Source organism: Kocuria sp. (assembly GCF_030530945.1).
In the GTDB taxonomy this organism is placed as follows: domain Bacteria; phylum Actinomycetota; class Actinomycetes; order Actinomycetales; family Micrococcaceae; genus Kocuria.
Window position 1 is genome coordinate 173,982 of sequence record NZ_JAUMTZ010000003.1, and the last position, 41,369, is coordinate 215,350.

The 41,369-nt window shown below is 71.2% G+C and carries 39 protein-coding genes; 26 read left to right on the forward strand and 13 right to left on the reverse strand.

All coding sequences use genetic code 11. From position 1 onward, the window contains the following. Together Q4A22_RS04740 and Q4A22_RS04745 are read right to left on the reverse strand one after the other, a co-directional pair. Nucleotides 1-1,380, reverse strand: a 1,380-nt coding sequence (locus Q4A22_RS04740; protein WP_303177578.1) for a carboxylesterase family protein, incomplete at its 3' end; no start/stop codon positions are given. After that, the gene (locus Q4A22_RS04745) at nucleotides 1,373-1,816 is read right to left on the reverse strand and encodes a GNAT family N-acetyltransferase (protein ID WP_303177579.1); all 444 of its coding nucleotides are present in this window, start codon (nucleotides 1,814-1,816) and stop codon (nucleotides 1,373-1,375) included. The genes Q4A22_RS04745 and Q4A22_RS04740, both read right to left, overlap by 8 nt. Nucleotides 1,817-1,933: 117 nt before the next feature. Here Q4A22_RS04745 and Q4A22_RS04750 point away from each other — a divergent pair, with 117 nt between their 5' ends. Continuing rightward, nucleotides 1,934-2,602: a trimeric intracellular cation channel family protein gene (locus tag Q4A22_RS04750; RefSeq protein ID WP_303177580.1), complete on the forward strand. Its 669-nt coding sequence runs from the start codon at nucleotides 1,934-1,936 to the stop codon at nucleotides 2,600-2,602. A 15-nt stretch (nucleotides 2,603-2,617) separates the two neighbouring features. Here Q4A22_RS04750 and Q4A22_RS04755 read toward each other — a convergent pair whose 3' ends face one another. Beyond that, complete coding sequence (locus tag Q4A22_RS04755) at nucleotides 2,618-3,697, reverse strand: acyltransferase (protein WP_303177581.1); 1,080 nt, start codon at nucleotides 3,695-3,697, stop codon at nucleotides 2,618-2,620. Nucleotides 3,698-3,778: 81 nt separating this feature from the next. Here Q4A22_RS04755 and Q4A22_RS04760 point away from each other — a divergent pair, with 81 nt between their 5' ends. From Q4A22_RS04760 to Q4A22_RS04780, 5 genes are all read left to right on the forward strand, one after another. After that, on the forward strand, nucleotides 3,779-4,675 hold the full coding sequence (locus tag Q4A22_RS04760) for a rhodanese-related sulfurtransferase (protein ID WP_303177582.1): 897 nt from the start codon (nucleotides 3,779-3,781) through the stop codon (nucleotides 4,673-4,675). Nucleotides 4,676-4,827: 152 nt separating this feature from the next. Then, entirely contained in the window at nucleotides 4,828-5,502 is a 675-nt protein-coding gene (locus Q4A22_RS04765; RefSeq protein ID WP_303177583.1) for an MOSC domain-containing protein, read from the forward strand. Between the two features lie 100 nt (nucleotides 5,503-5,602). Further along, nucleotides 5,603-6,451, forward strand: coding sequence for a uracil-DNA glycosylase (locus Q4A22_RS04770; RefSeq protein WP_303177584.1), 849 nt, complete (start codon nucleotides 5,603-5,605; stop codon nucleotides 6,449-6,451). 64 nt (nucleotides 6,452-6,515) lie between these two features. Continuing rightward, entirely contained in the window at nucleotides 6,516-6,902 is a 387-nt protein-coding gene (locus tag Q4A22_RS04775; RefSeq protein WP_303177585.1) for a YchJ family protein, read from the forward strand. Between the two features lie 80 nt (nucleotides 6,903-6,982). After that, entirely contained in the window at nucleotides 6,983-7,501 is a 519-nt protein-coding gene (locus tag Q4A22_RS04780; protein WP_303177586.1) for an O-acetyl-ADP-ribose deacetylase, read from the forward strand. Between the two features lie 72 nt (nucleotides 7,502-7,573). Here the strand turns inward: Q4A22_RS04780 and Q4A22_RS04785 are convergent, their stop codons facing one another. Continuing rightward, complete coding sequence (locus tag Q4A22_RS04785; protein ID WP_303177662.1) at nucleotides 7,574-8,545, reverse strand: malate dehydrogenase; 972 nt, start codon at nucleotides 8,543-8,545, stop codon at nucleotides 7,574-7,576. A 151-nt stretch (nucleotides 8,546-8,696) separates the two neighbouring features. On the opposite strand from Q4A22_RS04785, the gene tpx reads away from it, so the two are divergent. Next, entirely contained in the window at nucleotides 8,697-9,194 is a 498-nt protein-coding gene (gene tpx / locus Q4A22_RS04790) for a thiol peroxidase (protein WP_303177587.1), read from the forward strand. 88 nt (nucleotides 9,195-9,282) lie between these two features. Here tpx and Q4A22_RS04795 read toward each other — a convergent pair whose 3' ends face one another. Together Q4A22_RS04795 and Q4A22_RS04800 are read right to left on the reverse strand one after the other, a co-directional pair. Beyond that, nucleotides 9,283-11,496, reverse strand: a complete 2,214-nt coding sequence (locus tag Q4A22_RS04795) for an NADP-dependent isocitrate dehydrogenase (protein WP_303177588.1) — start codon at nucleotides 11,494-11,496, stop codon at nucleotides 9,283-9,285. Between the two features lie 171 nt (nucleotides 11,497-11,667). Further along, nucleotides 11,668-12,243: a lipopolysaccharide assembly LapA domain-containing protein gene (locus tag Q4A22_RS04800; RefSeq protein ID WP_303177589.1), complete on the reverse strand. Its 576-nt coding sequence runs from the start codon at nucleotides 12,241-12,243 to the stop codon at nucleotides 11,668-11,670. Nucleotides 12,244-12,502: 259 nt separating this feature from the next. Between Q4A22_RS04800 and Q4A22_RS04805 the strand changes: the two genes are divergently transcribed. The 3 genes from Q4A22_RS04805 to Q4A22_RS04815 all read left to right on the forward strand — a co-directional run bounded on the left by Q4A22_RS04805 (nucleotide 12,503) and on the right by Q4A22_RS04815 (nucleotide 17,036). Further along, the gene (locus Q4A22_RS04805; protein ID WP_303177590.1) at nucleotides 12,503-14,290 is read left to right on the forward strand and encodes an ABC transporter family substrate-binding protein; all 1,788 of its coding nucleotides are present in this window, start codon (nucleotides 12,503-12,505) and stop codon (nucleotides 14,288-14,290) included. A 107-nt stretch (nucleotides 14,291-14,397) separates the two neighbouring features. Then, nucleotides 14,398-15,933: an ABC transporter permease gene (locus Q4A22_RS04810; protein ID WP_303177591.1), complete on the forward strand. Its 1,536-nt coding sequence runs from the start codon at nucleotides 14,398-14,400 to the stop codon at nucleotides 15,931-15,933. Beyond that, nucleotides 15,930-17,036: an ABC transporter permease gene (locus Q4A22_RS04815; RefSeq protein WP_303177592.1), complete on the forward strand. Its 1,107-nt coding sequence runs from the start codon at nucleotides 15,930-15,932 to the stop codon at nucleotides 17,034-17,036. The genes Q4A22_RS04810 and Q4A22_RS04815 overlap by 4 nt, the downstream gene beginning before the upstream one ends. An 11-nt stretch (nucleotides 17,037-17,047) precedes the next feature. Here the strand turns inward: Q4A22_RS04815 and Q4A22_RS04820 are convergent, their stop codons facing one another. Next, nucleotides 17,048-17,683 (reverse strand): PH domain-containing protein, encoded by a 636-nt coding sequence (locus Q4A22_RS04820; RefSeq protein ID WP_303177593.1) that lies wholly within the window; start codon nucleotides 17,681-17,683, stop codon nucleotides 17,048-17,050. Nucleotides 17,684-17,754: 71 nt separating this feature from the next. Here Q4A22_RS04820 and Q4A22_RS04825 point away from each other — a divergent pair, with 71 nt between their 5' ends. Continuing rightward, entirely contained in the window at nucleotides 17,755-19,929 is a 2,175-nt protein-coding gene (locus tag Q4A22_RS04825; RefSeq protein WP_303177594.1) for an ABC transporter ATP-binding protein, read from the forward strand. A gap of 121 nt (nucleotides 19,930-20,050) precedes the next feature. Here Q4A22_RS04825 and Q4A22_RS04830 read toward each other — a convergent pair whose 3' ends face one another. Next, nucleotides 20,051-20,545, reverse strand: coding sequence for a hypothetical protein (locus Q4A22_RS04830; protein WP_303177595.1), 495 nt, complete (start codon nucleotides 20,543-20,545; stop codon nucleotides 20,051-20,053). A gap of 158 nt (nucleotides 20,546-20,703) precedes the next feature. On the opposite strand from Q4A22_RS04830, the gene gatC reads away from it, so the two are divergent. From gatC to Q4A22_RS04850, 4 genes are all read left to right on the forward strand, one after another. Next, on the forward strand, nucleotides 20,704-21,000 hold the full coding sequence (gene gatC / locus Q4A22_RS04835) for an Asp-tRNA(Asn)/Glu-tRNA(Gln) amidotransferase subunit GatC (protein WP_303177596.1): 297 nt from the start codon (nucleotides 20,704-20,706) through the stop codon (nucleotides 20,998-21,000). A gap of 2 nt (nucleotides 21,001-21,002) precedes the next feature. Beyond that, nucleotides 21,003-22,604: an Asp-tRNA(Asn)/Glu-tRNA(Gln) amidotransferase subunit GatA gene (gene gatA / locus Q4A22_RS04840; RefSeq protein ID WP_303177597.1), complete on the forward strand. Its 1,602-nt coding sequence runs from the start codon at nucleotides 21,003-21,005 to the stop codon at nucleotides 22,602-22,604. Next, nucleotides 22,604-24,109, forward strand: coding sequence for an Asp-tRNA(Asn)/Glu-tRNA(Gln) amidotransferase subunit GatB (gene gatB / locus Q4A22_RS04845; protein WP_303177598.1), 1,506 nt, complete (start codon nucleotides 22,604-22,606; stop codon nucleotides 24,107-24,109). Before gatA ends, gatB begins: the two co-directional genes overlap by 1 nt. 272 nt (nucleotides 24,110-24,381) lie before the next feature. Beyond that, a complete protein-coding gene (locus tag Q4A22_RS04850; protein WP_303177599.1) occupies nucleotides 24,382-25,230 on the forward strand; it encodes a hypothetical protein in 849 nt (282 codons plus the stop codon). Between the two features lie 140 nt (nucleotides 25,231-25,370). Here Q4A22_RS04850 and Q4A22_RS04855 read toward each other — a convergent pair whose 3' ends face one another. The 3 genes from Q4A22_RS04855 to Q4A22_RS04865 form a co-directional block, all read right to left on the reverse strand. Continuing rightward, nucleotides 25,371-25,649 (reverse strand): DUF1540 domain-containing protein, encoded by a 279-nt coding sequence (locus tag Q4A22_RS04855; protein WP_303177600.1) that lies wholly within the window; start codon nucleotides 25,647-25,649, stop codon nucleotides 25,371-25,373. 185 nt (nucleotides 25,650-25,834) lie between these two features. Continuing rightward, on the reverse strand, nucleotides 25,835-26,137 hold the full coding sequence (locus tag Q4A22_RS04860) for an AzlD domain-containing protein (RefSeq protein ID WP_303177601.1): 303 nt from the start codon (nucleotides 26,135-26,137) through the stop codon (nucleotides 25,835-25,837). Nucleotide 26,138: 1 nt separating this feature from the next. Beyond that, complete coding sequence (locus tag Q4A22_RS04865; RefSeq protein WP_303177602.1) at nucleotides 26,139-26,849, reverse strand: AzlC family ABC transporter permease; 711 nt, start codon at nucleotides 26,847-26,849, stop codon at nucleotides 26,139-26,141. Nucleotides 26,850-26,960: 111 nt separating this feature from the next. On the opposite strand from Q4A22_RS04865, the gene Q4A22_RS04870 reads away from it, so the two are divergent. The 7 genes from Q4A22_RS04870 (at nucleotide 26,961) to Q4A22_RS04900 (ending at nucleotide 35,496) form a co-directional block, all read left to right on the forward strand. Further along, complete coding sequence (locus Q4A22_RS04870) at nucleotides 26,961-29,093, forward strand: S9 family peptidase (RefSeq protein ID WP_303177603.1); 2,133 nt, start codon at nucleotides 26,961-26,963, stop codon at nucleotides 29,091-29,093. Nucleotides 29,094-29,206: 113 nt separating this feature from the next. Further along, entirely contained in the window at nucleotides 29,207-31,114 is a 1,908-nt protein-coding gene (typA, locus tag Q4A22_RS04875) for a translational GTPase TypA (RefSeq protein WP_303177604.1), read from the forward strand. A gap of 50 nt (nucleotides 31,115-31,164) precedes the next feature. After that, nucleotides 31,165-32,022, forward strand: a complete 858-nt coding sequence (locus Q4A22_RS04880; RefSeq protein ID WP_303177605.1) for a PIG-L family deacetylase — start codon at nucleotides 31,165-31,167, stop codon at nucleotides 32,020-32,022. Then, nucleotides 32,019-32,465 (forward strand): hypothetical protein, encoded by a 447-nt coding sequence (locus tag Q4A22_RS04885; protein ID WP_303177606.1) that lies wholly within the window; start codon nucleotides 32,019-32,021, stop codon nucleotides 32,463-32,465. The genes Q4A22_RS04880 and Q4A22_RS04885 overlap by 4 nt, the downstream gene beginning before the upstream one ends. 61 nt (nucleotides 32,466-32,526) lie before the next feature. Then, nucleotides 32,527-32,850 carry a ferredoxin gene (fdxA, locus tag Q4A22_RS04890; RefSeq protein ID WP_303177607.1) on the forward strand — a complete coding sequence of 108 codons (324 nt, stop codon included), beginning with the start codon at nucleotides 32,527-32,529 and terminating at the stop codon, nucleotides 32,848-32,850. Nucleotides 32,851-32,854: 4 nt separating this feature from the next. Then, nucleotides 32,855-34,000 (forward strand): succinyldiaminopimelate transaminase, encoded by a 1,146-nt coding sequence (dapC, locus tag Q4A22_RS04895; RefSeq protein WP_303177608.1) that lies wholly within the window; start codon nucleotides 32,855-32,857, stop codon nucleotides 33,998-34,000. Nucleotides 34,001-34,194: 194 nt separating this feature from the next. Continuing rightward, nucleotides 34,195-35,496 (forward strand): citrate synthase, encoded by a 1,302-nt coding sequence (locus tag Q4A22_RS04900; protein ID WP_303177609.1) that lies wholly within the window; start codon nucleotides 34,195-34,197, stop codon nucleotides 35,494-35,496. A gap of 73 nt (nucleotides 35,497-35,569) precedes the next feature. Here the strand turns inward: Q4A22_RS04900 and galE are convergent, their stop codons facing one another. Both galE and dapD read right to left on the reverse strand, forming a co-directional pair. Next, nucleotides 35,570-36,586: a UDP-glucose 4-epimerase GalE gene (gene galE, locus Q4A22_RS04905; protein ID WP_303177610.1), complete on the reverse strand. Its 1,017-nt coding sequence runs from the start codon at nucleotides 36,584-36,586 to the stop codon at nucleotides 35,570-35,572. A 94-nt stretch (nucleotides 36,587-36,680) separates the two neighbouring features. Next, a complete protein-coding gene (gene dapD, locus Q4A22_RS04910) occupies nucleotides 36,681-37,655 on the reverse strand; it encodes a 2,3,4,5-tetrahydropyridine-2,6-dicarboxylate N-succinyltransferase (RefSeq protein ID WP_303177611.1) in 975 nt (324 codons plus the stop codon). A 51-nt stretch (nucleotides 37,656-37,706) separates the two neighbouring features. Between dapD and dapE the strand changes: the two genes are divergently transcribed. The 4 genes from dapE to Q4A22_RS04930 all read left to right on the forward strand — a co-directional run bounded on the left by dapE (nucleotide 37,707) and on the right by Q4A22_RS04930 (nucleotide 41,240). Beyond that, on the forward strand, nucleotides 37,707-38,813 hold the full coding sequence (dapE, locus tag Q4A22_RS04915; protein WP_303177612.1) for a succinyl-diaminopimelate desuccinylase: 1,107 nt from the start codon (nucleotides 37,707-37,709) through the stop codon (nucleotides 38,811-38,813). Nucleotides 38,814-38,834: 21 nt separating this feature from the next. Beyond that, complete coding sequence (locus Q4A22_RS04920) at nucleotides 38,835-39,677, forward strand: TIGR00730 family Rossman fold protein (RefSeq protein WP_303177613.1); 843 nt, start codon at nucleotides 38,835-38,837, stop codon at nucleotides 39,675-39,677. Nucleotides 39,678-39,712: 35 nt separating this feature from the next. After that, on the forward strand, nucleotides 39,713-40,987 hold the full coding sequence (locus Q4A22_RS04925; RefSeq protein WP_303177614.1) for a hypothetical protein: 1,275 nt from the start codon (nucleotides 39,713-39,715) through the stop codon (nucleotides 40,985-40,987). 85 nt (nucleotides 40,988-41,072) lie between these two features. Next, a complete protein-coding gene (locus tag Q4A22_RS04930; protein WP_012397900.1) occupies nucleotides 41,073-41,240 on the forward strand; it encodes a DUF3117 domain-containing protein in 168 nt (55 codons plus the stop codon). Nucleotides 41,241-41,369 lie beyond the last annotated feature (129 nt).

Sequence of the window (41,369 nt, forward strand, 5' to 3'; positions counted from 1 at the left end):
TGGCGGGAACACGCGAAGCCCGGCGCGGGCGTCGTCGGCCACGGTCCCGCCCCGGGCGAAACCGGCCCACGCGGCGCGCAGCCGGGCGCCGTCCGCGACGATCCGCTCCCACGGGTGGCCGGCCACCAGGGGAGTGCGCTGCCACGCGTCGCGGCCGGGGAAGAGCAGCGGGAGCTCGGAGATGTGCGCCGCCGCCACGGGGTTCTCGCCCACGTCCCACGAGAACTCGTAGCGCTGCGCGGTGCCTCCCGCCTCCGCGTGCCGCCGGGCGAACCGGGCCGCGCCCCGTCCGTAGATGTGCCGGGTGAGCGGGGTCACGAGAAGCCGCTCGACGCCGCGGGAGCCGCCCGGGCGCCGCATCAGGCGGGCCAGCGCGGGCACGCCGGCGGTGAACAGGGCGGCCTCCCTCGCGGTGCTGCCCACGAGCACCGCCACGTGCGGGGCGGCCTCGCGCCAGGCGCGGTCCACCTCGACCTCGGGCGGCAGCGGGTCCTCGCCGTACTGCAGCCCGAACGGCATCTGACCCTTCAGCCCGTACCGGCCGGCAGCCCCGGCGGCGCGCCGTTGCATGAGCCGCACCTCGTCCAGGGAGGCGTCCCGGGCCAGCGGAGCCGCGGTCCGGGCCATCGCGGCGTTCATCCGGGCCCGTCCGGGGAGCAGCCCGAACGGGGCGCTCTGGATGATCGCACGGCGGAACAGGGCGCGGGCGTGCGGCACCAGCATCAGGTGTGCCACGGCGTCGCCGCCCGCGGACTGGCCGAACAGCGTGACAGCACCCGGATCCCCGCCGAACGCCGCGATGTTCTCCCGCGTCCACTCCAGGGCGGCGACCATGTCCAGCAGCCCCAGGTTCGCGGGGATCTCCGCGCCGTTTCCCAGGAATCCGAGCAGTCCCAGCCGGTACGTGACGCTCACCACCACCACGCGCTGCTCGGCCACGAGTGCGCCGGGGTCGTAGAACGGCGCGTCACCCCCGCCGGACGCGTAGGACCCGCCGTGGATCCACACCATCACCGGCAGCGCGGCGTCCGGGGCGGTGCCCGCGGGAACGGTCACGGAGACCCGCAGGCAGTCCTCGTCCTGGGGCAGGTCCCCCAGGGTGCTGCCCACGATCCCGTCCAGGAACGGCATGGGCGGCTGCGGGCAGGCCGGGGCGGGTCCGGTGGCCAGGACCGGGGACGACGCCGCCGCCTCCCGCACCGGGCGCTCGTAGCGTCCCGCCGTGGCGTACCGGATGCCGGTGGCACGGTCCACGGGGCCGTCCCGCCAGCCGATGACGGTCCCGCACGGCGCCTCCCACCGGGGAGCGCGCCCGGTGCCGCGCTCAGAGTTGTGTGCGGGGGTGGCGCGCTCCGCGGCGGAGTCCCCGGCGTCAGCCACGCTCCGGGCCGTCCAGGAGGCGGCTCATCCCGATGGTGCGCGGGGCGCGGTCCTCGAAGCCGTGGCGGGCGTAGAGCGGCTGGCCGGGGGTGTCGGCCATGAGGCTCACGTACGCGTCCGCGGGGGCGTGCGTGCGGATCCGGTCCAGGAGGTGCTCCAGGACGGCGCCGCCGAGTCCCTGCCCCTGGTGCCCCGGCAGCACCGCCATGTCGATCACGTGGAAGTACCACCCGCCGTCGCCGATCACACGGCCCATGCCCACCACCTCCCCGGAGGCCTCGCGCACCACGCGAACGGCCGCCCACGCGCCGTGGATCCCCGCCCGCGCCTGCTCCTCGGTCTTCGGACTGAGCCCGGTGTCACGGCGCAGGGTGAGGTACTCGGCAACCGTGGGCGGGCCGTCCAGCAGGGTGTATCCGGGGTGCGCGTGGTTCATGGGTCCATCTTCACGCACCCGCCCGACACGCAGAAGCCGCCCCGGAGCACATATGCTGGGGGACTGCGATGGCGGCTGGGAGCGAGGCGGTGCACGGTGGGGATCGAAGCAGAGGCCGTGTTCGACGTCGTCGACCTGCTGGGAGTGCTGACCAACGGCATCCTGGGCGGGGTGGTGGCGCGGCAGCTGCGCATGGACATCGTGGGCTTCGTGGTCCTCGCGATCCTCTCCGGTCTGGGCGGCGGGATCCTCCGGGACACCCTGCTGCAGCACGGCTTCCCCGTGGCGCTGACCAACCCGGCGTACCTCTCCACCTCGCTGGTGGGCGCGCTGATCGCGTACCTCATGGTGTTCGGCAGCAAGTGGACGTTCCGGGCCCTGTTCGTCGCGGACTGCCTGTCGGTGGGCTGCTGGGCGGCCACCGGCACGGTCAAGGCGTTCGCGGCGGGGCTGGCATGGCCGCCCGCGATCCTGCTGGGGGTGGTGACCGCCGTGGGGGGCGGGATGATCCGTGACGTCGCGGTGGGGCGGCTGCCCGCGATCTTCGGCGGCAACACCCTTTACGCCACGAGCGCGCTGCTCTCCAGCACCCTGATGGCGCTGCTCGTGGGCCTGGGCCACCCCAGCTACGGGATGGCCGGCGCGATCCTGCTCAGCGCCGTGGTGAGTGTGTCCGCGCGCCGCTTCGGGTGGCGGCTGCCCGGGCCGGCGAACCTGACGCCTGGCGCGCTGAAGAAGCTGCGTCGCAAGCCCGCGGCGGCGGGCCGGACGCGTCGTCGCGGGTAGTGCGGCCCTGCCGGCTCACGTCACGACAGTCTTGAACTTCAGCGCCGGCTTCTCCACCAGATGCCACGACAGCCACGCCACCGGGAGGGTGCAGGCCAGCGCCACCACTGAGAACTGCCCGTGGGTGAGCACCGTGTTCGCGCCGAGGACCACGAGCAGCTGCTGCAGGGGAAAGGCGTAGATGTACGTGCCGTAGGAGAGGTCGTTGACGGCGCCGATCCGCACCGGCAGCACCGCGCCCAGCCACAGCAGCCCGTAGGCCAGGGGGAGCGCCGAGGCGGCCCAGGTCACCGGAACGGGCCAGGAGCTTGCCACGAGCGCGAGCGCCAGCGCGGGAACACCGAGCCACCAGCGCAAGGGCACCCGGTCCCGGGCGGCCCAGAGCACCATGCCGGCCAGGAAGAAACCGCCCAGCCGGAATCCCTGGAAGAACTTGGTGGTGGTGAGGTCCACCGGTCCGTAGGAGGCGAACTGCATCACGAGGGTGAGCACGAGCAGCAGGGCGAGCCAGGGCAGGGGGCGGCGGCGCACCCGGGGGACGGTGAGCACCAGCCCGGCCAGCAGGTACGCGGCCCCCTCGAGCCACAGCGTCCACAGCGAGGCGTTCCACACGTTCGGGAAGGGGACGGCCTCCAGCAGGTGCTGGATGTCCCACTGGGAGATGTAGAGTGTGGCATTCGCCACCACGTAGGCCAGCGCGCTCAGTGGCTCGTACCGCTCCCCGCCGAGCGCCGCAGCGACGGGGGCGACCACCACGGCAGTGACCGCCAGTGAGACCCAGAACCCGGGGTAGATCCTCAGCGCCCGCCGCCACAGGTAGGCCCGAAGGGACAGCCGCATCCGGGAGCCGGCGATCAGGTAGCCGGAGATCACGAAGAAGCCGTTCACGGCCGTTCCGCTCGCGCTCTGCCACACGCTCTCCGGGTAGCCGCCCACGGGGACGGAGTGTCCCACGATCACGGCCGAGGCCAGCACCAGGCGGATGAGGTTCAGGGCGTTGTCGTGACCGCCGAGGCCTCGGCCAAGGGTGCGGGGGGAGCCGTGCACGGTGCGGGCAGGGGCGGAGGGCCGCGGCGCGGGGGGATGAAAAGCCACGAGGGCAGAATAGCGGTCCGAGCGGTTGCCGAAGACGGGCCCACGATCTCCGCGTGCTCGCCCCGCCACTACCCTGGACGCATGTCCGTCCCGAAGATCGTGCTGTTCTACGTGTTCACCCCGCTGGCCGATCCGGAGGCGGTGCGGCTGTGGCAGCTCACCCTGGCCCGGCACGCGGGGGTCAGGGGGCGGATCATCGTCTCCCCGCAGGGGATCAACGCCACGGTGGGCGGGGACATCCGGGACGTGAAGATCTACGTGCGCGGTCTGCGGGAGTACGCCCCGTTCAAGGACGCGGACGTGAAGTGGTCGGACGGGACGGGCGAGGACTTCCCCCGGCTGAGCGTGCGGGTCCGCCCGGAGCTGGTGACCTTCGACGCCCCGGACCCGATCACCGTGACCGGTGCCGGCGTGCAGGGCGGCGGCACCCACCTCTCTCCGCGGGAGGTGCACGAGCTGGTGGAGCGGCGCGGGGAGGACGTGGTGTTCTTCGACGGCCGCAACGCGGTGGAGGCGCAGATCGGGAGGTTCCGGGGCGCCGTGGTGCCGCGGACCAGCACCACGCGGGACTTCCTCGGCGAGATCGACTCCGGCGCCTACGACCACCTCAAGGACAAGGCCCTGGTGACCTACTGCACGGGCGGTGTCCGCTGCGAGGTGCTGAGCGTGCTGCTGCGCAACCGCGGGTTCCGGGACGTGTACCAGCTGGACGGCGGCATCGTTCGCTACGGTGAGCAGTACGGGGACGGCGGTCTGTGGGACGGCTCCCTGTACGTGTTCGACGGCCGCGGGCACACGGAGTTCTCCCCAGACGCGCAGTCCCTGGGGCGGTGTGCGCGGTGCGGTGAGCCCACCCCGCGCTACGTGAACTGCGCGAACCCGCGCTGCCGCCGCCAGTTCCTGTGCTGCGAGGACTGCGGCGGTGCCGACGCCCGCTGCCCGGACTGCGCCCCGACGACGCCGCCCGCGCACCCCTAGCGGCCGCGGCATCTCCACGTGTGCCACCTCCGCGACGGCACCCCACGACACCGTCCCTGTTCCGCCCACTCACCTACCGGTCCACCGACCTGCTCACCACGTCGCCGAGCCACAGACCCGAGTGTCAGCCCACCGATCCACCAGGAGCCCCGATGGAGAACCCCCAGCCGACTGTCACGGACGCCGCGGTGACCGACCTGCACACCGGGGCGGTGCGACGCCACACGTGGGGCGGCCGTGAGATCAGCACGGGCGCTGAGAAGGAGCCCCGCACGGACAGGGTGTTCCTCAGCGGGACCGGCTTCATCGGGGACGAGCAGGGCGACCTCAAGCACCACGGTGGTCCGGACAAGGCCGTGTGCTGCTACCCGCTGGAGAACTACCACGCGTGGCAGCGGGAGGGACGTGACCTGCATCCCGGCGCGTTCTCGGAGAATCTCACCCTGCGCGGTGCCACGGAGGAGCGCGTGTGCCTCGGTGACGTCTTCCAGGTGGGCACCGCGGTGGTCCAGGTGACCCAGCCGCGCACCCCGTGCACCACCATCTCCCGCCGCTGGGCGGACGGGAACCTGCCACGGGACATGGAGAGCTCGGCCCGCACGGGGTTCTACCTGCGGGTGCTGCGCGAGGGCCACGTGGGTGCGGGGGACGCCGTCGAGTTCGTGAGCCGGCCCTCGGGCGCGGTGGCCGTGAGCGACGTCGTGCGCATCATGGCCGCGGGAGTCGCGGACCCGGACGCCTACCGCGGCCTCACGCGCGCCCCCGAGTTCCCCGAGCGGTGGCGGCGCCAGATCCTCCGCCGCCTGGGGGAGGACACCCTGCTCTGAGCGCCCAACGCCGCCGCCCGGCCACCCCGCGCCCGCCCCTTGCCGGGAGCTCATCGGCTGGCGGGAGGGCACACCCACTGATTCCAGGAGAGGTTCCACGATGACCGAGCCGCACGCCGAGCGTCTGCCCCACCCGATGACCGGGCAGCGCTTCCCCTCTCCCGTGCCGCCCGGCACCGGCTGGCCGGAGGACCCCGCGGCGGCGGACACCCCCGTGGCCCACGACGCCGCCGGGGTGCGTGGGCTCGCGGCGACCGCCCGGGACGTGGACCAGCTCAACGCGATGGCCAGCGTGTGCCGGGCGTGCGACCGGCTGGTCGAGTGGCGGGAGGAGGTGGCCGAGCACAAGCGGGCGTCGTTCGCCGGGGAACCGTACTGGGGGCGGCCCGTGCCGTCCTACGGCGATCCCCGGGCGCGACTCGCGGTCATCGGTCTGGCACCCGCGGCGAACGGCGGGAACCGCACCGGGCGCATGTTCACGGGGGACCGCGCCGGCGACTGGATCTACGCGGCCCTCCACCGCGCGGGGTTCGCCGAGCACGAGACGGTGAGCACCGCGGGGGACGGGCAGCGGCTGCGCGGGGTGCGGATGATCTCCCCGGTGCGCTGCGCGCCGCCCGCCAACAAGCCAACCCCCGAGGAGAAGGCCGCGTGCGGCGGCTGGTTCGACCGGGAGGTCGAAATGCTCACGGAGCTGCACGGCATGCTCGCCCTGGGCGGGATCGCCTGGCAGACGGTCCTCACCGCCGCCGCACGGATGGGCTGGGAGGTGCCGCGGCCGCGCCCGAGGTTCGGGCACGGCGCCGTCGTTTCCCTGCACACCCCGGACGGTCGGGACGTGCGGCTGGTGGGCTGCTACCACGTGAGCCAGCGCAACACCTTCACGGGCCTGCTCACCGAGCAGATGCTCGACGACGCCCTGGCCCTGGCCGCCGCCCCGCTCCCCTGAGCACGTGCCCGGGTGGGAGCGGCTCACCGCGCCGGGCCCGTGCGCTCCGGTACGCTCGGTGCCCATGAGCGTGTGTCCCTGCGGTGGAGTCCCCGACGGCGCATCCCTGGCCGCGTGCTGCGGTCCCGCGCTGGCCCACGAGGCCTGGCCCGAGACCGCGGAGGCCCTGATGCGCTCGCGGTACACGGCCTTCGCCACCGGCGCGGAGGACCACCTGTTCCGCACGTGGCACCCCCGGACGCGCCCGCAGGACACGAGCACCGATCCCGGCACCGTGTGGACGGGGCTCGGCGTCGAGCGCGTGGTGGACGGTGGTCCCGAGGACGAGCACGGGGTGGTGGAGTTCACCGCCGAGTACGTGAGCGGTGGGCGCCCGGGCAGCATGCACGAGGTCTCCGAGTTCACCCGGCGCGCCGGCCGCTGGATGTACGTGGGCCCCGTCCCGCAGTGACGTGGGCGGCCACCGGGGTGGAGTCCTCTCCCACCCGTTCGGTCGGCTCCCGCCCCGGGACCCCGCAGTAGGGTGGCCCCATGAACATCGAGATCCGCAAGGGTGACATCACCAAGGTTGAGACGGACGCGATCGTCAACGCCGCCAACTCCAAGCTGCTCGGCGGCGGGGGAGTGGACGGCGCCATCCACCGGGCGGCGGGCAAGCAGCTGCTGGCCGAGTGCAGGAAGCTGCGTGAGACCACGCTCAAGGAAGGGCTTCCCGCGGGCCAGGCGGTGGCCACGGACGGCTACGACCTCCCGGCCCGCTGGGTCATCCACACGGTGGGCCCGGTCTACGCCAAGACCAAGGACAAGAGCGACATCCTGGCGTCCTGCTACCGCGAGTCGCTGCGCGTGGCGGACCAGATCGGGGCGAAATCCGTGGCCTTCCCCGCCATCTCCGCGGGCATCTACGGCTGGCCCATGGACAGCGCCACGCAGATCGCGGTGGACACCGTGCTGGCGGCGGACACGGACGTGGAGACGGTGGTCTTCGTCCCGTTCTCGGCGGATGCGGAAGCAGCGTTCCAGGCAGCCCTCGACGCCGCCCGGAACTGACCCGCCACCTCGCCGCCGCCCGCACCGCCCCGGGGTGGACGCCGCCCGGGGCGGTGCCGCCGCGCGCACCTTTCAGATCAGCCCCAGCTCCGTGACCGCGGCCCGCTCGGACTCCAGCTCCGCCACGGAGGCGTCGATCCTGGCGCGGGAGAACTCCGAGATCTCCAGCCCCTGCACGATGGACCAGTCCCCGCCGGAGGTGGTCACGGGGAAGGAGCTCATGAGCCCGGCGGGCACGCCGTAGGAGCCGTCCGAGACCACGGCCATGGAGGTCCAGTCCCCGCGGGAGTTGCCCAGCATGAGGTCCCGGGCGTGGTCGATGGTCGCGCTCGCCGCGGACGCCGCCGACGACGCCCCGCGGGCCGCCAGGATGGCCGCACCACGCTGCGCCACGGTGGGGATGAACGTGTCCTCCACCCACTCGCGGGACACCAGCTCCATGGCGGGCCGTCCCGCGACCTTCGCGTGGTCCAGGCTCGGGTACTGGGTGGCGGAGTGGTTGCCCCACACCACCAGGTGCTTGACGTCCGCCACGGACGTGCCGGTCTGCGCGGCGAGCATGGCCACGGCCCGGTTGTGGTCCAGGCGGGTCAGGGCGCTGAACCGGGAGGCGGGGATGTCCGGGGCGTTGCGCTGGGCGATCAGGGCGTTGGTGTTGGCCGGGTTGCCCGTGACCACCACGCGGATGTCCTGGTGGGCCACGTCGTTCAGGGCCCGGCCCTGCTCCGTGAAGATCGCACCGTTCGCCTCCAGCAGGTCACCCCGTTCCATGCCCTTGGCCCGCGGACGGGCGCCCACGAGCAGGGCCAGCTGGGCGCCGTCGAACACGGTGCGCGGGTCCGAGCCGATCTCCACGTCCCGCAGCAGCGGGAACGCGCAGTCCTGCAGCTCCATGACCGTGCCCTCCAGGGCGGGCAGCGCGGACGGGATCTCCAGCAGCCGCAGCCGCACGGGGCGTTCGCGTCCCAGCAGGTCCCCGTTGGCGATGCGGAAGAGCAGGCTGTAGCCGATCTGGCCGGCGGCCCCGGTCACGGCCACGGTCATGGGGGTGAGGCTCACGGTGTTTCCTCCTGGTGTGCGGGGCGCTGTGGAGCGCGTCACAGTGGTGTCGGTGCCTCGAGGCTATCAGCGGGGGCTGTTCAGCGGACGGCGGAAGCCGCTGTGTCCATGTGGTGTGCGGGCTCACAATGAGTGCATGGCTACTACCGCATTCCAAGGACAATCCGTGCACACCGTGGGGGAGCTGCCCGCGCAGGACAGCACCGCCCGCCCGTTCCAGCTCGTGGGGGCGGACCTCGCCCCGGTCACCTCGGACGAGCTCACGGGCCGACGCGTGGTGCTGAACATCTTCCCGTCCGTGGACACAGGCGTGTGCGCGCAGTCCGTCCGCGAGTTCAACAAGCGCGCGGCGGGCCTGCAGGACACCACCGTGCTGTGCGTGTCCAAGGACCTGCCGTTCGCCCTCGGCCGCTTCTGCGGCGCGGAGGGCATCGAGGACGTGGTGACGGCCTCCGCGTTCCGCTCCAGCTTCGGGGAGGACTACGGCGTGAGCATGACGGACGGCCCGCTCGAGGGCCTGCTCGCCCGCGCCGTGGTGGTCGTGGACGAGAACGGCCAGGTGGTCCACACCGAGCTGGTTCCCGAGATCTCCCAGGAACCGGACTACGACGCCGCCGTGGCCGCCCTCTCCTGACCCGCGCCCTCCGCACGGGGCACCCACACGACGACGCCGCCGCGCCCCCGGGAAGGGGACGCGGCGGCGTTGTGCTGGGCGGAGCGGATCAGGCGGTGAGCGAGTCCATGATCCGGTTCAGCGTGGTGGACGGACGCATCACTCCCGTGACCTTCTCGGGGTTCGGCCAGTAGTAGCCGCCGAGGTCCGCGGGGGAGCCCTGCGCGCCGAGCAGCTCGGCGTTGATGGTCTCCTCGTTGGCACGCAGCTCGGAGGCCACCTGCTGGAACGCCTGTGCCAGCTCGGCGTCCTCGGTCTGCTTCGCGAGCTCCTCGGCCCAGTACATGGCCAGGTAGAAGTGCGAGCCGCGGTTGTCCAGCTCGCCCACCTTGCGGGACGGGGACTTGTTCTCGTCCAGGAACGTGCCGGTGGCCCGGTCCAGGGTGTCCGCGAGGACCTGGGCCTTGGCGTTGTCGTAGCGGCTGGCCAGGTGCTCGAAGGAGGCCGCCAGCGCCAGGAACTCGCCCAGGGAGTCCCAGCGAAGGTGGTTCTCCTCCTGCAGCTGCTGCACGTGCTTGGGCGCGGAGCCGCCGGCACCGGTCTCGAAGAGCCCGCCGCCGTTCATCAGCGGCACGATGGAGAGCATCTTCGCGGAGGTGCCCAGCTCCAGGATGGGGAACAGGTCCGTGAGGTAGTCGCGCAGCACGTTGCCGGTCACCGAGATGGTGTCCTCGCCGCGGCGGATGCGCTCGATCGTGAAGCGGGTGGCCTCCACGGGGGAGAGGATGCGGATGTCCAGCCCGTCCGTGTCCTCCTGCGCGAGGTAGGTGTTCACCTTCTCGATCAGGTTGCGGTCGTGGGCGCGGGTCTCGTCCAGCCAGAACACCGCGGGCATCCCGGAGTCGCGGGAGCGGCGCACGGCCAGCTGCACCCAGTCCTTGATGGGGGCGTCCTTGGCCTGGCACGCGCGCCAGATGTCACCGGGCTGGACCTCGTGGGACATCAGCACGTCCCCGGCGGAGTTGACCACCTGGACCGTGCCGGGCTCCTGAACCTCGAAGGTCTTGTCGTGGGAGCCGTACTCCTCGGCCTTCTGCGCCATGAGGCCCACGTTCGGCACGGTGCCCATGGTGGTGGGGTCGTAGGCGCCGTTCGCGCGGCAGTCCTCGATCACAGCCTGGTACACACCGGCGTAGGAGGAGTCCGGCAGCACCGCCAGGGTGTCCTTCTGCTCGCCCTCGCGGCCCCACATCTGTCCGGAGGTGCGGATCATGGCGGGCATGGAGGCGTCCACGATCACGTCCGAGGGGACGTGCAGGTTGGTGATGCCCTTGTCCGAGTTCACGTACGCGAGCTCGGGGCCCTCGTCGATGCCGCGCTGGAAGGCGGCCTTGATCTCCTCACCGTTCTCCAGGGCGTCCAGCCCGGACAGGATTCCGCCCAGGCCGTCGTTGGCGGAGAGCCCGGCGGCGGCCAGGTCCTCGCCGTAGCGGTCGAAGACGTCCCGGAAGAAGGCCGTGACCACGTGGCCGAAGATGATGGGGTCCGAGACCTTCATCATGGTGGCCTTCAGGTGGGTGGAGAAGAGGATGCCCTCCTGCTTGGCGCGGGCCACCTGCTCGGCAAGGAACGCGTCCAGGGCGGCGGCGCTCATGAAGGTGGCGTCCACCACCTCTCCGGCCAGCACGGGCACGGACTGCTTGAGCACGGTGGTGCCGTGGTCGGTGACCAGCTGGATGGTGAGGGTGTCGTCCGCGGGGACCACCACGGACTGCTCGTTGGTGCGGAAGTCGTCGTGGCCCAGCGTGGCCACGTTCGTCTTCGAGTCCTTGGACCAGGCACCCATGGAGTGGGGGTGCTTGCGGGCGTACTCCTTGACGGCCTTGGGGGCGCGGCGGTCCGAGTTGCCCTCGCGCAGCACCGGGTTCACGGCGGAGCCCTTCACGCGGTCGTAGCGCGCGCGGATGTCCTTGGCCTCGTCCGTGGTGGCGTCCTCCGGGTAGTCCGGGAGGTCGTAGCCGTCCGCCTGCAGCTCCTTGATGGTGGCCTTGAGCTGGGGGATGGACGCGGAGATGTTGGGAAGCTTCACGATGTTCGCCTCCGGCGTCTTCGCGAGCTCACCCAGTTCGGCGAGGGTGTCCGGGACCCGCTGCTCCTCGGTGAGGCGGTCCGGGAACTGCGCGAGAACGCGGGCGGCCAGGGAGATGTCCCGGGTCTCCACCTCCACGCCCGCGGTGGAGGCGAACGCCTCGACCATGGGCTTGAAGGAGTAGGTGGCCAGCATGGGCGCTTCGTCGGTCTCGGTGTAGATGATCTTGGGCATGGGGCAATGACTCCTTGCATCGACGGTCACTGGGGCTATGCGTCAGCCTACCGCTGTCCCGTCCGGGCGGGCCTGCGGTGACGTGCGCGGGACTGCCGCGACGTGGGCGGGGGCGGGATGACGTGCGAGGGCCCGGGGGTGGGGGATGTCCCCGGCAGCGCGGGTGGCGCCTCAGTCGGCGAGGGTCTGCCTGATCCGCTCGCGCTCGCGCTCCAGCTTGCGCAGGCGGTGGCCCAGGGTGAAGATCCGCACCGACCCCACGAGCGCCATGATGAGCGCCCCGGCGATCGCGGAGAGCAGCATGGCCACCCCCAGCGGCAGGCTGAAGGACCACACCAGGTACTCGAAGTGCGTGCCCACGTTGTTCTGCAGGATGAACACCAGCAGCAGGATCAGCACCACCACGCCGGCGATCAGCGCGGCCCACACCGTTCCGGAGACACCGCGCTTGGCGGGGGCGTCCAGGGCCGGGTCCACCGGCACCGTCCCGGTCGTCCCCGCCTGGTTCGGCTCCGCGCCGCCGCGCTCGGTACCGGGTTCCACGGTCCTCGGGGCGGACGACGCCGCCCGGGTCGTCGTGGTGCGGGCGTCACCCGGGTGCCCGGCGGTGTGGCCCGCGGGAACGTGGGTGTCCCCGGGACGGGCCGCGGCGGCGTCGTACCCGGTCTCGTACCCCGGGGTGTGCCCGGCGCCGTGGGCGGTGGGGTCGTGGGGTGCGGAGGGGCGGTCGTGCGGGGCGTTGCTCACTGGGGGCCTCCCGGGAAGTGGCGTGCTGGACGGTCCCAGCGTAGGTCAGGGGCGTTCCGGGCGCCGAGCCCCGGATGGCGGCGCGACACGCCGTAAATCTCAACACGCTGACATTTCGCTCCCAATCCGGTGAACGGCGGGTAACCTGTGGTCCATTGTGAGACGCACCACACCCGAGGGTGACCCCAGACACCGCTTGCGGACACCAGCACCGGGGTGCAACGCACATTCCATGGGCACCACATCAGGAGGAAACGTCATGGGAAAGTACACCTTCACCGGGAAGGCCGCCGTGTCCCTCGCGGCAATCGCCGCACTCACTCTGACCGGCTGCGCGAGCGTGGGCGGCGGGGACGATGCAAAGAGCGGCGGTGACAGCAGCGCGAGCGCCCAGGAGGGTGGCGTGGTGACCGTCGCCGAGACCAACAAGTTCTCCGGCGCGAACCCGGGGTACACGAAGACCAACCTGGATATCAACGGCCACGTGGCCGCGATGACCCGCGAGAGCTTCGTCAACGTGGACACCGACCAGAAGCTGCACCCCAACGAGGGGTTCGGCACGTACAAGAAGACCTCGGACGATCCGCTGACGGTGGAGTACGAGCTGAAGGACCCGCAGTGGTCGGACGGCAACAAGATCGACAAGGCGGACATGCTGCTCTGGTGGTCCGTGCTCTCGGGCTACGCGAACGACGCGAGCGAGGACGGAAAGGCCGGGAAGAACTACTTCTCGATCGCCGGCTCCACCGACATCCTGCACTCCACGGACATGCCCAAGTTCTCCGAGGACGGCAAGAAGATGACCCTCACGTGGGGCAAGCAGAACGCGGACTGGGAGATCGCCTTCGACTCCAACTCGCTGATGCCCGCGCACGTGGTGGCCAAGAAGGCCGGCATGAGTGAGGACCAGCTGCTCAAGGTCCTGGAGAACCAGAAGAAGGGCGACCCCGAGAGCCCGCAGAAGCAGCCCGAGCTGGAGAAGATCGGCAAGGCCTGGGACACGGCCTTCAACTTCACCTCCACCCCGGACGACAAGGACGTCCTGGTCTCCAGCGGCCCGTACAAGATCGAGAACGTGGTGGAGAACAACTCCATCACGCTCAAGAAGAACGAGAACTACAAGGGCGACGCCCCGGGCAAGCTGGACGAGATCACGCTGCGCACCATCGGCGACGCCACCGCGCAGATCCAGGCGCTGCGCAACGGCGAAGTGGACATCATGCAGCCGAACAACGTCAACAAGGACACCCTGGACCAGGTCCAGCAGATCGAGAACGTGAACGTGCAGAAGGGCGACCAGCTCGCGTACGACCACCTGGACCTGAACTTCGGCTCGGACACCTTCAAGGACGAGAAGACCCGCGAGGCCTTCCTCAAGACCATTCCCCGCCAGCAGATCGTGGACCAGCTCATCAAGCCGGTCAAGGACGACGCCTCCGTGCTGAACTCGCAGATGTACGTCTCCAGCCAGGGCGAGCCCTACCAGAAGGCCACCGAGAAGAACGGCGCGGAGCAGAAGTACGGGGACGTGGACATCGAGGGCGCCAAGAAGCTGCTCGACGGCAAGACGCCCACCGTGCGCATCCTGTTCAACAACGGCAACCCCCAGCGCGTGGACACCTTCCAGCTGATCAAGGAGTCCGCGGAGAAGGCCGGCTTCAAGGTCGAGGACCTGGGCGACCCCAACTGGTCCGAGAAGCTGCCCGACGGCGACTACGACGCCTCCCTGTTCGGCTGGGTCTCCCCGGGCGTGGGCACCGAGATGCTGTCCCAGATCTTCAAGACCGGCGGCGGCGGCAACTACAACAAGTACTCCGACAAGGACGTCGACAAGCTCGTGGACGAGGCCCGCTCCAACCTGGACGAGTCCTCCCGCGTGGACCAGATCGTGGACGTGGACAAGCACACCTTCGAGGACGCCTACGGCCTGCCGCTGTTCCAGTCCGTGGGCTACGTGGCCACCTCGGACAAGATCGCCGGCGTGGACAAGTACCAGCCCAACCAGACCGGCGTGTTCTGGAACGTCTCCGAGTGGAGCCGCAAGTAGGACGGTCGGGAACCGTTGACCGAGGCACTCCCCTTATGACCGCTGCGCGGGCGTGTGCACCACACGTCCGCGCAGCGTCGTGACCACCACTCGTTCAGAGGCAGCAAATGACTTCATACATTCTCAGGCGGCTCATCACGGCCGTGCTCATCCTGTTGGGCGCATCGTTCATCGTGTACCTCATGACGGCGGCGTCCGGAGACCCCCTGTGGGATCTCTACGGCAACCCCAACGCGCAACAGCTGATCCCGGCGCGCGTGGAGGCCCTCAACCTGGACACTCCGCCCGTGCTGCGCTACTTCACGTGGCTCGGCGGCGCGGCCGGGTGTCTCGTCCCCTTCGCGGACACCTGCTCCCTGGGTGTCAGCCGCGACGGCCAGCAGGTCACCGAGCTGCTGTCCTTCGCCATGACCCAGACCATCATGCTGGTCACGGTGGGCACCATCCTGGCGATCGTCGTGGGCATCACCCTGGGCATCGTCTCCGCCCTGCGCCAGTACTCCGGCCTGGACTACGGCATCACGTTCCTCACGTTCCTGTGCTTCTCCCTGCCGAGCTTCTGGCTCGCCGTGCTGCTCAAGGAGGTCGTGGCCATCCAGTTCAACGACTTCCTGCAGAAGCCGGTGATGTCCATGCTCACCCTGGTGGTGATCTCGCTCGTGGTGGGGTTCATCTGGTTCCTGGTCTCCTTCGGGCGGCTGCGCACCCGGCTGCTCCTGGGTGGTGCGGGCTTCGTGGTGACCTTCGCGATCATCTACTTCGTGCTGGCCACCGACTGGCTCAACCACCCGTTCCTGGGCATCCCGCTGATCGCCCTGACCGGCATCCTGGTGGCCGTGATCGCCACCGTGCTGATGGCCGGGCTGCGCAACAGGCGGGCGCTCTACGCCGCGCTGGGCACCGTGGTGGTGGGTCTCATCGTCTACTTCCCCGTGCAGTCCGCCTTCAAGAACGGCGGGATGCTGGTGGTCCTCGGGCTGGTGGTGGTGATGATCGCGCTCGGTGCGGCCATCGGCTACCTCGCCGGGGGCTACGACCGCGGCCAGGGCGCCCGGGTGGCCGGGGTCACGGGATTCTTCGTGGCCCTGCTCATCATTCTGGACCGCTTCATGCAGTCCTGGCCGGACTACGTGAACTCCAGCCACATCCGCGGCCGTCCGATCGCCACCGCCAACTCGGGCACCCCCGGGTTCACCGGTGACTTCTGGGCCACCGGCCTGGACCGCTTCACCCACCTGCTGCTGCCCACCATCTGTCTGACGCTGCTCGCACTGGCCTCCTACTCCCGGTACTCGCGCGCATCCATGCTGGAGATCATGGGCCAGGACTACATCCGCACCGCACGGGCCAAGGGCCTGTCGGAGCGCACCGTGGTCATGCGCCACGCGTTCCGCAACGCGCTCATCCCGCTGGCCACCCTCGTGGCCTTCGACATCGGCGGCCTGATCGGCGGAGCCATCATCACGGAGTCCGTGTTCGCCTTCACCGGCATGGGGCAGCTGTTCGTCCAGTCGGTGCGCAACGTGGACCCCAACCCGGTGATGGGCGTCTTCCTCGTCACCGGCATCGTCGCCATGGTCTTCAACCTGATCGCAGACCTGGTGTACTCCGTACTCGACCCGCGAGTGAGGGTGAAAGCATGAGCCAGCCACAACCCGTCGACGTCCCCACACCCGTGGAACAGGTCCCCGAGGCGGGCCAGAAGCGCGAGGACGTGCGCGGCAAGAGCCAGGGCCAGCTGGTCCGGCAGCGCTTCTTCGGCAACACCGGGGCGGTGGTCTCGGTGGTGGTCCTGCTGTTCATCGTGCTGCTGTCCGTGTCCTCCATCGGCATCGGCCCCATCCCGGGCTGGTGGAAGTGGGGCCCGGACGCCACCGGCACCGTGATGGACGGTGGCCGCCCCACCCTGTCCCTGCTGCCGCCCGGTCTGGGGGAGCACCCCTTCGGCCAGGACAACCTGGGCCGTGACCTCTTCGCCATGTGCATGCAGGGCACGCAGTACTCCCTGATCGTGATGCTCGTGGTGGGCCTGGTGGCGGGGGTCGTGGGCACCGTGATCGGCGGGCTCTCCGGCTACTTCCGTGGCTGGACCGAGGCCGTGCTGATGCGCCTGACGGACGTCATCATCATCATCCCGCTGGTCATCCTGGCCGCGCTGCTGGGCAGGCTGGCCATCTCGTGGGTGCGTTCCCACGGTCTGCCCACGTTCGCCACGGTGATCGCCCTGGGCCTGCTCATCGGCCTGGCCTCCTGGCCCGGGCTGGCGCGCCTGGTGCGCGGCGAGTTCCTGTCCCTGCGCGAGCGCGAGTTCGTGGACGCCGCCCGCCTGGCCGGCGCCTCCAGCGGCCGGATCATCTTCAAGCACATCCTGCCCAACACGGTGGGCGTGATCACGGTGAACATCACGCTGCTGATGTCCTCCGCGATCCTGCTGGAGACCTCGCTGTCCTACCTGGGTCTGGGCATCCAGGCCCCGGACTGGTCCCTGGGCCGGCTCATCAGCGAGAACCAGACGGCGTTCGCCACCCGGCCCTGGCTGTTCTGGTGGCCCGGTGTGTTCATCGTGGCCATCGCGCTGACGATTAACTTCATCGGCGACGGCCTCCGGGACGCCTTCGACCCCCGCCAGCGCAAGTTCAACCCCAAGCGCGCGCGGGACCTCGGCGAGGGCGCGGACGAGATGCACGAGCCCGCACCCGGCACCGCCACCGCGGGCACCGGCCCGGCGGCCCGGAGCGCCCGATGACCAGGCCGGCCTCACACGGTGTAGAGCACCGCGCTCGCGGCGAGCAGGAGAGCTGCCGTCGCGAGCGGGCCGGCCACCACGCGAGTGCGCACGGGTTCGACCCGCGGTTCCGCGGCGAAGACGTCCAGTTCGCCGGTGTCGATCTTGCGCTGCCACAGGCTGCGCACGCGGTGGGCGGCCGCCCCGGACGCTGTGGAGGTCAGGTCGCCCACGCGCACACCCCCGTCCGGGCGGGCGATGGGGTGGTTGCGGTTCACGGCGTCCGCTCCGGCGCGCAGCGCCGCTCCGGCGCCGGACGCGGGCAGGGCGAAGCTGGAGTGCGCGCGTTCCGCGGTGGCCACGGTCACGGCGAACCGGGTGCGCACGTCCACGATCCGGCCCCACGGGATGCTCACCGTGCGCACGGGGTTGACCAGACGGACCTCGTTCGGGTGGACCTCCAGGCGGGGCCGCCAGTACAGGGCGTACCCGAGCGCCACCAGCGCCAGGCAGCCGCACACCGCGGCGGCGTGCTGCGCACCCGTGCCACCCCAGCCCGTCACGGCCACCACGAGTCCCAGCAGCACCAGGAAGCCGGTCAGCCACGGCGCCGACGCCGCCCGGTAGGTCTCGTGCTCGGCGGCGGGCCGTTCCGGGGTCTTCGACATGGCCCCCATGCTAGGCAATGCGCGCGCGCCGCGACCGCGCGCCCCCTTCACGACACGATGGAGCACACACGATGAGCACCTCGCACCAGCCCGGCGGCATCCCCGAGGGCACCCCCGAACCGCACGGCGCGGGCCACGACTCCGGTGCCGCATCCGCCGACCCCGCCCGCGCACCAGGTGCGGCGGTCTCCGGCGACTCCGCTCGACAGGCGGGCACGGACGCCGCGGCGGGCACGGCGGCGTCGGCCGCGGAGCCCACGGCCGCCGAGCACAACGCCCCCTGGAACGGCGCCCAGGCCGGGGACGGCCGCGTGGCCACACCCGATGCCGACGCCGCCTCCGGATCCGCTGCCGCGGGAGCCACCGCGGTGGGAGCCGCCCCTTCGCAGGACGCCACCGCAACCACGACCGCCACCACGGCCGCGGGCGCCGAGAAGCGCCGTGGTCGCAGGGCCCAGCGCCCCGAGCCCGCCGCGCGCCGCGGCAGGGCCCGCACCACGGTGGCCCGTGGCGAGCCCGTGCTGAGCGTGCGGGGCCTGTCCGTGGACTTCGGGGTGGACCGCGAGTGGGTCCCGGCCGCGATCGACCTCGACTACGACGTGGCGGCCGGTGAGGTGCTCGCCATCGTGGGCGAGTCCGGATCGGGCAAGTCCGCGAGCTCCATGTCCATGCTGGGGCTGCTGCCCTCGAACGCCCGGGTGCGCGGCTCCGCGATGCTCGGCGGGGAGGAGCTGATCGGGCTGCGGGGCAGCGCGCTGCGGCGCGTGCGCGGCGAGGAGATCGCCGTGATCTTCCAGGAGCCCATGACCGCGCTGAACCCCGTGTACACGGTGGGCCAGCAGATTGTGGAGACCATCCGGCTGCACCGGGACATCTCGCCCACGGAGGCCGCCGAGCGCGCCAAGGAGATGCTCACCATGGTGGAGCTGCCGGACCCCGAGAAGGCGTTCCGCTCCTACCCCCACCAGCTCTCGGGCGGGCAGCGCCAGCGCGCGATGATCGCGCAGTCGCTCTCCTGCGACCCCAAGCTGCTGATCGCGGACGAGCCCACCACGGCGCTGGACGTGACCGTGCAGGCCGAGATCCTGGACCTGATCCGCAACCTCAAGGACCAGCTCGACTCCGCGGTCATCCTCATCACCCACGACATGGGCGTGGTGGCGGACCTCGCGGACAAGATCGCGGTCATGCAGAAGGGGGTGATCGTGGAGCAGGGAAGCGCCGCGCAGATCTTCTCCGCTCCGCAGCACCCCTACACCCGCTCCCTGCTGGAGTCGGTGCCCCACCTGGGCGAGGGCAACGAGGGGGACGAGTCCGTGGACATGGTGGCCACCCTCGAGCGCTCCCTGGCCATGCCCGTGGTGGACCGCAGCACCGCCGAGGAAGCGTCCATGGACACCCTCGCCCAGCGGGTGGTCGCGCCCGTGCTGCAGCTGAAGGACGTGGCCATCGAGTACCCCAAGCAGGGCCGCAACCCCGCCTTCCGTGCCGTGGAGGACGTCAGCCTCACCGTGGCCGCGGGGGAGACCGTGGGGCTCGTGGGCGAGTCCGGATCCGGCAAGACCACCATCGGCCGCGCCGCCGTGGGTCTGCTGCCCACGGTGGAGGGCTCCCTGGTGGTGGACGGCGTGGAGCTCGCGGGAGCCTCCCGCGCCACGCTGAACAAGGTGCGCAAGGAGGTGGGCATGGTCTTCCAGGACCCGTCCTCCTCCCTGAACCCGCGGCTGCCCATCGGCGAGTCCATCGGCGAGCCCATGTTCCTGGCCGGTGTGGCCAAGGGCGGGGAGCTGCAGAACCGGATCGAGCAGCTGCTGGACCAGGTGCGCCTGCCTCGCAACTACCGCAACCGCTACCCCCACGAGCTCTCGGGCGGGCAGAAGCAGCGTGTGGGCATCGCCCGGGCGCTGTCCCTGAAGCCCAAGCTGCTCGTGGCGGACGAGCCCACCTCGGCGCTGGACGTCTCCGTGCAGGCCACGGTGCTGGACCTGTTCGAGGAGCTGCAGGCGGAGATGGGCTTCGCGTGCCTGTTCGTGACCCACGACCTCGCGGTCATCGACCGGCTGGCCAACCGGATCGTGGTCATGCAGCACGGTCACATCGTGGAGCAGGGCTCCCGCGAGGCCGTGCTGCGCCACCCGGAGCAGGAGTACACCAAGCGGCTGCTCGCCGCCGTGCCCGTGCCCTCACCGGAGGAGCAGCGCGTGCGCCGCGAGCTGCGCCAGCAGATGGCCCAGCACGTGTCCTGAGGGGGGGGGTGGGGCTGTCCGTCGGCATCCTGCCGGGCGGCCCCACCCGTGCGGCCCGGTGCGTGAGACCACGTCCCGGGTCACCGGGAGGCGGCCGGGGCGCGCGCGAAAGGGCAGGTGCTCAGTCCCGCACGCCGAACAGCCAGGCGTCCGCCCGGTCCGTGTGGGGGTCCTCGAAGTTCACGAACGTGCGGCCCTTGGCCTCCACCACCCTGTACTCCTGGACCACCTCCAGGCTGAGGCGCTCGCGGTGCTCCACCTCCACGATCACCGCGGACGCCCCGGAGCGGTCGGGGAGGGTGGCGGGGTAGGCCAGGGCCGCCACCAGGATTTGGGGGGCCTTCTCGCGCCCCACGGCCCGCAGCTCGTCCAGGACGTCCTCCGGGGAGAGCTCCGCCGCGCGGGCCGGGTCCACCGAGTTCAGCTCGAACTCGCCGTCCTTGCCGCCCGTGACCAGGAACGCGGGAAAGGCCCCGTACTGGCCCACCTGCTCCTCCACGACCGCCTGCACGTGGCTCAGCGCGGTGTCCACGGTCTCCACCGCGGAGTCCGAGATCCACTGCCGCCAGGCGTTGTCGTGGTCCGCACGGGCCCGTGCCGCCTCGGCCTTAGTCATGCGGGACGTGCCCCGGGAAGGCGTGGAGCGGCGTCGTGATGAGTGAGCGGAGGACTGGGCCACGAAGGAGGTCTCCTTAGCGAGAGCGGGTGTGATGAGTCCAGGGTAGGCGCTCGCTAGACTGGTTCGGAACCAGTCAGCGAACACCAGGAGCATGCATGTCTGCGATCAATCGCGAACAGGTGGCGCACCTGGCCGAGCTCGCGCGCATCGAGATGTCGGACGAGGAGCTGGCCCGCGTGGCCGGCGAGCTCGAACTCATCGTCGATTCCGTGGCCTCGGTCAGTCGTGCCGCGGGTGAGGACGTCCCGGCCACGAGCCACCCGCTGCCGCTGCAGAACGTCTTCCGCGAGGACGTGGTAGGGGAGACCCTCACGCAGCACGAGGCCCTCCTGAACGCCCCGGACGCCCAGGACGGCAAGTTCCGGGTTCCCGCCATTCTGGACGGGGAGTGAGCATGAGCGAGTCCATCATTGAACTCTCGGCCGCGGAGCTCGCGGCGAAGCTCGCCGCCGGCGAGGTCTCCTCCGTGGAGGCCGTGCAGGCCCACCTGGAGCAGATCGGGGCCACGGACGGCACCGCGCTGGACCCCTCCGACCGCTCCCGCGGCACCGACGGGCTCAACGCGTTCCTGCACCGCAACACGGAGGAGGCCCTGGAGGTCGCCCGCGGTGTGGACGAGGCCCGCGCGAACGGCGAGGAGCTGCCCGAGCTGGCCGGTGTGCCGGTGGCGGTCAAGGACCTCATCGTCACGAAGGGCCAGCCCACCACGGCGGCCTCCCGCATGCTCGAGGGCTTCATGAGCCCCTACGACGGCACCGTGACCCGCAGGCTGCGCGCGGCACGGATGCCCATCCTGGGCAAGACCAACCTGGACGAGTTCGCCATGGGTTCCTCCACCGAGCACTCCGCGTTCGGGCCCACCCGCAACCCGTGGGACCTGACCAAGATCCCCGGTGGTTCCGGCGGCGGCTCGGCGGCCGCGGTCTCCGCGTTCCAGGCGCCCCTGGCGCTCGGCACGGACACCGGCGGCTCCATCCGCCAGCCCGCGGCCGTGACCGGCACCGTGGGCGTGAAGCCCACCTACGGCTCGGTGTCCCGCTACGGCGTGATCGCCATGGCCTCTTCCCTGGACCAGGTGGGCCCGTGCTCGCGCACCGTGCTGGACGCCGCCCTGCTCCACGAGGTCGTGGGCGGCCACGACCCCGCGGACTCCACCTCCCTGACGGATCCCGTGGGCTCCTACGCGCGCGCCGCGCGCGAGGGCGCCGCGGACGGTGGGCTCAAGGGCCTGCGCGTGGGCGTGGTCAGGCAGCTCACCGGCGAGGGCTTCCAGGCCGGGGTCCAGCAGCGGTTCGAGGAGTCCCTGGAGCTGCTGCGCGGCGCCGGGGCGCAGATCGTGGAGGTCGAGGCACCCAACTTCGAGTACGCCCTGGGTGCCTACTACCTCATCATGTCCTCGGAGGTCTCCTCCAACCTGGCCAAGTACGACGGCGTCCGGTTCGGTCTGCGCGTCACGCCCGAGGGCTCGCCCACCATCGAGAAGGTCATGGGGGCCTCCCGCGCCGCGGGCTTCGGGGACGAGGTCAAGCGCCGCATCATCCTGGGCACCTACGCGCTGTCCGCCGGGTACTACGACGCCTACTACGGCTCCGCCCAGAAGGTGCGCACCCTGGTCCAGCGGGACTTCGCGGCGGCGTTCGAGCAGGCGGACGTGCTGATCTCGCCCACCGCACCGACCACCGCTTTCGACATCGGCGGCGTGGACGAGTCCGCGGACCCCATGCAGATGTACCTCAACGACATCGCCACCATCCCCACCAACCTGGCGGGGATCCCGGCCATCTCGCTGCCCGGGGGGCTCGCACCGGAGGACGGGCTGCCCGTGGGGATTCAGTTCATGGCCCCCACGCGCGAGGACGCCCGTGTGTACCGGGCCGGTGCCGGGCTGGAGCGGCTGCTCACCGAGCAGTGGGGCGGGCCGCTGTGGAGCCGGCGCGGCGACGTCGTCCGGACCGTTCGTGACTTTGCGGCCACGGCCGCGCAGGGAGGCAAGTGATGAGTCAGGACGTGCTGTCCTTCGAGGAGGCCCTCGAGCGCTACGACCCCGTCCTGGGGTTCGAGGTGCACGTGGAGCTGAACACGAAGACCAAGATGTTCGACGCCGCCCCCAACACCTTCGGGGACGAGCCGAACACGAACGTGACGCCCGTGTCCCTGGGGCTGCCCGGTGTGTTGCCGGTGGTCAACGGCAAGGCTGTGGAGTCCGCCATCAAGCTGGGGCTGGCGCTGAACTGCTCGATCGCGGAGAAGTGCCACTTCGCGCGGAAGAACTACTTCTACCCGGACACGCCCAAGAACTTCCAGACCTCCCAGTTCGACGAGCCCATCGCGTACGAGGGCTACCTGGACCTGGAGCTGGCGGACGGCACCGAGTTCCGCGTGGAGATCGAGCGGGCGCACATGGAGGAGGACGCCGGCAAGCTCACCCACATGGGCGGCGACGCCGGGCGCATCCAGAACGCGCACTACTCCCTGGTGGACTACAACCGGGCGGGTGTGCCGCTCATCGAGATCGTCACCAAGCCCATCGTGGGCGCGGGGGAGCGGGCACCGGAGCTGGCGCGGGTGTACGTCGCGGCCATCCGCGAGATCGTGAAGAACCTGGGGATCTCGGACGCCCGCATGGAGCGCGGCAACGTGCGGTGCGACGCGAACGTGTCCCTGATGCCCAAGGGCGCCACGCAGTTCGGCACCCGCTCGGAGACCAAGAACGTGAACTCGCTGCGGGCCGTGGAGCGCACCGTGCGCTACGAGATCCAGCGCCACGCCGCGGTGCTCGCGGCGGGGGAGAAGGTCACCCAGGAGACCCGGTTCTGGCACGAGGACACCCGCTCCACCACCGCGGGCCGCCCCAAGTCCGACGCCGACGACTACCGCTACTTCCCCGAGCCGGACCTCGTGCCCGTGGTCACCACCGCGGACTGGATCGAGGAGATCCGTGCCACCCTGCCCGAGCCGCCGGCGGAGCGGCGCAGGCGCCTGAAGGCGGACTGGGGCTACTCGGACGAGGAGTTCCGGGACGTGGTCAACGCCGGTGTGCTGGACGAGATCGAGCAGACCATCGCCGCCGGCGCCACGGCCGCGGTGGCCAGAAAGTGGTGGATGGGCGAGATCGCCCGCCTCGCCAAGCAGCGTGAGGTGGAGATCGCGGACCTGTCCGTGACCCCCGCGCACGTGGTGGAGCTGAACCAGCTCATCGAGGGCGGGAAGATCAACGACAAGCTCGCCAAGAAGGTGCTCGGCTTCGTGGTCGAGGGCGAGGGCACGCCGGGCGAGATCGTCGAGGCCCGTGGCCTCGCGGTGGTCTCGGACGAGGGCGCGCTCTCCACCGCCGTGGACGACGCCATGGCCCAGATGCCGGACGTCGTGGAGAAGATCCGGGGTGGCAAGGTGCAGGCCGTGGGAGCCCTGATCGGGCCCGTCATGAAGGCCACGCGCGGGCAGGCGGACGCCGGACGGGTGCGTCAGATCATCCTGGAGAAGCTCGGCGTACAGGGCTGAGTCCGCGCGCTCCTGAGGGGGCACAGGGAAGACGGATCACCACGGACCGGTCGGGTTCTCTGCGGAGAGCTCGGCCGGTCCGTCGTCGTTCCTGGAGGGGTGCGGGGAGCCGACGTCCTCGGAGCCCCGGGACACCACGCACCCCTGGGCACCGCGCACCCCCGATTACGTCACGATTGTCTGCCCGAATTGCGCTCCCGCCCTTCCTGGGGGAGCATGCAGAGGTTAGGCTTTCCTAAGTTCAGCTGTCGGGCGGAAGATCGGGGACGGACGTGGGTCCAGGCAAGAAGGGGACGTGCCGCGAGTACGCGAGCGTGGAGGAGCGAGCGGTGTCCCTGGCGCACCGCATGCTCGCGGGTGCCGGTGAGGCCTCGGTCGTGGCGTACCGCCTGGACGGGCACCCCGCGCTGACGTCCGTGGCCCACGGCCTCACGCGCCACGGCGAGCTGGTTCTCGCCACGTCCGTGGACCCCGAGGTGGTGGATCCCGGGCTGCTCGTGGTGGGTGAGCCGCTGGACGTCCGCATGGACATCACCAAGGTGGCCCCGGAGCCCGGCATGCGCATCGTCTCCGCGAGCGCGCACCTGCTGGCGAGCCTCGAGTGGGTGGACCCGCTGGACGCGTCCCTGCTCATGGGCACCGGGGAGCTGCCGGAGCTGGTCACGGCCGTGGCCTGCGCCCCCGGGGGTCGCCTGGCCGTGCTCGACGTCGCCCGCGTGGTCCTCCACGACGGCACCGGCGCCACGCCGTTGACGCTCGGGTGCATCCAGGAGCACCGCCGCCGGGGTGGTGGCCGCGCGGAACGGGTCCAGGAGCTGGAGTCCACCGCGCTGGACGTGGTCATGGGCGTGGACCGGGTGGACCTCGCCACCATGTGCGACGCCGCCGAGCAGGGCTGGATGCCGGCGCACCTTCTCACGCAGAGACCCACCACGGGGGGCTGCGCCCACACGCTGGAGCGGGACTTCGTGGTGGACGTGGACGTCACGGGTGTGACCGTGCTGCGTCACGGGGCTCGCGTGACCAGCGTCTACTTCATGCCGTTTCCCCGTCCGGACGCCGACGCCGGGAACCTGGCGGAAGCCGTGCGCTCGCTGCTGGGCGCCCACGTCACCGCCTGAGGCAGAACGCCCGGGAACGTCGGGCTGGCCGCCGTCACGGCACGACGTGCAGAAGACCGCGAGTCCGGTGACTCGCGGTCTTCTGCGTGTGGGTGAGGCCCCGGGGGACCGAGGTGACCGGCGAACCGGCCTGACGAGACTTACGCGGCCTCGTAGCTGCTGCAGTTGGCGTCCGCGGTGACCTCGATGGAGGACGCGGTGCACAGCAGATCCTTGTTGAACGTGCACTCCAGGCGCTGGCAGGCGCCCACCTGGCCGTTGGCGGTGGGCAGGCCACCGCGGGCGTCCAGGGAGATGAAGGTGGTGCAGGACGCCTCGGAGCCCTGGCCTCCCACGGTGATGGCGGGGGCGGTGCAGCCGTTGTCGTTGAAGGCGCAACCGGTGGCGGTGCAGGCGGAAACAGTGGTGAGAGTGGCCATGGTCTTCTCCTGTGGTTCGAGTGGTGCTCGTCATCGGTGGTCGATTGGTGACGACACTAAAACCATTTTCCGGAGCGCGCCAGTAAGTTCATCCTTACATTAGCGGATTGTTTTCTAATTCCTGGCGAATAACTTCCTGAATTCAGCAGAGCCTCAGCTCATTAAGAAATTGAGATGTTTCCTAATCAGGTGAGCAGTGTCCCGGTCAGGGCGTAGGCGGCGAAGCCCGCCAGGAAGCCCAGGAGGAAGTTCTTGGAGGCCAGGTTCACCAGCACGGCGGCCAGCGCGGCGAGGACGAGTCGGGTGAGCTGCACCCCGGAGTCCGCCTCGATGAGCGTGTAGGCCACGAGGATGAGCATGAGCCCGGCGGGCAGCAGGGTGGCGAGCTCCTCGAGCCCTTCCCGGTCTCGGAAGCGGTGGGCCACCTGCACGGGGATGAACCGCAGGGCGAACGTCACGGCGGCGCAGACGATGATGGCGGCAATCATCTCAGCCCTTCCGTCCGGTGCTCCGCGGGGCGCTCCCGCGCGGTGGGTGCCGGACCATGACCACGCACAGCACGGCGTAGCAGGCCATGGCTCCGAGCAGGAACAGGCTGCGGGGCAGCAGCAGCCCCACCCCGATCGACACCAGGGCGGCCATGACGATCCTGACCCGCTGGGTCGCGGCGGTGATCGCGCCGACGAACAGCAGCGCGAACAGTCCCGTGAGGGCGAAGTCGAAGCCGTCGAAGGACGGGGGGATGAGACCTCCGGCGAAGGCGCCCACGGTGGCCCCGAGCACCCAGTAGACGTGGGAGACGCCCTGGATCATCATCAGCTGGTGCTGCGTGGTGGGGTGCACGCCGCTGGTGATCAGGGCGTAGGCCTCGTCGGTGAGCGCGTACGGGCCGTAGATCTTCGCGGCGGGGGAGTGCAGCAGGCCCGTGGGGTACGAGAAGCCGTAGAACACGTGCCTGCTGTTCACGAGCAGGGTGGTCACCGCGATCTGCACGAGCCCGGCCCCGGCCGCCACCAGCCCCACCAGGAGGAACTCGATGGAGCCGGCGAAGACCACCAGTGCCGTGAGGGGTGCGAGGAAGGGGGCGAAGCCCAGGGAGACGGTGTAGGCGCCGAACGCCATTCCCAGGGGCAGGTACCCCATGGCCACGGGCAGCGTGACCTTCAGGGCCCATGGCAGGCTGCCCTTGGTGGTGTCCATGTGTGAAGAGTGCTCCTGGTCCGCTCGCGCTCGTGACTTCCGGGTCACGGTAGCGCGGGATGCGCACCCCGGGGGCTCACGGCCCGCCTCGCGCTCTGTAATGTGTGTCACATGGCTTCCCGTTACGCGACTCCCGCGGACCTCGTGACCACCCCTCGTCTCACCGCCGTGCGGGCGGACCCTCACGGGCCCGCCGTGGTCCTCCGGCAGGAACTCTCCTCGGACGCCACCCGCTACGTCACGCACGCGTGGTCGGTCCCGAGCACGGGTGAGCCCGGGCAGCTCACGCACGGCGACAAGGGGGTCCGGGAGGTGTGCCCCACCCCCACCGGATCCCTGTGGTTCACCTCCGACCGCCCCGCACCGGCTGACGAGGACAAGCACACGCGGCTGTGGCTGCTGCCCGAGCACGGGGAGGCACGGATGGTGCTGGACGCGCCCGAGGGGATCTCCGGCCTGCAGCTGGGCGGGAACCGGCTGTTCTTCGTCTCCGGCCTGTATCCCGCTGCCCGCGGGGCGCAGGACGAGTTCGCCCGCAACCGGGAGATCCACGACCGCCGCAAGGAGAGCGGCGCGAGCGGGGTGCTGCACGAGCGCTCACCCATCCGCTTCTGGGACCACGACCTCCCCGCCGCGCAGGACGCCCTGTGGTTCCTGGACACCACTGCGCTGGTTCCGGGGGAGGACGCCGCGGCCGCGGTGCACCGCGTGGCACTGCCCCCGGGGCGGCTGGGGCACGTCTCCGTGGCCCCGGACGGCACCTGGCTGCTCGTGGAGCTCGACGTGCTGCTCCCCTCGGGGGCGCAGCGCGGCCAGCTCTGGCGTGTTCCCGCCCCCGGCACCCCGGGCCGCGACGGCGCGGACTCCGAGCCGCAGCTGCTCCACGACGCCGCCGAGGACTGCACGTGGGCGCCCGGTGCCGTCAGCCCGGACGGGACGCGCGCCCTGCTCGTCCGCGAGCGGCTGTGGCGGGACGGTGTGAACATGGCGCTGTCCACCTGGGTGCGGGAGATGGCCACGGGTGAGGAGACCGAGGTGGTGCCCGCGGACGAGCACTGGGCGGAGGACGCGCAGTGGCTGGACGACGAGACCTTCGTCTGCACGAGCGACCACCGCGGCCGCGGCATCGTGCTGCGCGTGCACTGCCCCCGCGGCGGGGTCGTGCACAGGTCAGTCGAGGCCGGCGGCACGGGACAGGACTGGACCTACTCCTCGGTGCGCGTGGCTGGTGCGGAGCTCGTGGGGCTGCGCGCGGACTACGCCCACCCGCCGCAGCTGGTGCGCTGGCCCGCGGAACCGGACGCGGCGGCGTCGTCCGCCGGGGATCGTGACGGGACGGCCCAGGGCCCGGCGCACGCGGGTGGGGGCGCGACGACGCCGCACCCTGCGCCCCGCGTGGAGCCCACCGCGGTGCCCGGGCTGGTTCCCGAGGACACCGTGCCCGGCCGCCTGGAGGAGGTCACCGCCACGGCCGAGGACGGCACCCCGATCCGGGCGTGGCTCGCGCTGCCGCAGGACGAGGCAGAGGGCACGGCGCGGCGCGGCCACCCGCTCGTGGTGTTCGTGCACGGCGGACCGTGGGGCTCCAGCAACCAGTGGAGCTGGCGCTGGAACCCGTGGCCGTTCGTGGCCCGCGGGTACGCGGTGCTGCTGCCGGACCCTGCGATCTCCACGGGCTACGGCCAGGAGATGATCGAGCGCGGGCAGCAGGAGCTGGGCGGCTCGCCGTTCACGGACGTGATGGCGCTCGTCGCGGCCGCCACCGGGCGCGCGGACATCGACCCCGGTCGCCAGGCCCTGATGGGCGGGTCCTACGGCGGGTACATGGCCAACTGGGTGGCCACGCACACGGGCACGAGGTTCCGGTGCATCGTGACCCACGCGTCCCTCTGGAACCTGGACGCGATGGGTGCGACCACGGACAACACCCTCTGGCGCGAGGCCATGGGACCCCGGCAGGCCGCCGAGTACTCCCCGCACCGGTTCGCCGAGGACATCGCGGTGCCCCTGCTGGTGATCCACGGCGACAAGGACTACCGGGTGCCCGTCTCGCAGGGTCTCGAGCTGTGGGCGGACCTGCAGAGCCGCACCTCGGTGGAGGGCCACCGCTTCCTCTACTACCCGGACGAGGGGCACTGGATCCTCAAGCCCGCCAACGCGCGGACCTGGTACGAGACCACGCTCGCGTTCCTCGGCGAGCACGTGCTGGGGGACCAGTGGCACACCCCGGAGCTGCTGGGCTGAGGGGCACGGCCCCGAGGGCGGAGAGATCCATCACGTGTGCGCGGGCCGCAGGCGCGGGGGAGTAGAATCACCACGACTCCCCTCTGCCTCTATCTGTGAAGAGAGACCTGTGTATGTCTGAAAACACCGCCCAGCGCGCCGATCTGCGCAACGTGGCCATCGTGGCCCACGTTGACCACGGCAAGACCACCATCGTCGATGCCATGCTCCAGCAGACGCACGCGTTCTCCAGCCACGGGGAGGTCGAGGAGCGGGTCATGGACTCGGGTGACCTGGAGCGCGAGAAGGGCATCACGATCCTCGCCAAGAACACCACGGTGTTCTACGACGGCCCCGCCGCGAACGGTGAGACCATCACCATCAACGTGATCGACACCCCCGGCCACGCGGACTTCGGCGGCGAGGTGGAGCGCGGGCTGTCCATGGTGGACGGCGTGGTCCTGCTCGTGGACGCCTCCGAGGGCCCGCTGCCGCAGACCCGCTTCGTGCTGCGCAAGGCCCTGGAGGCCAAGCTGCCCGTGATCGTGGTCGTGAACAAGGTGGACCGCCCGGACGCCCGCATCGAGGAGGTCGTCTCGGACACCATGGACCTGCTGCTGGGCCTGGCCTCGGACATCGCCGAGGACCACCCGGACATGGACCTGGACGCCGTCCTGGACGTGCCCGTGGTCTACGCCTCGGGCAAGGCCGGGCGCGCCTCCACCGAGCAGCCCGCCAACGGCGAGCTGCCGGAGAACGAGGACCTCGAGCCGCTGTTCAAGACGATCATCGAGCACATCCCGGCTCCGTCCTACAACCCCGTGGGCGTGCTCCAGGCCCACGTGACCAACCTGGACGCCTCCCCGTTCCTGGGCCGTCTGGCACTGCTGCGCATCTTCAACGGCACCCTCAAGAAGGGCCAGACCGTGGCCTGGGCCCGGCACGACGGCACCCTGAAGTCCGTGCGCATCTCCGAGCTGCTTGCCACCAAGGGCCTGGACCGCGTGCCCGCCGAGAGCGCCGGCCCCGGTGAGATCGTGGCCGTGGCGGGCATCGAGGACATCACCATCGGTGAGACCCTCACCGACCTGGAGAACCCCGAGCCGCTGCCGCTGATCACCGTGGACGATCCCGCGATCTCCATGACCATCGGCATCAACACCTCTCCGCTGGCCGGGCGCGTCAAGGGCGCCAAGGTCACCGCGCGCCAGGTGAAGGACCGCCTGGACAAGGAGCTGATCGGCAACGTGTCGCTCAAGATCCTCCCCACCCAGCGTCCGGACGCCTGGGAGGTCCAGGGCCGCGGTGAGCTCGCCCTGGCCATCCTGGTGGAGCAGATGCGCCGCGAGGGCTTCGAGCTCACGGCGGGCAAGCCCCAGGTGGTGACCAAGACCGTGGACGGCAAGGTGCACGAGCCGTACGAGCACATGACCATCGACGTCCCCGAGGAGTACCTCGGTGCGGTCACGCAGCTGATGGCCGGCCGCAAGGGCCGCATGGAGGGCATGTCCAACCACGGCACCGGGTGGGTGCGCATGGAGTTCAAGGTGCCCTCCCGCGGTCTGATCGGCTTCCGCACCAAGTTCCTCACGGACACCCGCGGCGCGGGCATCGCGTCCTCCTACGCCGATGGCTACGAGCCGTGGGCCGGGGACATCGAGTACCGCACCAACGGCTCCATGGTGGCGGACCGGGCCGGCGTGGTGACCCCGTTCGCCATGATCAACCTGCAGGAGCGCGGCTCGTTCTTCGTGGAGCCCACCTCAGAGGTGTACGAGGGCATGATCGTGGGCGAGAACTCCCGCGCCGACGACATGGACGTGAACATCACCAAGGAGAAGAAGCTCACCAACATGCGTGCGGCCTCCTCCGAGACGTTCGAGAACCTCACCCCGCCGCGCAAGCTCACGCTCGAGGAGAGCCTGGAGTTCGCCCGCGAGGACGAGTGCGTGGAGGTGACCCCGGAGGCCATCCGCATCCGCAAGGTCGTGCTGGACGCGAACGAGCGCATGAAGGTCGCGCGCGCCCGGGCCCGCGCCTGATCGTGGTCCTGCCTCAGTACCCGGGCGGGGGACACGCCACCGAGGGTGCAGTGGACTCACTGCTGCCCGAGGGCGTGGACCCCGCCCGGGCGCGTCTGCTCTTCGTGCACGCCCACCCGGACGACGAGGCCGTGAACACCGCGGCGACCATGGGTCACTACAGCGCGCTCGGCGCCTGCACGGTCCTGCTCACCATGACGCGCGGTGAACGGGGCGAGGTGATCCCGCCCGCCCTGCAGCACCTGGAGGTGGGTCACCCGGACTGCCCGGACGCGGACGGCACCGCCCTGGGCCTGTACCGGATCTCCGAGCTCGACGACGCCGCGGCGGCCATGGGCCTCACGGACCGGTTCTACGCGGGGGAGCCCCCCGCACTGGACGCGGCCCTGGGCTTCGCCAACGGTGCTGGGAAGTACGTGGACTCCGGCATGAGCTGGGGTCCGGACGGCCACGCCCGACCGGCGGCGGACGTCTCCCCGGCAGCTCTGACCGCCGCGGACACGGACGAGGCCGCGGCACACGTGGCCGCCGCGATCCGGGCCCTGCGCCCGCACGCGGTGGTCACGTACGCGGACGACGGCGGCTACGGCCATCCCGACCACGTGGCCACCCACCGGGTGACCCTTCGTGCCGTGGCGCTGGCCGCCGCCACCGACGACGCCGAGGACGATCCCTGGTCCGTGCCCCTCACGTGGGGGATCGAGAGCGAGGTGGATCCGCGGGACCACCGGCTGCAGGCCGCGATCCACGGGGACCTCGAGGTGAAGCGGGCAGCCATGGCAGCCCACGCCACCCAGATCGTGCTCACCGGGGGTCCCGGGGACACCGGGTACACGATGTCCAACGGCGTCCCCCAGACCATCAACGCCACTGAGACGTTCCGGCTGCTCGATCGGCGCCTCCCGTGAGCGGCGGCACGCGCCGCACCGCGCCCTGGGACTCCGGGGGAGGGGCGGAGGAGCGGCCGGGGGCGGCGTCGTCGGCGCTGACCGCGCTGCTCACCGGCGTGCTGGTGGGCGCGGTGGCCACCACCATGCACGGTGGGATCTTCTACGGCGACGGCTGGTGGCTGCCGTGGGGTCTCGTGTTCTCGGGTGCGCTGCTGCTGTGCGCTGGCGTGTGGTGCGGGACCTCCACGCGGCGGGTGTGGGCCGCGGCGGTGCCCGGTCTGCTCACCTACCTCATCGCGTGGGCGGGCGCCTACCTCCGGGGACGCTCGGTGCTGGTGGTGACCTCCTGGGACGCTCCCATCGGTGTGGTGGGCATCCTGTGGTTCGTGGTGGTCTTCGCGGCGGTCATGGTCGCGGTGATTGTGACGGGACGTTGGCTCGTCCGTCAGCGCACGCGGTAGCGTCGGGGGCCGTCGCTAGAATGTTCGAAGACCTGAGAACTGAAGGAGAGGTTCGACAACCGTGACTTACGTGATTGCTCAGCCCTGCGTGGACGTCAAGGACAAGGCGTGCGTGGAGGAATGCCCCGTGGACTGCATCTACGAGGGTGAGCGCTCCCTCTACATCCACCCGGACGAGTGCGTGGACTGCGGTGCGTGCGAACCGGTGTGCCCCGTGGAGGCCATCTACTACGAGGACGACACCCCGGACGAGTGGGCCGACTACTACAAGGCGAACGTGGAGTTCTTCGACGACCTCGGCTCCCCGGGCGGAGCCGCGAAGCTCGGCAACACCCACAAGGACCACCCGCTGATCGCCGACCTGCCCCCGCAGAACCAGGACTGAGCCGGTGAGCGAGCGCGGCGGCTTCGGCCTGGACCTGCCCGACTACCCCTGGAACTCCCTGGCCCCGTACCGGGAGCTCGCCGCGGAGCACCCGGACGGCGTGGTGGACCTCTCCATCGGGACGCCGGTGGACCCCACGCCCCTGGTGGTCCAGGACGCGCTGGCCGCCGCCGCGGACGCCCCCGGCTACCCCACCACCCACGGGACCGCGGCGCTGCGCGAGGCCGTGGTGGCCTGGTACGCCGAGCGCCGGGGCGTTGCGGGCCTGGACCCGGAGGCCGTGATGCCCACCGTGGGCTCCAAGGAACTGGTCGCGTGGCTGCCGCTGCTGCTGGGGCTCGGCCCCGGGGACGTGGTGGTGCGGCCCGTGGTGGCGTACCCCACCTACGACATCGGCGCCCGGCTGGCCGGGGCGGAGTCCGTGGCCGCCGACTCCCTGGACGAGCTGGACCCCGCGGTGCGTGAGCGCGTGCGCATGGTCTGGGTCAACTCCCCGGGCAACCCCACGGGCATCGTGCGGGACGCGGACTCGCTGCGCGGCCTCGTGGACCAGGCCCGCGCGCAGGGCGCGGTGGTGGTCTCGGACGAGTGCTACGCCGAGCTCGGGTGGGGCCGCTGGGATCCCGCCGAGGGTGGCGAGCCCGTGCCCTCCGTGCTGGACCCGCGCGTGAGTGGAGGGGACACCTCCCTGCTGCTCAGCGCGTACTCCCTGTCCAAGCAGTCGAACCTCGCGGGGTACCGGGCGGCGTTCCTGGCCGGTGATCCCGCGCTCATGCGATCGCTGGTCAACTCCCGCAAGCACGCGGGCATGATCGTGGCGTACCCCGTTCAGGAGGCCATGCGCGTGGCCCTGGGGGACAGCGCCCACGTGGCCGCGCAGAAGAGCCTCTACCGCGCCCGCCGGGCCGCGCTGAAGCCCGCGGTGGAGGCGTTCGGTCTCACCGTGGAGCACTCGGAGGCGGGGCTGTACCTGTGGGGCACCGCAGGGGAGGACACCTGGACCACCGTGGAGCGCTTCGCCCGCCAGGGCATCGTGGTGGGCCCCGGAACGTTCTACGGCGAGGCCGGGGCGGGCCACGTCCGGCTCGCCCTCACCGCCACCGACGAGCGCGTGGCCGCCGCCGTGGAACGGCTGGACCGGGCGCGCTGAGCCCCACCCCCGCGCGGTGAGCCCCGCCTGCGTGCTCCGGGGGCAAGTGGAATCCCCCGCGCGGCACCGAGTAGGTTGGTGGGGGATCAATCTGCACTTCCACCGGTGCGCGTCCGCCTGCCGCCACGAGGACGTGGTGGACCGGGGCGCGGCCCCCGTCGTGGAACATCCGAGCACAACGTGAAGGACACATCATGGCAGACGCCAAGAAGACCACCGGCAAGGTGGAGCTGACCTACGAGAAGGGCAAGTCCCTCGAGTTCCCCGTGCTGGAGGTCACCGAGGGCAACCAGGGCTACAACATCGGCTCCCTGCGCAAGGAGACCGGCAACGTCAGCTTCGATCCCGGTTTCGTGAACACCGCCAACACCCACTCCTCGGTGACCTACATCGACGGAGAGCAGGGCATCCTGCGCTACCGCGGCTACCCCATCGAGGAGCTCGCGGAGCACTCCAACTTCCTGGAGACCGCCTACCTGCTGATCTACGGCGAGCTGCCCACCCGTGAGCAGTACGAGGACTTCCAGCACCGGATCACCACGCACACCATGGTGCACGAGGACATCAAGCTGTTCTTCAACGGCTTCCCCCGCTCCGCGCACCCCATGCCGGTGCTCTCCTCGGCGGTCTCGGCGCTGTCCACGTTCTACTCCGACTCCCTGGACCCCTTCAACAAGGAGCAGGTGGAGATCTCCACCATCCGCCTGCTCGCCAAGGTCCCCACCCTGGCCGCGTACGCGTACAAGAAGTCCGTGGGAGAGCCCATGCTCTACCCCCACAACGACCTCAACTACGCCGAGAACTTCCTGCGCATGTGCTTCGGCGTGCCGGCCTCGGACTACGAGGTGGACCCGGTGGTTGCCAAGACCCTGGACATCCTGTTCATGCTCCACGCCGACCACGAGCAGAACTGCTCCACCTCCACCGTGCGCCTGGTGGGCTCCTCCCACGCGAACATGTTCGCGTCCGTCTCCGCGGGCATCAACGCCCTCTACGGCCCGCTGCACGGCGGCGCCAACGAGGCCGTGCTGGCCATGCTGGACCAGATCCAGAACCGCGGGCTCTCCGCGGACGAGTTCATGGAGAAGGTCAAGAACAAGGAGGACGGTGTCCGCCTCATGGGCTTCGGGCACCGTGTCTACAAGAACTACGACCCCCGCGCCCGTATCATCAAGGGCTACGCGCACGACGTCCTGGCCAAGATGGGCGGCAACAACGAGCTGCTGGACCTGGCCATCGGCCTGGAGGAGAAGGCGCTTGCGGACGACTACTTCGTGGAGCGCAAGCTGTACCCGAACGTGGACTTCTACACCGGGCTGATCTACAAGGCCATGGGCTTCCCGGAGAAGATGTTCACCGTGCTCTTCGCGATCGGCCGCCTGCCCGGCTGGATCGCCCAGTGGCGCGAGATGATCGAGGACCCGGAGACCAAGATCGGCCGTCCCCGCCAGCTCTACGTGGGCGAGGGCGAGCGCCACTACCCCACGGCCAGCTGATCCCCGCGCAGCGGGTACGACGCCGCCCCGGTCACCTTCTCGGTGACCGGGGCGGCGTCGTCGGGGGAGGGGCTCAGCCCTCGTAGCCGTTGGGGTTGTTCTTCTGCCAGTTCCAGTGGTCCCGGCACATGGTGTCGATGTCGCGGTCCGCGGACCAGCCCAGGTCCGCGAGGGCGGAGGCAGGATCGGCGTAGGACACGGCGGCGTCGCCGGGCCGGCGCGGGGCGATCTCGTAGGGGATCTCCCGCCCGGAGGCCTTCTGGAACGCGTCGCGGACCTCCAGCACGGAGTAGCCGCGACCGGTGCCCAGGTTCCACACGTGCACCCCGGGATCCTGCGCGATCCGGTCCAGGGCCCGGAGGTGGCCGTCCGCGAGGTCCACCACGTGGATGTAGTCGCGCACGCCGGTGCCGTCCGGGGTGGGGTAGTCGTCGCCGAAGACCATGAGCTTCTCCCGGCGCCCCACGGCCACCTGCGCCACGAAGGGCATGAGGTTGTTGGGGATCCCGGAGGGGTCCTCGCCGATCCGGCCGGACTCGTGGGCGCCCACCGGGTTGAAGTAGCGCAGCAGCGCCACTGACCAGCGCTCGTCCGAGGCCGCGAGGTCCGCGAGCATGTCCTCGATGTGCTCCTTGGTGCGCCCGTAGGGGTTCTGCGCGTCCATGGACAGCTTCTCGGTCAGCGGCATGGTCTCCGGCGCGCCGTACACCGTGGCGGAGGAGGAGAACACGATGGACCGGCACCCGCTCTCCTCCATGGCCCACAGCAGGTTCACGGTGCCGCTCACGTTGTTCGTGTAGTACCACAGGGGCTTCTGCGCGGACTCGCCCACGGCCTTGAGCCCCGCGAAGTGGATCACGGCGTCCGGACGGTGCTCCCGGAACACGCGGTCCAGCCCGGGGCGGTCCAGCAGGTCCACCTCCTCGAAGGCGGTGACGTCCCGGCCGGCCAGTTCGGCCACCCGGTCCAGTGACGTGCGGGACGAGTTGGAGAGGTTGTCGAGCACCACCACGTCGTGGCCTGCCTGCAGCAGGGCCAGGACGGTGTGCGAGCCGATGTAGCCGGTTCCCCCGGTGACGAGAATCTTCATGGGCTCCACCCTATCGAGTGCGCCCGGCAAGCACGTGCGGCCGGTCCCGTTGCCAGGACCGGCCGCACACACCGGGGTGACGACGCCGCGGCGCTCAGTTCGCGTGCAGCACCGAGTTCAGCTCCACGGAGCCGCCGCTGCGGGGCAGGGCCTCCACGGCGCCGTTCACGGAGTTGCGGCGGAACAGCAGGTTGTCGACGCCCGAGAGCTCGGCGGCCTTGACCACGCGGGGTTCCCCGGCGGCGTCGTCCAGCAGGGAGACCCTGGTGCCGGCGGTGACGTAGAGCCCGGCCTCCACCACGCAGTCGTCGCCGAGGGAGATGCCCACGCCGGCGTTGGCGCCGAGCAGGCAGCGCTCGCCCAGCGTGATGCGCTGCTTGCCGCCGCCGGAGAGGGTGCCCATGATGGACGCCCCGCCGCCCACGTCCGTGTGGTCGTGGACCACCACGCCCGCGGAGATCCGGCCCTCCACCATGGCCGCGCCCAGGGTGCCGGCGTTGAAGTTCACGAAGCCCTCGTGCATGACCGTGGTGCCCTCGCCCAGGTGGGCACCCAGGCGCACGCGGTCCGCGTCCCCGATGCGCACGCCGGAGGGGACCACGTAGTCCACCATGCGGGGGAACTTGTCCACGGCGAAGACCGTGACCGGCCCGCCCGCGCGCAGGCGCAGCAGGGCGCCGGTGAGCTCCTCGGCGAGGACGGGGCCGCGGCTGGTCCACGCCACGTTGGCGAGCAGCCCGAAGACGCCGTCCAGGTTGAGCGTGTTGGGCTTCGCGAGCCGGTGCGAGAGCAGGTGCAGCCGGAGGTACGCGTCCGCTGTGTCCCGCGGGGCCTCGTCCAGGTTCACCACGGAGGTCACGATCTCCGAGCGCACGTTGCGGTCCGGGTCCGTGGTCGCGGCGACCCGCAGGTCCGCCTCGTAGCTGGTGTCCGGGTTCGCGCTCAGGGCGGGGGCCGGGTAGAAGACGTCCAGCACGGTGCCCTCGCGGGGCCCGGAGTCCACCACGGTGGCCAGGCCCACGCCGGAGGCGGTGCGGGAATTCTCGGTGCTCTCGCTCGTAGAAGTCATGTGAGCCATCCTACGAGGTCACCTCGCGGGCCCGTGACTAGGCTGGCGGCCATGGCAGACCACCAGCAGACCCCCGCACTCGACCTCACCATGGACCCCGCCGACCTCACCGCCGCACTCGTGGACATCGAGTCCGTCTCGGACCACGAGGGACCGCTCGCCGACGCCGTGGCGGCCGCCCTGCGCGCGCTGCCGCACCTCAGCGTCCACCGGGACGGCGACACCGTGGTGGCCCGCACGGAGCTGGGCCGCCCGGAGCGGGTGGTCCTCGCCGGGCACCTGGACACCGTCCCGCTGCCCACCGTGGCGGGTGCGCTGGGCACGGTGCCGTCCGTCCGGCGTCGTGAGGGGGGCAGGGACGTGATCTACGGCCGAGGGACCACGGACATGAAGGGCGGCGTGGCCGTGCAGCTGGCTCTCGCGCAGCAGCTGCGCGAGCCGAACAGGGATGTGACCTGGGTGTTCTACGACCACGAGGAGGTGGCCAGCGAGGCCAGCGGCCTGGGGCGGGTGATGCGCAACTCCCCGCACCTGCTGGAGGCGGACTTCGCGGTGCTCCTGGAGCCCACCAACGGCACGGTGGAGGGCGGGTGCAACGGCACCATGCGCTTCCGCATCACCACGCACGGGAAGGCCGCGCACTCGGGACGGGCGTGGATCGGGGAGAACGCCATCCACGGGCAGGCGGACCTGCTGGCCCGGCTGGCGCGCTACGAGCCCCGCACCGTCACCGTGGAGGGCCTGGACTACCGCGAGGGGCTCAACGCCATCCGGATCGGCGGGGGAGTGGCCGGCAACGTGATCCCGGACACCGCGTGGGCGGAGATCAACTACCGCTTCGCCCCGGACAAGACCCTGGAGCAGGCGCAGGACCACGTGCGCGAGGTCTTCGAGGGGTACGAGATCGAGTGGCAGGACCTCTCCCCGGCGGCCCGCCCCGGGCTGGACCGGCCCGCGGCGGCGCAGTTCGTGGCCGCGGTGGGACAGAAGCCCATGCCCAAGTACGGGTGGACGGACGTCGCCCGCTTCTCGGAGGCCGGGGTGCCCGCCGTGAACTTCGGCCCCGGGGACGCCCTGCTGGCCCACACGGACGACGAGCACGTGGCCGCGGACGCCGTGCGCGCCTGCCACCGTGCGCTCTCCCAGTGGTTGTCCTGACCGGGCACGTAGCCTGGAACCATGACGTCCCACGACACCCCTCCCGAGCCCGATCCCGCCCCCGCGCCCTCAGGTCCTGCCGAGCGCCACAAGGGCCCGGTGGTGCTGCGCCGTGAGCAGCTGCGCCGACGCACCTCGGACCAGCGCTTCCTGGACCAGCGCCCCGCGGAGCCCGACGACTTCACGCGCACCGACCCCTGGCGCGTGATGCGCATCCAGGCGGAGTTCGTCGAGGGTTTCGACGCGCTCGCCAACCTCGGCCCGGCCATCACCGTGTTCGGCTCCGCCCGCACGGCCCCCGCGCACGAGGAGTACAGGCTCGCCCGTGAGATCGGCGCCGCCATCGGCGAGGCCGGCTACGCCGTGGTCACGGGCGGCGGCCCGGGTGTGATGGAGGCAGCCAACCGCGGTGCGGTGGACGTGGGCGCGCAGTCCGTGGGCATCGGCATCGAGCTGCCCCACGAGCAGCACCTGAACCACTGGGTGGACCTGGGCATCAACTTCCGGTACTTCTTCGCGCGCAAGACCATGTTCGTGAAGTACAGCCAGGGCTTCGTGGCGCTGCCGGGGGGTTTCGGCACGCTCGACGAGCTCTTCGAGGCGCTCACGCTCGTGCAGACCGGGAAGATCACCCGGTTCCCCGTGATCCTGGTGGGCACCGACTACTGGGGCCCGCTGGTGCAGTGGCTCACCACGTCGCTCGTGGCCGGCGGCAAGGCGTCCGCGGCGGACCTCGACCTGCTGCGCGTGGTGGACACCGCCGCCGAGGTCGTGGACATCCTCACCGCGGTCCACGCCGAGGACCCCGGCATGCAGGCACCCGCGCCCCGACCGGACGCCGCCCGGCTCGGCCCCCGGGCGTGAGCTCCCCGGCACCCGGAACCGCCACGGGCCCCGGGGTGAGCGACACCGCCGTGCCCGCCCGCTCCCGGGGGCTTTCCGCCCGGCTGCGCTCGGGGCTAGGCACCCGGTGGGCCCGCGCCCCGTGGTGGCTCGCTGTCCTCGCGGTCTTCGGCCTCTCGCGAGTGTGGGGCTGGGCCGTGTTCAGCGTGGTCGGCGGGCAGCAGGGTCCGGGCCCCTGGGGCGACGGCGCCCTGGGGTACCTGGACTTCGTGGCCACGTGGGACTCGGACTGGTACCGGACCATCTTCCGGGAGGGCTACCCCGTGGAGCTGCCCACCGACTCCCTGGGAACCGTGCAGGAGAACCCGTGGGCGTTCTACCCGGTGTTCCCGCTGCTGGTGCGGGGCATCGCCTCGGTCACCGGCACCGGGTGGGCGGCCACCGCTGCCACGGTGTCCCTGCTGGCGGGCTTCGGGGCGGCACTCGTGCTGTACCGGCTGGTGTGCACGGCCCCCGTGATGGCGGGGCCGCGCACGCCGGGAGGGGCCTCCAGCCCGGCGCTGTGGGCCGTGGCGGTCTTCGCCTTCAACCCCGTGGCGCCCGTGCTCCAGACCCCCTACGCCGAGTCCCTGAACCTGCTCTTCCTGCTGGTTGCCCTGCTGTGCGTGGTGCGGGGCCGGGCCGCGGGGGCCGCGGTGTTCGTGGTCCTGCAGGCGCTGACCCGACCCACGGGCGTGGCGCTCGCGGCGGCGCTGGGTGTGTGGTGGCTGTGGGGCGCGGTGCGGGACGTCCGGCGGCGTCATCGGGCGTGGTACCGCTGCCTGGACCGGTGGCTGGCGCTGGCACTGCTGGCGTGCGCGGCCGCCCTGGCGTGGCCCGCGATCGCGTGGGCCGTGACCGGCGAGCCGGACGCGTACACCGCCACCGAGACCGCGTGGCGTGGCGCCTCCTCCGTGGTGCCCGTGCTGCCGTGGTTCCACGAGGCCGCCGTGCTGCTCGGCCCGGTGGGGGGTCTGCTCGCGCCGGTGCTGCTGGTGGTGGCCGTGGTGCTCCTGCTGCGCTCCGCGGTGGTGCGCCGCAGCCTGCCGTTCGTGGTGCGCGTGTGGCTCGCCGCGTACGGGTGCTACCTGCTGCTCGTGCTGAACCCCCAGACCTCCACGTTCCGCCTGCTGCTGCCCTGGGCGCCGCTCGCGGCTCCGCTGGTGCACGTCAGCGGGTCGCGGGCGTACCGCACCCTGCTGGTGGTCACCGGGGCGGTCCTGCAGCTCGTGTGGGTGGGTTGGCTGTGGCACTGGAAGCAGCTGCCCGGGGGCGGGGACTACCCGCCGTGAGCCCCGGTCCGTGGGCGGGGTCACTGCCCGCGGTTCGCGTTCGATAAGATGGGTGCTGTCGATATCCACGAAGAGGAGCTCATCAATGGCGGCCATGAAGCCGAGAACGGGTGACGGACCCATGGAGGTCACCAAAGAAGGACGCAGCCTGATCATGCGGGTCCCCCTGGAAGGCGGTGGACGCCTCGTGGTCGAGCTCAAGGCGGACGAAGCCGCCGAGCTCCGCGAGTGCCTCGCCGGAGTGACCCAGTAGGCCTGCGGACACCGTCCGGACACAGCGAGAGCCCCTCACCGCGGTGAGGGGCTCTCGCTGTGTCCGGGTCCGGTACACACGCTGGGGGTGGCGTCCGGCGAAACGGTCCGCCGGGGGCATCGGGGGGCG

Excerpts from the sequence above, each read along its gene's own strand:
- Q4A22_RS04920 (WP_303177613.1), top strand. The coding sequence starts at position 38,835 with ATGACGTCCCACGACACCCCTCCCGAGCCCGATCCCGCCCCCGCGCCC.
- Q4A22_RS04820 (WP_303177593.1), bottom strand. The coding sequence starts at position 17,683 with ATGTCGAAGACCCCGGAACGGCCCGCCGCCGAGCACGAGACCTACCGG.
- Q4A22_RS04815 (WP_303177592.1), top strand. The coding sequence starts at position 15,930 with ATGAGCCAGCCACAACCCGTCGACGTCCCCACACCCGTGGAACAGGTC.
- Q4A22_RS04810 (WP_303177591.1), top strand. The coding sequence starts at position 14,398 with ATGACTTCATACATTCTCAGGCGGCTCATCACGGCCGTGCTCATCCTG.
- Q4A22_RS04795 (WP_303177588.1), bottom strand. The coding sequence starts at position 11,496 with ATGCCCAAGATCATCTACACCGAGACCGACGAAGCGCCCATGCTGGCC.
- Q4A22_RS04930 (WP_012397900.1), top strand. The coding sequence starts at position 41,073 with ATGGCGGCCATGAAGCCGAGAACGGGTGACGGACCCATGGAGGTCACC.
- Q4A22_RS04770 (WP_303177584.1), top strand. The coding sequence starts at position 5,603 with ATGACCGAGCCGCACGCCGAGCGTCTGCCCCACCCGATGACCGGGCAG.
- Q4A22_RS04860 (WP_303177601.1), bottom strand. The coding sequence starts at position 26,137 with ATGATTGCCGCCATCATCGTCTGCGCCGCCGTGACGTTCGCCCTGCGG.
- Q4A22_RS04830 (WP_303177595.1), bottom strand. The coding sequence starts at position 20,545 with ATGACTAAGGCCGAGGCGGCACGGGCCCGTGCGGACCACGACAACGCC.
- Q4A22_RS04825 (WP_303177594.1), top strand. The coding sequence starts at position 17,755 with ATGAGCACCTCGCACCAGCCCGGCGGCATCCCCGAGGGCACCCCCGAA.
- gatB (WP_303177598.1), top strand. The coding sequence starts at position 22,604 with ATGAGTCAGGACGTGCTGTCCTTCGAGGAGGCCCTCGAGCGCTACGAC.
- Q4A22_RS04765 (WP_303177583.1), top strand. The coding sequence starts at position 4,828 with ATGGAGAACCCCCAGCCGACTGTCACGGACGCCGCGGTGACCGACCTG.
- Q4A22_RS04780 (WP_303177586.1), top strand. The coding sequence starts at position 6,983 with ATGAACATCGAGATCCGCAAGGGTGACATCACCAAGGTTGAGACGGAC.
- Q4A22_RS04900 (WP_303177609.1), top strand. The coding sequence starts at position 34,195 with ATGGCAGACGCCAAGAAGACCACCGGCAAGGTGGAGCTGACCTACGAG.
- tpx (WP_303177587.1), top strand. The coding sequence starts at position 8,697 with ATGGCTACTACCGCATTCCAAGGACAATCCGTGCACACCGTGGGGGAG.
- Q4A22_RS04870 (WP_303177603.1), top strand. The coding sequence starts at position 26,961 with ATGGCTTCCCGTTACGCGACTCCCGCGGACCTCGTGACCACCCCTCGT.
- galE (WP_303177610.1), bottom strand. The coding sequence starts at position 36,586 with ATGAAGATTCTCGTCACCGGGGGAACCGGCTACATCGGCTCGCACACC.
- Q4A22_RS04805 (WP_303177590.1), top strand. The coding sequence starts at position 12,503 with ATGGGAAAGTACACCTTCACCGGGAAGGCCGCCGTGTCCCTCGCGGCA.
- Q4A22_RS04775 (WP_303177585.1), top strand. The coding sequence starts at position 6,516 with ATGAGCGTGTGTCCCTGCGGTGGAGTCCCCGACGGCGCATCCCTGGCC.
- Q4A22_RS04785 (WP_303177662.1), bottom strand. The coding sequence starts at position 8,545 with ATGACCGTGGCCGTGACCGGGGCCGCCGGCCAGATCGGCTACAGCCTG.
- Q4A22_RS04745 (WP_303177579.1), bottom strand. The coding sequence starts at position 1,816 with ATGAACCACGCGCACCCCGGATACACCCTGCTGGACGGCCCGCCCACG.
- Q4A22_RS04865 (WP_303177602.1), bottom strand. The coding sequence starts at position 26,849 with ATGGACACCACCAAGGGCAGCCTGCCATGGGCCCTGAAGGTCACGCTG.
- gatA (WP_303177597.1), top strand. The coding sequence starts at position 21,003 with ATGAGCGAGTCCATCATTGAACTCTCGGCCGCGGAGCTCGCGGCGAAG.
- gatC (WP_303177596.1), top strand. The coding sequence starts at position 20,704 with ATGTCTGCGATCAATCGCGAACAGGTGGCGCACCTGGCCGAGCTCGCG.
- Q4A22_RS04760 (WP_303177582.1), top strand. The coding sequence starts at position 3,779 with ATGTCCGTCCCGAAGATCGTGCTGTTCTACGTGTTCACCCCGCTGGCC.
- dapD (WP_303177611.1), bottom strand. The coding sequence starts at position 37,655 with ATGACTTCTACGAGCGAGAGCACCGAGAATTCCCGCACCGCCTCCGGC.
- dapE (WP_303177612.1), top strand. The coding sequence starts at position 37,707 with ATGGCAGACCACCAGCAGACCCCCGCACTCGACCTCACCATGGACCCC.
- Q4A22_RS04855 (WP_303177600.1), bottom strand. The coding sequence starts at position 25,649 with ATGGCCACTCTCACCACTGTTTCCGCCTGCACCGCCACCGGTTGCGCC.
- typA (WP_303177604.1), top strand. The coding sequence starts at position 29,207 with ATGTCTGAAAACACCGCCCAGCGCGCCGATCTGCGCAACGTGGCCATC.